Genomic DNA, 51,955 nt, shown 5'->3' with positions numbered 1-51,955 from the left:
CATTATGGAACATATTGAGCAGGCCGGTGTTCACTCTGGTGACTCTGCTTGTGCATTACCTCCATACAGTTTAAGTCAGGCAACACAAGATCAACTTCGTGAACAAGTACGCCAAATGGCTTTAGAGCTGGGTGTAAAAGGCTTAATGAACACGCAGTTTGCTATCAAGGGTGAGCAAATCTACATTCTTGAGGTCAACCCACGTGCGTCCAGAACGGTTCCTTATGTCTCGAAATCAATTGGTGAACCGCTCGCTAAAATTGCTGCTAGGGCAATGGCTGGCCGATCACTAGTTGATCAAGGTGTCACTAAAGAAGTAATTCCATCTTATTATTCAGTTAAAGAAGCGGTATTCCCATTCATCAAATTCCAAGGTGTTGATCCGATCCTTGGGCCTGAGATGAAATCAACGGGTGAAGTCATGGGGGTTGGCAGAACCTTCGGTGAAGCCTTTGCAAAATCACAGTTAGCCGCCTCTGTCGTGTTACCGACAGGTGGTAAAGCCTTTATCAGCGTTCGTGAGGCTGATAAGGTAGCAGTTATTCAAATTGCAAAAGACCTGTCGTCACTTGGTTTTGCTTTACTAGCCACCAGAGGTACACAACGTGTGCTGGAAGAAGCTGGTGTGTCATGTGAACCCGTAAACAAGGTCGCAGAAGGTCAACCGCATATCGTTGATATGATTAAAAATGATGAAATCGACTTGATTGTGAATACCACAGAAGGTCGTCAGTCTGTCGCGGATTCAAGAGAAATCCGTCGCGCGGCCTTACAGCATCAAGTCAATTATACAACCACATTGGCAGCGGCAAGGGCCACTGTTCAAGCATTAAATAGTGAAGATGTTGGTTCTGTTAACAGACTGCAATCTTTGCATGGAGAGTTAAATTAATGGCTGTACCTATTACTTCACGTGGTGCTGAAGCACTTAAAGAAGAATTGAAACATCTGAAAACGGTAGCAAGACCTGAAGTCGTTGCTGCCATATCAGAAGCCCGTGCACATGGTGATTTAAAAGAAAATGCCGAATACCATGCAGCAAAAGAACAGCAAAGTTTTATCGAAGGCCGTATTCAAGAGCTTGAGTCTGTATTATCGAATGCACAGATTATTGACCCGGCAACATTGCCCCAAGAAGGTCGGGTGGTGTTTGGCGTTACCGTTACGTTATTGAATATCGATACAGACCAAGAAGTGAAATACCAAATCGTGGGTGATTATGAGTCTGATATTAAATTAAATCGTATATCAGTCTCGTCACCCATTGCTCGAGCTCTCATCGGTAAAGAAATTGATGATGTAGCGACAGTGCAAGCGCCCGGCGGTAACATTGAATATGAAATCGTTGAGATAGGCTACGAGGCATAAGCATGCTGTCTGGCTATACAGGTGAACGGCTACTTCTGACTCTATGGATAGGGGCGTTATGGTCAATAGGTTATTTAGCTGTTCCCATGGCCTTTGCCAACTTAGATGTAACAATTGCCGGTGACTATGCCGGCAAATTGTTTTATGCCGTTAATATAATCAGCCTCATTAGTGCTTGTATATTATTAGTGAGTAGACTATTTATTTTCGGTCTGAAAACATTTCATCGTTATTGGCGCAGCTGGCTTATTTTAGCCATGCTTATTATGAGTTTTATCTTTTTGGCATTTATTCAGCCAGAGATGACATCAATAAAGTTATTAGACTGGCGTGCAGATGCTGTTCTTAGTGAACGATTTAACACATTACATCAATTCAGTGAAAGCCTGTATATGCTGATGAGCTTGCTTGGTTTAATGTTAGTGTTAACCAACGATAAACGTGCAGAAGCAGAGCAAGTGTCCTGATATGGCAAGAAGTAAATCAAGTCAAAGCTGGTTAAAAGAACATTTTGATGATCAATATGTCAAACAGGCACAGAAAGAAGGTCATCGTTCGCGCGCCACGTTTAAGCTAAAAGAAATTGATGATAAAGATAAGCTCATCCGTTCTGGTATGAGTGTTGTTGATTTGGGCTCAGCCCCAGGTGGCTGGTCTGATTATGCTTTAGGTAAAGTCGGCGACAATGGTAAAGTCATCGCATTGGATATTTTAGAAATGACGCCACTGACGGGTGTACATTTTATTCAAGGTGACTTTCGTGAGGACGATGTACTAGATGAATTGAATAAAGTAATGGATGGCCGACAAATAGACCTTGTATTATCAGATATGGCCCCCAATATGACAGGAGTAGGGTCGATTGATCAGCCTTCAAGTATGCACTTGGTTGAGTTGGCTTTAGATTTTGCATTGAACAACTTAAGTAAAAGCGGTTGCTTTCTTGTCAAAGTATTTCAGGGCGAAGGATTTGACGCTTTTTTGAAAGAAATGAGAGACAATTTCACGAAAGTAGTGACCCGTAAACCGGGGGCTTCCAGAGCAAGAAGTCGTGAAGTTTATTTATTGGGACGTGGTCTCAAGTAACATTTAATGGTAACCAGAGGTACCTTACATTGAATGACATGATGAAAAATATTATTTTGTGGGTCGTCATCGCCGTAGTGCTGATGTCTGTCTTTAATAATTTTGGTCCGCAAAATAACGATTCAGGCACCATGGACTACTCCAGCTTTATCAGCAATGTTAAAAACGGTGCAGTCTCCAGAGTCGATATACAGGGCAGAACCATTTCAGGTGAACTGACTGACGGCAGTAAGTTTACAACTTACAGTCCTGACTACGATCCAGGCTTGATTGGTGATCTGCTAGACAATGGTGTGACGATAAAAGCAGAGCCTGCTGAAAAAACCAGTCTTCTTATGCAGATTTTTATTTCTTGGTTCCCAATGCTGCTGCTGATTGGTGTCTGGATATTCTTTATGCGACAAATGCAAGGTGGTGGTGGTAAAAACCCCATGTCATTTGGTAAAAGCAAAGCACGCATGCTGAATGAAGACCAAGTCAAAGTGACCTTCAAAGATGTGGCTGGTGTAGAAGAAGCCAAAGAAGAAGTCGCCGAGCTTGTCGACTTTCTTCGTGACCCAAGCAAATTCCAAAAATTAGGTGGTCGGATCCCACGCGGTATTTTGATGGCGGGTTCACCTGGTACGGGTAAAACATTACTGGCTAAAGCAATTGCTGGTGAAGCCAAAGTGCCATTCTTTTCTATCTCTGGCTCTGACTTCGTTGAAATGTTTGTTGGTGTTGGTGCTTCGCGTGTTCGTGATATGTTCGAACAAGCTAAAAAACATGCCCCATGCATCATCTTTATTGATGAGATTGATGCTGTTGGTCGTCACCGTGGTGCGGGCATGGGCGGTGGTAATGATGAGCGTGAACAAACGCTTAACCAGTTATTGGTCGAGATGGATGGTTTTGAAGGTAATGAAGGCGTCATTGTTATTGCTGCAACGAACCGTCCTGACGTACTTGACCCTGCACTATTACGCCCAGGTCGTTTCGATCGTCAAGTTGTCGTACCGCTCCCTGATATCCGTGGTCGTGAGCAAATTCTTAACGTCCACCTGCGAAAAGTCCCAGCATCAGATGATGTGGATGCAAGAGTGATTGCTCGTGGTACACCCGGCTTTTCAGGTGCTGACTTAGCTAACCTTGTAAACGAAGCGGCATTGTTCGCTGCTCGTGGTAACAAACGTCTGGTTGGCATGGAACAGCTCGAACTCGCCAAAGATAAAATCATGATGGGTGCAGAACGTCGCTCCATGGTCATGAACGAGAAAGAGAAAGAATTGACGGCTTATCATGAAGCCGGCCATGCCATTATTGGTCGTTTAGTGCCTGGACATGATCCTGTTTATAAAGTCAGCATCATTCCGAGAGGTAGGGCTCTTGGTGTGACTATGTTCTTACCGACGGAAGATAAGTACAGTTACAGTAAGCAGACTTTGGAAAGCCAAATTTCAAGTCTGTATGGTGGTCGTTTAGCCGAGGAACTTATCTTTGGTGAAGAAGCAGTAACTACTGGTGCATCGAACGATATTCAACGGGCTACAGAACTTGCCCATAATATGGTGACCAAATGGGGCTTGTCTGACAATATGGGGCCTTTGTCTTATGGTGAAGATGAAGGCGAAGTCTTCTTAGGCCGAAGTGTTACTCAACATAAAGCCGTGTCTGATCTGACAGCTAAACAGATTGATGAAGACGTCAGACGAGTCATCAATCGTAACTATGAGCGTGCAAAACAACTGTTGATTGATAACATGGATAAATTACATACCATGTCAAAACTATTGATGAAGTATGAAACCATCGATAGTGATCAGATTGATGCCATCATGGAAGGCCGTGAACCGGGTGAACCTAAAGACTGGACTGACCGTTCTTCACCGCCACCAGCATCAGGTGATACTGAATCTGATTCGTCTGAAACACCATCTGGCAAACCAGCTGATCAGTTACACTAAATATCAGGAAGTTATCACGTGATTTTTGACTGTGCGGGCAAGTCCTTGGACTTGTCCGTTCCTCGTATTATGGGCATCATTAATGTCACCCCAGATTCATTTTCTGACGGTGGCAAATTTTTTGATCGTGATGCTGCTTTAAAACAAGCTGAAAAGTTAATTTCAGACGGTGCTGATATCTTGGACATTGGTGGTGAGTCCACGCGACCTGGTTCAGATATCGTGGCTGAGCAGGATGAAATCGAACGTGTCGCGCCTGTCATCGAAATGATAAGTGCTGAATTCGATATCCCAATTTCCATTGATACTATGAAGCCTGGCGTGATGACAGCAGCAGTCAAAGCGGGTGCAGGTCTTATCAATGATGTTAATGCCTTACGCATGGAAGGTGCACTTGAAGCTGCAGTTGAGTTAAATGTCCCCGTCTGCCTGATGCATATGCAGGGCACTCCTCAAACTATGCAGCAAGAACCACACTATGATGATGTGGTGACAGAAGTAAAAACATTCTTACTGGAACGTGTAGATACTTGTCTAAAAGCAGGTATCAAAGCAGAACATATCATGCTTGATCCTGGGTTTGGTTTTGGTAAACGTGCCCGTCACAATCTTCGATTAATGAAGCACTTGTCTGTACTGACGGATTTACCATATCCAGTGCTCGTCGGGGTTTCCCGTAAATCTATTATCGGGGATATGTTGAAAGTATCTGTAGATGAGCGATTGGCAGGAAGTTTGTCGCTGGCTTCAATTGCCACATGGTTAGGAGCAAAGCTCATTAGAACACATGATGTAAAAGAAACTTATCAAGCTGTAAAACTAAGTCAGGCTGTAATGCAGGTAGAAGATTTTGACTAAACAAAGACGTTATTTTGGTACGGACGGAATCCGTGGTCGTGTCGGTGATGGTGCTGTTACACCAGACTTTGTATTAAAGCTGGGCTGGGCAGTTGGCCGTGTTCTGGCCAAAGAGCGTAATAGTCGCGTCATTATTGGTAAAGATACCCGCATTTCAGGTTATATGTTTGAGTCTGCCCTGCAAGCAGGTTTATCTGCCGCGGGTGTTGATATTTATTTATTAGGACCCATGCCGACACCAGCCGTCGCTTACCTGACGCGCACCTTTCATGCGCAAGCAGGTATCGTCATCAGCGCCTCCCATAATCCTTATCATGATAACGGTATTAAGTTTTTCTCTGCCCAAGGCACAAAACTGCCTGATGCGATAGAGCTGGAAATTGAAGCCATGCTGGAGCAACCGTTAAAAACAGTTGACTCGACTCGCTTAGGTAAAGCGCACCGTATTGGTGACGCAGCGGGTCGTTATATTGAGTTTTGTAAGAGCACCATACCGAGCGGCGTGGATCTGAATGGACTCAAAATCGTGGTCGATTGTGCTCACGGTGCTACTTACCACGTTGCACCAGATGTCTTCAAAGAGCTCGGCGCTGACGTCATTGTGATGGGCGCTGAACCTGATGGGTTTAATATCAATTTAAATTGTGGCTCAACTGAACCTCGGTTATTACAACAAGCAGTACTGGAAAACAAAGCAGACTTAGGGCTGGCACTCGATGGTGATGGTGATCGCATTATCATGGTGGATCATCGTGGTGAGATTGTTGATGGTGATGAGCTCTTATTTATTATCGCCAGAGCAAGACAGCGCATGGGTGCGAGCATGCCTGACGTGGTCGGTACTCAGATGTCTAATCTGGGCTTAGAACATGCCTTGGCAAAGTTTGATATGTCACTTCACCGAGCCAAAGTTGGTGATCGCTATGTGATGGAAAAACTACAACAGGTAGGCGGCCTGCTTGGTGGTGAAGCCTCAGGCCATATTATTTGTTTAGATAAAACCTCGACAGGTGATGGTATTGTGGCAGCGCTTCAAGTTGTCGCCGAAATTCAGCAAACCAATAATAGCCTGCATGATCTACGCTCAGTCGTCACAAAATATCCTCAACATTTAATCAATGTCAGGGTAGATAAAATGATCGATATCAGCAGTAATGCAGATATCAATAACGCCATTAGATCTGTAGAGAAAAGATTAGGTGATGAGGGACGCGTATTACTCAGAGCATCGGGAACGGAGCCTGTGATCAGAGTGATGGTGGAAGGCATTGATGCAACATTGACTAAACAACTAGCAGAAGAACTGGCATCGGTAATTGAACAGGTACTGAAAAATTAATTTCCATGTCTGTTGGCTCTGATGGATCAATGAGTACAATCCTTGTCATATTTCATACATTGCATTATTCATGGTGGGTATGTAGTCTGATGTTTCATTTTATATTCAGAGAGAGTCTTAGGTGCGAAAACCACTAGTCGCTGGCAACTGGAAAATGAACGGCTCTAGTGAGAGTAACAAAGCACTACTTGAGGGAATACTTTCAAAAGCCGATACATTCTCCGATATAGAAGTCGCATTATTTCCTCCAGCCGTTTATCTGGGCCAGGTGCAGTCAGCTCTTTCAGGAACAGACTTGGCATGGGGTACACAAAATCTATCTCAATTTGAAAGAGGCGCTTACACCGGAGAAATTTCGGCAAGCATGTTGGCTGATTTTGGTTGCCAGTATGTGCTGATAGGGCACTCAGAGAGACGTTGTTTATATGCTGAGTTAGATTTAGACCAATGTCTGTTAGATCGTATTATCGCTGAGAAATATGAAATGGCAGTCAGGGCTGGTATCACCCCCATCATATGTATTGGTGAAAGTCCAGACGAGCATGCGGTCGGTCGCACAGAAGAGGTTGTATTGCGATTACTCGACACCGTGATTGCGCATCAAGGCGTTGAAGGTTTAGCGCATACTGTCTTAGCCTATGAACCTGTATGGGCTATTGGTACAGGACGCTCAGCCACGCCAGAATGGGCGCAAGACGTACATAGCTTTATGCGTCAACGTGTAGCAAAACACGATAAAGAAATAGCAGAAAATATAAGAATACTTTACGGAGGCAGCATAAAAGGTAATAATGCTGCGCCATTGTTTCTACAACCTGATATTGACGGTGGGCTCGTCGGCGGTGGATCGCTTGATGCCGATGAGTTTGTTAAAATATGTCAGGCCGCAGTTTTAAAATTAGGTTAACAACACATGCACGCGATTATTCTCACAGTTCATATTATTGCCTGTCTTATGCTGATTGGATTTGTTCTGATTCAGCACGGTAAAGGCGCTGATGCAGGCGCTGCATTCGGTGGTGGCGGTGGTGGTGCCTCAGGCAGCTTGTTTGGCAGCCAAGGCTCGGCTTCATTTTTAAGTCGTGCGAGTGCTGTGCTGGCAACAATTTTCTTTATCACCAGCCTGACATTAGCCTATTTTTCAGTCGATACACCAGGAAAGGCGAAAAGTGTGACAGAGTCTGTGCCTACAACAGAACAAAAAGTCGATAAAACACCTGCAGATTTGCCTGAATTACCGTAGAATACGCAACCTTGATTACCCTTGCCGACGTGGTGGAATTGGTAGACACGCTATCTTGAGGGGGTAGTGCCTTCGGGTGTGCCGGTTCGACTCCGGCCGTCGGTACCAAATTAAAACGCCTGACTTTCTGTCAGGCTTTTTTTTGCCCAATGACTTTGTCAAAACAAAGAAATAATTAACTTTTACACTAATAAGACTAGGAATAATTGCTGAAGTCGGTAATATCTATTTCAATAGATTACTTACTTACTCAGATAAGGACGTTTTTTTACTATGAATAACATTGTCTGGCATAAACACAAAGTAGAAAAGTTAGACCGGTCAACACAAAAAAAACAAAAGCCATGTATTCTATGGTTTACAGGGCTCAGTGGCGCAGGCAAATCAACAGTTGCAGATGCGGTGGAACAAAAGTTGTTTGAGCTAGGACATCACACTTATTTACTTGATGGTGACAACGTCAGACACGGCTTGAATAAAGATCTAGGCTTTTCAGATGCTGACCGCGTTGAAAACATCAGACGTATCGGTGAAATGGCAAAGCTGTTTGCTGATGCTGGCCTCATTGTCATGAGTGCTTTCATTTCACCTTTCCGCAGTGATAGAAAACTGGTTCGAGATCTCGTTGAAGAGAAAGAATTTGTTGAAGTCTATATTTCCACCCCACTGAGTACTTGTGAACAACGCGATCCGAAAGGCCTATATAAAAAGGCAAGAAGTGGACAGATAAAAAATTTCACAGGTATAGATTCAGAATATGAAGCGCCGGTCTCCGCAGAAGTGACATTAAACACTGCTGAGCTCAATGTGGATGAGTGTGTAGAGAGAGTGATTTCCTATCTAAAACAAAACGAGATAATTTAAAATCCATGACCAACTTTGATGTTTTTAATGGCGATGCTGACGGTATATGTGCCTTAGTTCAATTAAGACTGGCCAACCCAAGTAAGACAGAACTAATTACAGGCGTTAAGCGAGATATCAAATTACTGAGCAGGGTGGATGTTGAAAATGCATCAAAAGTCACTGTTTTAGATATATCAATGCAGAAAAACCGCGAAGCATTGTTAAATTTGTTATCAAATGATGTTGATGTCTTTTATGCCGATCACCACAATCCAGGCGATCAAATCAGTCATCCGCGTTTAGAGGCGTTGATTGATATGCACCCCAATAAATGCACAGCATTAATTGTCAATGAGCACCTCAATCATGCCTATGAGCTATGGGCAATCACGGCAGCTTTTGGTGATAATCTATCTAGTGTTGCCGAGGAGTATGCAAAGGAACTACACCTCACTGAAACTCAGACAATCAAACTCAAAACCTTAGGGCAGCATATTAATTACAATGGCTATGGTGCGAGTCTGGATGATTTGTTTTTTGCACCTGATGAACTCTATAGACAATGTGTATACTATTCATCACCTTTAGATTTTATTAATGAAAATACAGAGATAATGGAGACTCTGGATTCTGGCTATAACTCAGATTTGTCTCAAGCACAGCAGCAGAAAATGAGTTATGAGAGCGATATGGTAGGCGTTATTACCCTACCTGACGATAAATGGGCGAGACGTATTAGCGGGACCTACAGCAACTACTTGAGTAACCAGTTTCCTTCTCGAGCACATTTAATTCTTACAGAAATACCTGATTCAGCCGCTTATGTCGTGAGTATCAGAGCGCCTAAAATACGTCAGGAAGGAGCAGATTTTATTGCAGGTCAGTTCGACACAGGTGGCGGCAGAAAAGCAGCAGCAGGCATAAACTTATTACAAGAAACTGAGCTTGCAAGACTAATTTCTACTGTTCAGGACTATTACAGTAGCAATATCAACTAATACAAAGTCATTTATACTTATAATCAAAAGACTAAAAAACGATAGGATAAATTAGCACAGATGGCTCAGGGCAGGATCAGACAATACGATGCAAAAATTAATGCCATATCAAGACTGATTGATAGCGGTATTATCCTGCTAACGTTTTTAGCATTATTCGATATTTTCCATGCGACCTGGGATGTACTTTACATCTGGAGTCTTCTGTTCGCTATTGTATTGTTTAACTTCTTTGCTGAGTCACAAGATGCCTACCGCTCGTGGCGAGGCACGGCGTTAAGAGAAGAAGTCTCTGCCGTCATGTTTTCATGGTTTACCAGTGTTTTCATTCTGGTCATGATTGATATCTTCTTTATCCATTCTGGCACCTACCTCGATAGCTTTGTCTTCTTATGGTTTTTACTGACACCTATAGAGTTAATTTCCTGGCATGCCATTGTAAGAACGTCATTGGCTATTCTTCGAGCTCGAGGTGTAAATACCAGAAATGTGGCTATTGTCGGTGAAACAACGCTAGGTAAGCGCTTAGAACGTGCATTTAACGAAATGGATTGGTCTGGATTTAGACTGGTTGGATACTATGATGACCGGTCACAAAAACGGGTAGAAACAGAACCTAATCTGGTCGTAACAAATAATAAAGCAGGTGATTTCAATCAACTCATTGAAGATTGTAAGGCAGGGAAGGTGGATACTGTTTACATCACCTTGGCTATGTCTGCTGAGCATAGAATCAGACACATTACTGAGCTATTAGCCGATAGTACGGCTTCTGTATATCTTGTTCCGGACTTATTCACATTTAACTTGCTTAATTCCAGGTGGGTTGATTACCAAGGAATTACCGCCATTTCAGTCTATGAAACCCCTTTTGCTGGTATCGACAGTATCCTTAAACGGCTGGAAGATATTATCCTAAGCAGCCTTATTCTGACGATGATCGCTATTCCTATGATGGTGATTGCCGCAGGGGTTAAATTGACATCTAAGGGCCCTGTGTTTTTCAAGCAAACACGCTATGGCATGGATGGTGAAAAAATTAAAGTCTGGAAATTCCGCACGATGACGGTAACAGAAGATGGAGATACTGTCACACAGGCACAAAAGAATGATAGCCGTATCACACCATTTGGCGGTTTTTTGAGAAGAACATCATTGGATGAGTTACCTCAATTCTTTAATTCATTGGGCGGAAGCATGTCCATTGTAGGCCCACGGCCTCATGCTGTAGCACATAACGAACAATACCGCGCTCAGATTCAAGGGTATATGTTGAGACATAAAGTCAAACCAGGTATTACGGGCTTAGCCCAGATAAATGGCTTTAGGGGGGAAACTGATACCTTGGACAAAATGCAAGGTCGCGTGCATTACGATTTAAAATATATCCAGAACTGGTCATTGTTATTAGATATTGAGATTATTTTCTTAACGATATTCAAAGGGTTTGTGGGTAAAAATGCCTATTGAATTCCCGACTGAGTATCAGTAGTTTTACTTAGGAAAATAAACTTGTTGCCTGCAATGAGACACGGTATCATATAACTACTATTGAAATAGATGCATCAATCATCGATGCCAGATAACACTTGTTATCGTCATTATTTTCAATAGCAATCAGAACAATAGACATCAACGGTGATGGCTTTGTAGCAAGATCTTAATCATATGATCTTACACAACGTCAGCGGGTTAGATGTTGTGTAATTAAAGCCAAACTCGCTGTGAGGCGGGGTCGGAAAGCCACAGATCTTTAAACTTTTAAAGATGGCTGGGTTGCATTGCTTGTTTTTTCAACTTATGCATAAGGAAGTTTATTATGAAAAAAGCGATGCTATTTGTCGTAGCTTTATTGTTTTCAGTAAGTGTTAACGCCGCGACGTTATCTCTGTCTGAAGTAAGTTCATCTGTCGCAAGTCAAAGTGCTGATGTCACATCTGGTTCAGTTGTATTAGGTAGTGGTACAGTTTCTACTGCTGGTACTTGGAGTTCTGAGTTTGCATTATCAACTGACGAAGCTACACCAGTTGTGATTGCATGGTCATTTAATCCAGCGATTACTGGTGCCACATTAGTATTCGGTACATTGGGTGACACAGTGTCATATGCAATTACCGATGACTTCAGTTTCACTGCTATGCTGACTGCTGGCACAAACTACATCTTAAAAATCATTGATGCGACTTCAGGTGTGGTTAAATATGACGTATCAGTATCTGCAGTACCTGTTCCAGCTGCATTATTCTTGTTTGCCCCTGCCTTATTAGGCTTTTTGGGTATGCGTAGAAAAACAGCTGTTGCAGCGTAAGTAAAAGTTACACAAAATTAAAAAAGGGAGCTTAAGCTCCCTTTTTTATTGGAATTATATTATCCTTCAATATAGTATTTTATTAAGCACGAAAATTAATCATAGACATTGTACCAAGGTACAATAGACACGAACTCGATTGGACTCGTAAGATGAAACCATCTGAAAAGTCAGATAGGTAATTATCAAACTAACAATTTGATAATTGATTTAAAGCCAAACTCGCCGCGAGGCGGGGTCGGAAAGCCACAGATCTTTGTGTATAAAGATGGCTGGGTTGCATTGCTTGTTTATTAACTTATGCATAAGGAAGTTTATTATGAAAAAAGCGATGCTATTTTTTGTAGCTCTTTTGTTTTCGGTCAGTGTTAATGCTGCAACATTGACTCTTACTGGTGTAGGGTCAAGTGGCGCAACACAGTCAGTTGATGTCAATAATAACAGTACTGTATTAGCTGGTGGAACAGTTGGTGAAGTGACAAGTTGGTCTTCACTGTTTGATCTTTCATCAGATGACAACACCGCAGTCAAAGTGGAATGGTCTTTCAACCCGTTCGCAGCTTTAACAGGGGCTACATTAGTATTTGGTGAGTTAGATTTAGGTGGAGATTATTTACCTGGCGCACAAACTTTTGATATTACTGGCGACTTTAGTTTCACAGCATTTTTAACAGCTGGCGTTGTTTATGGTTTAGATATTATTGATGCATCTTCTAACATCCTAAAATATGATGTGTCAGTATCTGCCGTACCAGTACCAGCAGCATTATTCTTGTTTGCCCCTGCTTTATTAGGCTTCTTAGGGCTTAGAAGAAAATCAGCAGTTGCTGCATAAGAATTAAGATTCATATTAACAGTAACTTACTGTAACAAAATGAAAGGGAGCAAAAGCTCCCTTTTTTTTTGAAAAATAGAGTGTTAATATCAAATTTGAATGTCATTTATAGATAAGGATTTTCCCTCATGTCAAAACGCTTCATTTTCTTCTTTTTGATTCTCACTTCCCTATTTTCCTCAAGCGTCTTTGCAGACCAGCGTTATCTATTAAATTCGGGCGATATCCTAGATATTTCAGTATGGAATGAGGAAGCGTTACAAAAACAAGCCGTCGTGCTGCCAGACGGTATTATTACTTTCCCACTAGCCGGTGAAATTGTTGCTAAAGATAAAACAGTAGCTGACGTCGAAGAAGAATTAACCAAAAAACTCAGTGAATACTTAGCTGATCCTGTTGTCACACTCTCTGTTACTAGCGTTGAAGGTAATAGGGTACACATTCTGGGCAAAGTCCTAAATCCAGGTTCGTTTGTAATGAATCAACCTCTGGATGCTATGCAGGCTTTAAGCTTAGCTGGTGGATTATCTCCATATGCAGAAGAAAATAACATTATCGTGCTACGAAGAGACGGCACAACTCAACAAGTCTTACCGGTGAAATATGCTGAAATAAAAAAAGGTAAAGCACTGAATACCAATATCACACTAGAAAGCGGTGACGTCATCATCGTACCTTAAGCAGAATAATAGCTGAGAAGCGTGTCAATGATAAAATATATTCCGCTACTGTTGCCTATGTTACTAAGCAACACTGCGTCGGCAGCTGAATGGGTATTTAATGCTCAGGCAGATCCTAAATTTAAATACGATGATAATGAACTACTACGAGAAGATGAGTTAGATGACTTTAGCTTGAACATTGATCCAACCCTTTCACTAACTCGCTCATTAGAGAACTCGACATCTGAAATACGTCTCGGGTATAGAATTAGTCGATATCAAGACTTAAAAGAACTTGATAAAGAAAATCCATTTGCGAGTTTTAATACGACTTATGCCACTGAGCGAAGTACTTACGGACTGAAATTAGACTATGCTGAACGTGAGTCACGGGATATTGCTGAAGAGGATACAGCTGACTTCAGTAATATTTCTACAACGATTACAAAGAGTATCTCACCATCATTTAGTTACAGGCTAACTGAGCTAGATACCATAAGCACGAGTTTATCTTATCAAACGCGTAAGCAATCTGATGACTCAAGCAACAATAACTCAATTCTTGGATCGTCATCTAACCTCACAGATAATGAAACAGCTAGTTTGAACTTAGCTTGGCAGCATCAATACACAGAAAGATTAAATGGTGGCTTATCGTTTACCTACGTTAATTATCAAGCTGAATCAGATAGGCTCGATAATCAATATGATTCCTATTCACTGGGTTTGACTAGTGAATATCAACTGTCTGAACTTTGGTCGGTCAATGGCTTACTGGGTGCACGTTATCTGGATAGTGTAAATAGCCCGGTAATAGGTCCAGAAACATCAGACCAAAGTACAGGGTTAGATTACTCAGTCAGCACAACCCGAGAAGATGAGCTGAATAGTTATACCTTATCTGCAAGTAGATCATTAACACCTTCAAGTGAGGGGGATGTCAATGAGCAAGATGCCTACACCATTACTTATCGTAGAAACTTCACAGAAAAGCTTACAGGTAACTTATCTGCGAGCTATCGTAAATATAGTAGTGCTGATGATTTAGATAGCACAGAAACAAAATATTTTGATTTTTCACCTAGTTTATCTTGGAAGTTAGATGAAGACTGGTCCCTTGTTTTTGGATACAGGTATCGAAGTGTCGATGAATCAGACGGAAAGAATGTAGATGGCAATGCACTCACATTCAACATCGATTACAATTGGAATGGTATTCGTTTTTCTCGCTAAATCACAGCAAAGAGCAATAATAAATGGAAGAAGAAGTAAAGGGCTTAGGGGACTATCTCAATATTCTCTGGCGCAGAAAATATTGGGTTATTTTTCCCGCTGTGCTGTTAGCCATTGCAACTGTAGTGGTGGTTTTCTCTCTACCGGCTACTTATAAATCTCAAGGCACAATACTGATTGAGTCACAAGAAATTCCCAGTGATCTAGTTCGTTCAACAGTCACCAGCTATGCTGATCAGCGTATCGAAGTGATTAAGCAACGATTAATGACGACATCCAGAGTGATGGGCATGGTCAGAAAATATGATCTTTATCGTGCTGAGCGTCAAAAAACAGCTGCCACATCAGGTATTGTCGATTTATTTAAATCCAATGTCAGTGTGGACTTGGTTCAAGCTAACGTAACAGACCCTGTCAGTGGGCGAGCAAAACGGGCAAGTATCGCCTTTACTGTCTCATTCATGGATAAATCACCACAAAAAGCACAGCAAGTAGCGAACGAGCTGGTGACAGAGTTTCTCAATGAAAATGTCAAAGCACGCACAGACCGAGCTGCAGAAACCAAAGACTTCCTTAAGGAGGAGGGCGATAAATTTCAGGCAAAAGTACGTGAATTAGAAAAACAAATTGCCGAATTTAAAGATCGTTACAGCGGTAGCCTGCCGGAGTTATTACAATACAATCTTTCGATGATTGAACGGCTTGGTGACGAACAAAGTACCAATCAAAATGAAATCTTATTATTGAAAGATCAAATCACCACATTAAGTCTTCAGCTTTCTACTATCCCAATGTATTTACCTCTGGGTGTAACTGCAAGCAGTGGAAATGAACCAAACACCTCTGAAGTGCGTCTGGAACAATTAAGAATTGAATACAGCACTTTATTATCAAAATATGAACCCACCCATCCAGATGTAGTAAGAGTTAAACGACAAATTGATGCATTAGAAAAAGAGCTGGGTGTCACAGGGAATGATGCTCAAGTCATTCAAGCTGAATTGGACCAAGCAAAAACAGAGTTAAACACGCTGAGTGAAAAATATGCTGATAATCACCCTGATATAAAAGCACAAAAAAATAAGATTGCTGGCCTGGAAAAACGCCTGGAAAACGCTGACAGTCAGCCAGCTGAAACAACGTCATCATCCGAACGATTGAATCCCGCTTATGTGCAACTCAAATCCAAAATAGACTCAACGGAAAATGAAGTGTCTCGCTTAAGAGTTCGCCAGGAAGAGATTAAAACAAAACTTGCTGAATTTGAACGCCGTGTTTCGGAAACATACCAAGTTCAGCGGGCATATGATGAGCTGACACGCGATCACGAAAATACAGTAGCTAAATATCGTGAGTTACGTGCCAAACAGTTACAAGCTGAATTAGCACAGAATTTAGAGTCAGAAAACAAAGGTGAAAGCTTTACACTAATCGAACCGCCAGCAGTGCCTTCAAAGGCAGAGAAGCCCAATAGACCCAAATTACTTGTTCTCGGCTTAGGCGCATCTGTAGGTGCAGGGTTAGGATTAGCTCTTTTAGTTGAGATGTTCTTCGGTGGCGTAAGAGGGTATACACAAGTTGCTCATATTGTTGGTAAATCACCGCTGGTAGTCATCCCTGTTATCACAACAACACGAGAGCTGGCTCGCAGAAAAACATTAAGAAACCGCTGGATCATTATTGCTATTCTGTTAGCTATCGCATCAGTGATAGCTGTACACTTTTACGTCATGAATCTCGAAGTGCTGTGGTATCGATTAATGCGAAAAGTCAGTTTGCTTTAATTGTCACCTGATTCTTCGAGTAGGAAATAAGAATGGATAGAATTCAAAAAGCCTTGGACAAAGCAAAGCAAAAGCATGCAGGGATCGAGGGTGAGCCAGAAAATACAATTGTGTCTACGGAAAACGATAGAAACACTTCTTTTCCTGAAGATCCATTAGCACCGCCTTTACAGAATATTGAATATACGCAAACAAAAGTGGTTAAAACGCCACCCAGTGTTCTGGAAAACAATCGGGTTATTGCCGGTCATTACAACAATCCTCAATCAGCAGTGTTCCGTATGTTGCGTACACAGGTACTGCAGAAAATGCGGCAGAATGATTGGCAAACAATAGCGATTACATCGCCCACAGCAGGGGAAGGTAAATCATTGGTCTCCGCTAATCTGGCCGTTGCCATTGCAATGGAACTCAATCAGACAGTGCTTTTAGTCGATATGGACTTGAGAAATCCTTCGATTGCCAGCTACTTTGGATTAAATGTGGAAGTGGGCTTAAAAGAATATCTAGAAGATGATTTGTATCTTCACCATGTTCTAGTAAACCCTGGCGTAGAGAGGCTGGTGATATTACCAGGGAAGGGAAGAGCTGAAGACTCAGCCGAGTTACTCTCAAGCCCAAAAATGGCATCTTTAGTGAAAGATATTAAATCGCAATACAACTCGCGATTAATTATTTTTGATGTACCGCCTTTATTACAGACGGACGATGTTTTAATGTCTTCGAATTATTTTGACTGTACTTTACTGGTGCTGGAAGACGGAAAAAATAATGAAGAGAACATTAAAAAGTCATTACAGTTGTTAGAAGGTTCACATCTTGTCGGGACTGTGCTTAATAAAGCAGAAAGACATCCAACCCATCAGAATTATTAATTCATGTATACAGAACATTTTGGTCTGAATTTCAAGCCGTTTAACCTGGTCCCTGATCCTAAGTTTTTATATCTTAGCCCTGTACATAAAAAAGCCTTAACTATGCTCGAATATGGCTTAATGAGTCAGGCGGGTTTTACAGTCGTTACCGGAGAGATTGGTGCGGGTAAAACAACATTAATTCGGTCTCTCTTAAAAAAACTGGATGATGAATACCTGATCGGATTGATTAATAACACGAGTGAATCGTTCGGCGAATTGATGGAGTGGGTGCTTGATGCACTAGAAATACCATCTTCAGCCACTGATAATGCGAGTCGTTATCGTGATTATGTCGATTTTGTTATTGAACAACATGCAAAAGGTAAAAAAATTGTTCTGATTGTAGATGAAGCTCAAAACTTATCCGTTAAGGCTTTGGAAGAGTTAAGACTACTCTCAAACGTCAATATTGATGCAGATATCTTTATGCAGTTGGTATTAACTGGACAGCCTGAACTCAGTGATAAACTTAATTTACCCGAGCTTGAACAGTTTGCTCAACGAATTGGCGTTGAATATCACTTAAAAGCATTGAGCTATCCAGAAACACAAAAATACATCGAACATCGGATGGAAATTGCCGGTGCAGACCATAAGATTTTTACCAATGAAGCCTGCGCTGCTATCTTCTGCTATAGCGAAGGTGTACCAAGACGTATCAATAACCTATGTGACTTTGCTCTAGTATATGCTTTTGCTGATGATTCGAAAGAGGTCAATGTCAATACTGTAATCGACATGATTAAAGACAAACGCTCATCTACCATTATTAAAACAAAAGACAGTCAAAATCCTGATGTTAAGCGTGTTCGTAGTTGGCTTCTTGAGTTATACAACGTCCATCTGGTCTGATTTCTTTCAAGTTAATTAAGATATTCTTTTGCACAAGAATATTTCTCTAAATGAGAAGTTCATCAAGTATGAAGCTAGTATTAAGTAACGGATAGCGTTAGAGTTACCGTTAACGCTAACGTATTAAGAGGTACATGTTATGTCTATCAAATATAAAATATTTTTAGCAATTTTTGGCATGTTTCTGACAATAACGCATGTACTCGCTGATTGCATTGTTACTAACAATAACTTCAATAAGTCATCAAAGATTATTTTCGTAAACCAATACAACGGAAGTGATCAGCTCGCAAAAACATACTCTCTTGATAACATTCGAAACCCATACGAAGCCAACAACGTGGCAGCTTTTCAGAGTATTGAAAAAGCGAAGTTATTAGCCGATAAACGAAACGGTGATCTCATTTTAATCAAAACTGGCCGTCAGTGGACAAATTACGAAGCATGGGAAGGTAACAAGTTATCGGACTTTAATAAAGAAGTCATGAAGGCAAGTGGCATGTCACAAAGACAGTGTCAAGGTGAGTCACTAACATGGGTTCCTTCCGCTGTTAATGATAACCAACCTGATCAACAACCCGTAACAACCGATTTTGTCAGCAATCCTGACGAAGTGACTCTGGCCAGAACACAAGAAACGTCCCCTATTAGGTTACCTGGTATCACTTCATCCGATACGAATGATACAACTCAGTCTTCAAGTTCATCTGGAAGAAGCAGCTCATCAAGTAGTTCTTCGGGAGGCTCAAGCAGGGGAACTAACACCAATTCTTCTTCTAACCAGAGGTTGGAAGTATCAAATCAAAGCCTGTCAGACCCTTCAATCAGTACTAATGTTAATGGTAGAGCAAGACTCAATAATACAACTTCCATTAAAGTAGAAAATCTTACTGAGAAGTCTGATGAGCAAAAAATATCAGACTTGGAGCAGCTAACTTCTGATGAAGTAGTGGAGTCTGGAGAAGATATTGCCCCAAATTATGAGTCGATAAGCTGTGAAGTAAATGCGCCTTGGAGATCAGCTATACAAACATATCCTCAAGATAGCAATGGCTGGTCCATAATTACACCAGATACTGAAACAAGAATTGTTTACGTTAGCTCGACAGAGGGCAATGACAGTCTAGCACGGCCATATCTTAGCGCTGAAGTGAACGACCCATTTAACCCATCTGGCATACGAGCTTATAGAACTATTAAAGCTGCTTATTCGCAGCTTCGAAATGGTAAACCAGATTGGATATTGTTAAAAAAAGGCGATACTTTTGAATTGAACGATAGAATTTGGTTGAAGTCAGGCAAGTCGCAATCTGCACACCTTGTTTTTGGTGCTTACGGTAATGTCACTGATAAGAGACCAATTGTAGATTCTGGGTTCAGTGATGTGATAACAGGTATTAAAGATAGGAGCTTTGTGACTTTAACAGGTATCGAGTTTTACGCAAGTAAGCGAGACCCTAAATCGAGTAATTTTGTCGGATGGGATGTTGACACGAATAGTCCTAAGGTATTCAGTAACATCGCAGGAAACGGCATTAAAGGGTTGCATATTGAAAATAACCGCTTTAATTTTTATGGTTTGGCAGTCAGCATAAGTGGTGTTGAAGGCGGAATAGTACAAAATATTGTATTCAGAAGAAATGAAATTATGAATTCATACAGTACAGCAGGCCATTCACAAGGGCTGTATATGTATCTAACTGATAGTGTACTTGTTGAAGAAAATATCTTTGATCACAATGGCTGGTATCAACAACGACCATCTAATATTCCTATGAATACAAAAAAATATGGGTATGCAACGTACTTTAATCATAATGTTTATATTGGCAACAGTACAAACCTTATAATCCAAAACAATCTCTCATCACGTTCATCAAGCATTGGAATGAAGTTTGCTTCCAATTCTGACAAAAACACTAACTTAGATAGTATTAACTCTTACAATATGTTGCTCAAGAATAATGTTGTAGTGGAAGGCGAGGTCGGTTTCTCAATTGGAGGAAATAGAGATTTTAATAATGGTTATAGATGGGACAATATACAAGTTATAAATAACGTGTTGACTAATATAGGCCGAACAAAACCAACAAATAGATCTCTGGCTTTCAATATTGACGTTAATGATTGGCAGTCTGGTGTTGTCTGCGGAAATACTGTCACTGATAATGCTGCCAATATATCAAACACGTATGGTTTAAGTGTGGCTGGCCACTCACGTGATTTAACAGTAAAAAATAACAGTTTTATAAACCTTGGAATTGCTCAAGACAAATCAGTTCTTGATTCTGCAGAGAATATTACTGGAAGTAATAATACTTATATAGCGAAAATTGATAACCTAAATGTTCTTGATCTGTATGTGAAGAGTCAGGGATTTTCTGATTATGAATCATACATAACATCAGTTCTAGACAAACTCAAAAATAATCCTGCAACTTACTATGATGTTAATAAATTGATTAGAGACTTTAATAGTAGCGTTGCAAATGAAAAACAGATTTATCAGGCAAAGGAATAAATTAAATAATGAAAGTTTTGATTCTGGCAGAGCAGTGTAATCCTGATTGGCCTTCATTGCCTGGTTTCTCATATGCGCTTGCTAATGAAATTGCAAAAAAAACAACTGTAGTATTAGTCACACATATTAGAAATAAACAAAATATCGAAACCACAGAAAATAAAGTAATAAAAGAAATTATCTATATAGATACAGAAGTCATTGCTAAACCATTACATAAACTCAGCGAATTTTTGAGAAAGATCGGGATTGGTGGCTGGATGACTAAAATGGCATTAAAGTATCCACAATACATTCTGTTTGAGAAGAAAATTTATAATCTGTTACAAGAAAGAATTGAACAAGGAGAATTTTCCTGTATTCACCGCATCTCTCCAGTCTCGCCGACACTTCCAAGCTTGTTGTCAAGTAAGGTAACTACACCTTTCATTTTGGGCCCTTTGAACGGGTCTTTACCTTGGCCTAAGCAGTATACGGAAGAAATAAAGAAAGAACGAGAGCTGATTTCTCATATCAGGAATATCTTTAAATATTTCCCTTATTATAAAAAGAGCTTTCAATCATCAACAGTAATTTTGTCAGCTTTCAAACATTCCGATAACGATGTACCTCTGACAGAGAGGCATAAAATTATTCGATATAATGAATTGGGTGTTGATACTTCAAGCTATAGCCCGTTGGAGTCAAAAAAATATAATAAAAATAAAACTCGTTTTTTATTCGTTGGAAGGTTAGTACCATACAAAGGTGCCCACGTACTTATAAATGCATTCGTTAAAAGTAAATTATTACAAATAAATAGCGAATTAATCATCGTAGGTGACGGCCCAGAAAGACAATATCTTCAAGAGCTTATATCAAGTAATAATTTAGATGGTATCGTCAAAATTGAAGGCTGGAAGACTCAGTCAGAAGTCGCTGAATACATGAGGAATGCTGATATTTTTGCATTCCCGACGATCAGAGAGGTGGGAGGGAATGTGATTATAGAGGCGCTTTCTTCAGGACTTCCTTGCATTGTTCCTAACTATGGCGGTCCAAGTGAGTTAGTGGATGAAACTATTGGCATTAAGATTCCTCTTTCTGATAAAGAAACTTTCTTAAACGCTTATATCAGAAGTATGGAAGAATTATCTAAAGACAGCGTGAAAGTTGAAATGCTCTCAAAGAGTGCGAGGAAAAGGGCGCTTGAACAGCATTCATGGGAGGCAAGAGCTCTAGATGCAGTTAAGATATATAAGTCATTGAATACAATTAATTAAAATTGTTCACTCTTCTCAGTTGGTTTTCGACTTTATTTAGATTTTTTACAAATAACTAATGACGTGAAGATAAATCGGCAATTGACGACGTCTGGAGTTTCTAGACATTTATCATATTCTGAAAATAGTCGTTCATACTTCTTAGGTGATGTTTTGTTGTTATTAGTATGGCGACGCTTTGGGTTTTCTAATACATTTCGATGTATTGAAAAAATCTGTGTCTGGTTTCACTTTGCTTTCGAGTATGGTTCGTCGAATTTTTTTCTTCAAATTACTAAAAAATTTTTTGCGACTGTATCATCGCCAGCAGTTACCACTGCGCATCACACCTCGGTTCTATATTCAACGTAGTTAGTAATTTTCTGAATCGTTGACTGGAGTAATGAGCACTTTGATCGGAATATAACCAGACCTGATTAATTGGTTTTTGTCGCTAAGAAGCCATAGCGAACGCATCGAGGGGCAGGTCATGTTTGATTCGGTTCCTCATAGACCGACCCACTATATATTGAACTTATAAATCCATTACTACAGTTAGAAAAAAATTTTCTGGGTATTAATATAGGTAATATCACTGTTCTACCATAGTTCTGGTTTATCAACATCAAATGCATGTTGAGCCGAATTATATCGGGTGCACCCCTCGTATCGCCTTTTGGGGTGGTATATTCATGCTGCGCTTTCAACCCGGATCCTACATTAGCCATAAAACTCTGTCTCCGGCACAGTTAATTCTTGCTTATTTCAAATCCAGATAGATACTACGGTAACTATAATGACTAATACTTTCCAATCAGAACTAGTTGATGTTGGGAATAAGTAACTTATCTTGATGCTGATGGTGGCTTATTGGTTGTTTCAGCGAGGCATAGTGACTGCTAGAGTGAGAATGCTCAACGCATCATAAAGCAAACGAACAGGCGATAAGTACTACGGGCTTTTATGAACGGGTAAGTTCTTTCTCTCGCTGGCAAAGAGCATGGCGTTGTCTTTTAATATACCTCGTTCTTGTTGGACACGTTTCTGTCGAGCAACCTCAGTTTTAGAGCTGGCATCGTCGTTGGCTTCATGAAAAGCTCCATCCATTAATAGAAGCTTCGTGTTGACGTCGAGTCGACTTACGAGATCAGTGACTTCATAGCCAGCCATGAAGACTGGTTTGATTAACAGCTTCTTACATAAACCCGTCCATATGACGGATTATTGTTCCCATATTTGACTTATGGTTTTAATTACATTTTTTATCATACAAAAATCTCCACTTCTCAGGCCTTACCACAAATATGGTGCAGACTAATATAATATCCATCTATAACATTGCTAAAGACATAATATCAGTATAATGAAAATAAGCAGCGATAACTGTTATCGACATAATAATAATTGGAATATCAACTTCAGGTTGCCAAATTTTTAGTCTTATAGCTGCTATAAGATTAGCGGGATATAGAAGCCAACCTATTACTGATAGCCCAATTATTACCCCGTGGACACCGTGTAGGTAGTATCCTATTGATATTGCGCCTGACTGAATAATTATCTGATAAAACAAGAGTAGTGATATGAATGACGATTTACCTTTTGCTAAATATGCATTGTGGTATGTGGTCGATAGCACACCTACTAAAGTACCAAGTGGCAATAGTTGAATCATCCATACTGCCGCTTTATACCTTTCATCATATAAGTATTCAATGATCTGACTACCAAGTAAAAGTAAAACTAAAGTAGCGAGCCATGTCGCAACTATCATTAAAACTCTTGATTTTCTTAATGCTCTGTAGAGTCTCTTTGGATCGTTTTCTCTTTCGAGTTTTGAGTAAGATGGAAATAAAACCTTATTTCCCAACATTTGAATTGCTTTAGACGCCGTTTCTTTAAACATAGCTGCAATCGAATAGATACCTAAAGTAGCTGTACCCATCAAATAACCTAGTAAAATTCTGTCAATTTGTGCAGCAAAGAAAGATAGAGCTGTACTGATTAGAATCCATCTTCCAAATTTAAATAAACTTAAAGCAGCCTCTTTTTCCCAACGAAACTGATTACGTCTATCTGCTATCCATAAATGACTCAAAATCATTTTGATAAAGGCACTCGCTAAACCTCCTGCTACTAAGCTCCATACAGTTGGTGATATGTAAACCCATACAATCATTATAATTATTGAAATAAACTGTGCGACAATTTCGAGAAGGGTAATGTTTTTTAGTTTGAGATTTCTATTTACTGTTGCCAATGCCGTGGAGTTGAACCCAGCTATGACTGCAGTAAAGCCAGCAACGGGAATTAGGCTGGTTAATAAAGGTGCATCATAGAATATCGAATAAGGATAAGCACCAATAATCGCAACCCCCCATAAAATAACCCCTCTGATAACTTGCATAGTCCATGCTGTATCTAAAAAAATTGGTTCGGAACCACGCTTATTTTGGATGATACTTGGAATGATTCCTATGTCCGAAAACATACTAATACCTTGCATAAAGACAGCTACAAGCGTCATTAAACCAAAAGCTTCGGGGAAGAGCAGTTTAGCCATTATTACATTGCTGACTAAGCGAAGTACTTGCGCGAAAGCATAACCGCTAATAGCCCAAGTAGAGCTAGTTAAAACAAGACTTTTAAGGGAATGATGATTTTTTTGTCTTTTAACTGAGTGAAACATTTAATATAACTTTATTGAGTGAATGTAAGTGGTCATTTCTGTTTGTTGCCATATACTCAGGAGTGTACTAGAGTTCCGAACTATGAAGAACTTTTATAACAAACCAAGAGCTATCAAATTATGACAGTTGATAAAGAGCTGCTGCTATCACCGATGTTTATCGTCGGAGCCCCAAGAAGTGGAACAACATGGCTGCAGAACCTTCTATTGGAATCTCAATATATTTTCGGTGGGCAGGAATCTCATTTTTATTCACTATTTTATCCAGCCTTTTCTTCTGTTCTAGACACGACAGATCGAAGAGGAATTGGATTATCATCGTATTGGACACATGAGCGTTTTAATGAGCAGATGCGTGAGGTTTGGATTAATACCTTTGCCTCATTGTGTGAACCTCAATCTAGACTTTTGCTGGAGAAAACGCCTTTTCATGCTTTGTATATAGATAAAATTACAGAGTTTTTACCCAAATCGAAATTTATTCACCTAATAAGGGATAGTCGTTCTGTTACGGCTTCACTACTGGCAGCATCAAAAAGTTGGGGGGATTACTGGGCTCCGAATGATACAAAAAAAGCTGCTCTCGAATGGTATCGGCATGTGAAGTACGCGAGAGCCTCTAAAACAGCTGAGGACTCAAGTCGATATATGGAAATCCATTATGAAGACCTTCTAAGTAACCCTCTGTCCAATTTACTAAAGATTTACGAATTTGCTGGATTACCAATTGATGAGATTGAATTGCAAAACTCTATTACTAATCAATCATTCAAAATGAATAAGAAGGATGGAGCAAGAATTCCTGGAAAAAAGGATATTGGAAAAAAAGAGCCTGAAGGCTTTCTTAGAAAAGGGTCTTCTGAGGCTTGGCGACAGGACCTAAACTGGTATCAAAAAGCCATTGTGTGGCGTTATACTAGAAAACTTATGAGTGAAGTTGGCTATAACTGGCAAGGAAGGAGTTCAAATGTTGAGAGCGTTTGATATGTTATGTATGAATAGATAGTTTTCACTATTTTATCCTTATTAAAACAGTGGTACTGCTATCACCTAAATCATAACAATATGGTATTAAATAGACAGAAAGGGTGTTAATTGCATATTTATTGAATCTTAAACCTTCAACCTTCAAAAATATTACTAATCCAAACTAGATGTTCAAAATTTTAGAGCTTTAGATGAGTAAAATAGACAATGTCAAACGATGAGTTAAATATGTGCCCGAAAGTTTCTGTTGTGATGGCTGTTTATAACGGTGAAAAGTATTTGGGGTTGGCGTTAACCAGTATAATGAATCAGACCTACAAAAACTTCGAACTAATTGTTATCAACGATGGATCCACTGACGATACTCAACAAATTTTAGCTCATCATCAAAAATCTGATCCGAGAATAACTATTATATCTCGCGGAAATAAAGGTTTAGTTGCAAGTCTAAATGAAGGAATAGCGGAAGCAAAAGGAACACTGATAGCAAGAATGGATGCTGATGACATTGCTTTACCATCTCGCTTTGATGAGCAGGTTAAATATTTAAATCAAAACCCAGATGTGGTTTGTGTAGGTACGTCTCCCATAATCATAGATGAAGATGGCGATGAGTTAACGGTACTGAGTGTGCCTACTAATAATAATGAAATCCAATCGCTTTTGTTATCTGGACATTGTCCAATTGAACATCCTTCAGTGATGTATAGAACAGAGAGTATCAAGAGCGTAGGGTGCTACCGTAGAGAGTTTGAGACTGCAGAAGACTATGACCTTTGGTTAAGATTGGGTGAAATTGGTAAGTTAGCTAATATTAATAAACCTCTTCTGAAGTACCGCTACCTAAGCACATCGATTAGTGCTAAAAATCAAACTAAGCAAGCTCAAATAACAAGATTGGCCTGTGAGCAAGCATGCAAACGACGTGGCATTGAAGTTGAATACACTGCCAGTAATGAGTGGCGTATGAAGGAGAATAGACAATCAAAATTTGAGTTTACGCTAAAATTTGGGTGGTGGGCTTTTCAGTACAAAAATAAAGAAGCAGCTATCAAATACGCTAAGCGAGCTATGATACTTTGTCCTGTAAACACGCAAAGTTGGAAGTTATTCTTAGCTAGCCTTTTTAAACTTTGAGGAGCCTGATGTCCAAGCTTGTAACTGTTGTTATGCCGGCACGAAATGCTGCAGCATTCATAAAGACCAGCATTGAGTCAATTCTAAACCAAACATATTCCAATCTAGAGCTGATCATTATAAATGACAGATCAACTGATGACACCTTAGAGATAATTGAACAATTTGATGATGACAGAATTAAAGTATTGCCTGGAAATGCTTCAGGCATTTCTAATGCTTTTAACCTTGCCTTAAGTCATGCTCAGGGTGATTATCTTAGTCGGTGTGATGCCGATGACATTTATCCTCACGACAGGATTGAAACTCAAGTGAATTGGCTTGAAGAGCATTCTGATTATATTGCTGTTTGCGGAGTGTATGCATCCATTGATAAAAAAGGCAGGCATCTTATTCAATACCACCGTGATAATGAAAGCAAAAATATTGATGCTGAGTTCTTAGAGCAAAAAACTATCACTCATTATTGTACATTCATGACGAGAACTGACTCTTTGAGAGCTATTGGTGGCTGTAGAGAGTTTTTTGTGACAGGTGAAGATATTGATTTACAATTACGCTTATCTGGTCAAGGGAAGATATTTTTTCTTTCCAAAAATTTTTATTATTACAGGCTACACGATATATCAATAACACACACTCAGTCTAACTCCCATAGGGTGTTTTACGAATCAGTCGCTAGAAAATGCCATCGGCAGCGGTTATTAGGTCAGAATGACTCAGTAGAACAAGGTATTAAAATGAAGCCTGACATGGTAATGATCGATGAGCCTCATAACAGTAGTACGAAAATTTTCAATCAACTCCTTTCACAATCATGGTACTGGCATAAGCATAGCAATAAGTGGCGGGCAGTTCTTGAAGCAGCGAAGTTGATAAAGTTTTATCCTTTTAGATTTGCTGCATGGAAAAATATTTTATTGATAATTATTAAATAAGAAACTCCATGCAATGAATAAAAAATCATTAGATTAATTCAGTTTCATATATCTCTAATCTTGCTGTAAAGTTTTATCTGATTTCTTGTGCGAAATGTTATTTAAACTTTAACTGTGATAAATCATACTGGTTCTTAACTTTTATATATTGAGAACACAAAAAAGAGTTAAAAAATGCCAAATAACTTTGCTTACGTTGTTCTCTTATCTTGGCCATTAGTAGTTCTATATCTTCTGAACCGCTTTAAAATCGGTAATGGTTCCTTATTAGCACTTCTGCTGTCATATATGTTTCTACCCGCTAACATGAGTGTAGATCTACCTGTCTTACCACCCTTAGATAAGTTTAGTGTAACCACACTAACCATACTTACAGTATTAGTAGCCAAGAAGCTCTCACTTGGATTCAATTTTTTACCAAGAATTTATCGATGGTTAATTGCGGTAATTTTCATAGCCCCATTTTTTACAGCTATGAACAACAGTGAGCGATACATGCATATTCCTGGACTAACTCTTTATGATGGTTTAACTACATCAATTGTTAGTTTTTTATATTTTTTTCCTTTTCTCATCGGTGTTAAATATTTTAGAGACCAAGAATCTCACACTAAATTATTCCAATATTTTGCACTTGCTACGCTTGCGTATGCTTTTTTAGCATTATACGAAATTAGGATGAGCCCGAGCCTACATTCAACGCTTTATGGTTATTTCCCACATTCCTGGCGACAACAATACCGAGATGGTGGTTTTAGAGCCGTAGTATTTATGGGGCATGGCCTATTAGTTGCAATTTTCATAGCTTTGGGAGTGGGCTTTTGGGCTGCAATACAGAAGAGTAAGCTCAAAGTTTTTCGTTATAGTGCTACTGTTGTTCTTGCTATTCTCGCTCTGACGCTAATCTTGATGAAGACATATTCTGCGTTTTTGTATGGTTTGTTTGTCTATGTTGCAATAACTTTTTTACCGAAGAATCAGCAAATACTTGCATCAATGCTGATTGCGCTGTTGTTTCTTACGTACCCTATTTCATCCGCTACAGGTTTATTTCCTCACAAAGAGCTTATTTCTATAGCTGAAGAGTTAAGTGCGGATCGAGCTGCATCTCTTAATTATCGTTTTGAAAATGAGAATATCTTGCTTAGTCATGCAAATGAGAAACCATTATTTGGGTGGGGAGGTTGGGGGAGAAATAGAGTTTTTGATCCTATAACAGGAGAAGATATCACAGTCACTGATGGCTATTGGGTAATAGTTTTGGGGACATCTGGCTGGGTTGGTTTTCTATCAAAGTTTTTATTTTTATTTTTACCGATTGTTTTTTTGTTTAAAAACTATACAAAAATGAATGTTGAATATGAATCAACAAAGACTTTACTAGTTAGTCATGCCCTAATCATTTCATTGATAATGATTGACCAGATACCCAATTCTTCATTTTCAAGCAACTCTCTTTATTGGTTGTTGGCTGGAAGTCTGCTGGGTAGGCTTGATGAATTAACAAAACATACACGTTTTACAAGCAATAACTAATGAATTTGTATTTAGTTTTCTAAATTTAGGACAGTTAATGACTCGAATTTTTTATTTGATACCAGATTTGTACAGAAGACTGCCATTTTCTCCGAAACGTTTTCTAAGGCATCTTATTCAAAAAAATGCTTTAGATTATCTTCGACGATGTTTATTTCAAGTGCAAAAACCCACAGGTGGTATAAAAGTAATATATCAGCATTGTATTTTACTTCAGGAGCTCGGATTTGAGGCCTATCCTGTGAGTATGGGCAAAAATGACGGAAACGTATTTGGTTTTAATGTTGAGGTCAAGCATTTTGATGATATTAAACCCTATATTTCCGAGACTGATGTTATTGTTGCAACTGAATTTGCTCCATATGATGGACTTATTGAGAATAAATCATTGAAAATAATATTCGTTCAGAATTGGTGGGGTGTTGACCATCGAAGAAAAAAAGACGATCTAAGTAAGTCTTACATTGATATGGGATATGATTATGTACTGACATGTGGACAGTACTGTTCAGAATACATACAAGATAAAATGTCTGTTCCAGTTACAATTATTCCTAATGGGATTGATTTATCTAAGTTTTGTAGAAAAGACTCCAGCAGAAAGCCTAATACTATTTTAGCCATGTCAAGAAAGAACCCTGGCGATCTTGCAAAAATATCTAGTTTGTTAGAACGAAGTGATTATTCCCTCAGAGTAGTCGATGGATTATCTCAAGAAGAATTGATTAAAGAGTATCAATCTGCAGATATTTTTATAGCCCTCGGATATCCTGAAGGCTTTTCTTTACCACCATTAGAGGCTATGCGTTGTGGCTGTGTTGTCATTGGGTTCACTGGAGGTGCTGCAGGTGAGTTTATGCTGGATCGTGAAACTGCGCTTGTTTCAAATGACGGTGACTGTGAAGGTGTTATCCATAGCTTAAATCTTCTAAGTGAAGATGAAACCCTTAAAGAACGTATCAGAGAGAATGGTTATATCAAAGCATCAGAATATAGCTTAGATAATACAAAAGAGCATTTAGAATTGTTTTATTCGAATATCTTTAAAAATAAGAAAAAATGAGGCTATTTTGGGGAAGATGGATAACTTTAGATTATTAGTATCAATTGTAAATTACAAGTCAGCGAAGCTTATTTGTAATATGCTACCTACACTACTGAAACAATTAGATTTCGCTACTGATAAAATTTTCATTGTTGATAATAATTCTCCAGATGACTCATTAGCTATATTAGAAAAATTTTTATCATCTCATGAGTTAACAGAAGTTGTTAGACTAATTGCTTCAGATAGTAATGATGGCTTTTCTGCTGGTAATAACAAGGCCATAAAAACCAGTATCGAAGAATATAAAACTAAACCATCGTATGTTTGGCTTCTAAACCCCGATACATATCTTTTTGAACATTCGTTCACTCCTTTAGTTAATTGTATGATGGATAAACCAAAGGTAGGAATTTTGGGCAGCCGTTTGGAAAGTGAGGATGGAGTCTATCAATGTTCTGGTTTTCGGTATCATACAGCGACAAGTGAATTATTATCTGCTTTAAGACTAGGCTTTCTAGATAATTTATTCGAAAAATACTTGGTTTCCCCAAAAGCACTTATTTCATCTAAACAAAAACTGGACTGGGTAGCTGGAGCAAGCATGTTTGTCCGCTATAAAGTCTTTGAAGATACAGGGGGAATGGATGAAACGTACTTTCTCTACTTCGAAGAAACAGATTTCTGTTTGCAGGCCAAACGAGCTGGATGGGAATGTTGGTATGTACCAGAAAGTCGTGTCGTGCATTACGTAGGACAGAGTACAGGTGTTGTTAGTGGTGATGTTCAGAGAAGAAGACGTCCAAAGTACTGGTTTCAGTCAAGGCAGTATTATTTCAAAAAAAATTATGGTGTCATTTACACTATGTTGGCAGACTTAGCTTGGGGTTTAGGTTTCAGCTTATTGAAACTCCGCTATTTGATACAGCGGAAGAAAAGAACTGATCCCGAACACATGCTTAGAGATTTTTGGCGAAATAGTATCTTTTTGTCATGGTTAGATAGGTTCTAACATGTTTTTTCCCAATATAAGAGATGACCATAAAGCTAATAATAAAGCGATTAACCACGCTGGTTTTAGAACATTGATTGTTTATCGCTTTGGTCGTTGGCGTATGTCAGTTCAACCTCGTTTTTTAAGGGCAGGGTTGAGTATTGTGTATCGTATGCTCGAAAAGCATGTCCGTTTTAAATATGGCATAGAGTTACCATACACAGTGGAGTTGGGCAGAAGTGTTGTGTTTGAACACCAACACGGCATTGTGATTCATGGTAATGCCAAAATCGGTGATGAATGTATTATTCGACAAGGTGTCACTATTGGAAATAAAAGTCTTGATTCGCCATTCGATGCGCCGATTATCGGCAATTATGTCAATATTGGCGCTGGAGCTAAAATACTCGGTAAAGTGACTATTGGTCATCATGCCAGTATTGGTGCCAATGCTGTTGTAACACATGATATACCTGATTACGCAGTTGCTGTTGGTATTCCAGCGAAGGTAATAAAAAATAAAATCAGAAGTGAGGATAAATGAATAATATCTCAGCTGAAATACCTGACTGGACACGCGAACAGAGTGAATGTTTTTGGTCGCCTTCCAAAAAATTATTACGTGCCATAAGAGACTATCAGAGATATACAGCCAACACGGGATTTTTGAATAAATTATTAAAGAAACTTGCTGTTTTACGTCACAGGTTCTGGACGGTGATTACTGGAGCTGATATTCCATTGAATTGCCAGATAGGTGGTGGTGTGTTGATTCCACATCCAAATGGAATTGTTATTCACTCTGCAGCTATGATTGGGCCTAATTGCCTGATTCATCAACAAGTCACGATTGGTGTTAAGTCTAGCAATGACGGCGCACCTATAATTGCAGGACATGTAGATATTGGGGCAGGTGCAAAAATAATCGGGCACATCACTATTGGCAAACATGCTCAGATTGGTGCTAATGCAGTAGTAACGAAAGATGTTCCAGACTTTGCTATTGTTGCTGGTGTACCTGCGAAAGTCATTGGTTCCACAAAAGAAATGGATAGTTGATTTTGAATAACAATTTGGTAGGTGCTGTTGTTATTGGTCGAAATGAAGGCGATCGTCTGAGAGTTTGTCTCGAGTCAATTAGAGAACAGTTGAAATATGTGATCTATGTAGATTCTGGTTCTACAGACTCTAGTGTAGAATTAGCCGAGTCATTAGGCGTTTATGTAGTTAATCTTGACCTCACTATTCCATTTACCGCTGCACGAGCTCGTAATGAAGGGGCAAAAGCTTTATTAAAGATCAACCCACAAATTGAGTTTATTCAGTTTGTCGACGGTGACTGTGAGGTTCAAGCGGGTTGGCTTGATCAAGCCTATGTTTTTCTCAAAGAATCAGTTGATTATGCGATTGCTTGTGGAAGACGCCGGGAACGCTACCCAAATGCTTCAGTATTCAATCAACTATGTGACTTTGAGTGGAACACACCTATCGGTGATGCAAAGTCTTGTGGTGGAGATGCTTTGATAAGGGTAAAAGCTCTTAAACTGGTGAATGGATATGATGAGAGTTTAATCGCAGGAGAAGAGCCAGAGATGTGTTTTCGGTTGCGGAGGAAAGGATGGAGAATCATGCGCCTGGATGTAGAAATGACTCTACATGATGCAGACATGACTAGAATCTCACAATGGTGGAAGCGTCATACAAGAGCTGGACATGCCTATGCTGAGTCTTATTATTTACATGGTCAAAGTTCAGAAAAGTTCAGAATGAAAGAAGTCAGAAGTAATCTATTTTGGACTGGTTTTTTAGCTGTCATATTGTCATTATCTGTATGGAGCCCGTCATTTTTGTTGTGCTTAATATTTTTTATAGTGCAAATTCTGCGAGCAGTGTTACTAGATAAATCAAATAATAAAAATTTTCAACAAAAATTACTGGTATCAATATCAAATCTATTATCTAAATTGCCACAAACTCTAGGAATTTTTGTTTTCTATAAAAATATCTTGATGGGAAGAAAGCAACGCCTAATTGAATATAAATGACTATCTGTAAACAAGAGGCTCTTTTTTGTCTTTATCATATTTAATTAAATTAAGCTTTCCGCTGAAGAATAGTCTAATACGATAAGGTTAATAAATGCTTAAAGTAACGTACATTCCTGGTCCTGGTGATGTTGTAGGTACATACCAATATTGGACACAAGGATTAGAAGATCCTCGAATACCAGTTTTAACTTATTCTTCTATGATGTATACAGCTATCTCAAAGTTGAAAGCTGCATTACAGGTTATCACTACTTATGAGCCTCCTGAGGTGAAAGATGATTGGATTACATTTTCTCAAATATCCGTAACATCCACTAAGAAAAATTATTTTCTTGCACAGTTCGAAAGAGTAAAAAACATTAGAAAAAATCTGGATGCTTTTCGTCCTGATATAGTCATTGTTGGCTCTGATATTCCCGTGATATTTCTTTTTTTATTGAGAAGTAAGCACTGGAGGCTCTGTTTATCGATACATAATACATATTGGAACATTGGTAGACGTCCTTACTTTGATTTCAAGTCAAAAATAAAATATTACATAACTCGAAGTAACATCAGAATCACAGATGGCGCTTTATGTACATCTATTGCATGCGCGAAACAATATAAATCTATGCAAATCAATGATGTACCAGTTTTTACACAAGTCCCTGCTGTTACACATGAGTTTACTCCGAATAAATCAACAACTGTTAGGCGAATTGCATATTTAGGCAGGATTGAAAAAGATAAAGGAGTTTTAATGTTGGCTGAAGCAGTCAATGAATTAAGACAACATAACACTGAGATAGAATGCTTATTTGCAGGGTCAGGTACTGCTGTGAGACTTCTCGAAGAACACATCAGCAACTCGCCTAAGGATACTCTTCGTTATGTGGGAGCCTTATCAGGAAAAGAGGTTCATGAATTTTTACATTCTTGTGATTTGTTAGTCGTGCCTACTATGTCCAGCTTTAATGAAGGATTAGCCAAAGTGGGGTTTGAGTCTTCGGTTCATCTAGTTCCTTGCTTATACTCTGATGTTGTTCCTGCAAAAGATTACTTTAATGGTGCTTGCTCAATTTTTCGAGCTGATGACAAAGAAGATTTAAAAACAAAGTTGATTGAGATCATAGAAAATCCTGATTATTACAATTCTCTCAGAAATAACCTCGAACATTACGTTCATGAAATTAAAAAATCCGATCAGTTGTGGGGAGACTTGGTTATACGAATCATTGAAAAACTAAATGAAAAATAAATTTTTTCTGGAAAACAACACAGCCGCATATGGATTTAACTTTAATACCTTTTTAGACAATTGTACGCTCTTGGCATCTCATTACGAAAGATTGGGTTTACATAATATTGCTCTGCGAGGCACAAGTGAAGAATAAGAATATTACTGGGATTGTTTCAAAGAACTCGATCGCTTATGTCAAAGCCATATTTGAGTGTTATTCATCTAGTGAAACTGTTGTTTTGCTTCGTGATGAAGACGATAGTCGAATAGATCTGACTGGTGTAACAAAAGTAATTAATCCTCCAGTAAAGACTGGATGGTTTAATGAGCATATACAATTCAGAAACGATGATGTTTTAGCACAAATTGCATTTACATCAGGTACGGAAGGTGAGCCAAAAGGCGTTTTATTAACACATCAAGCACTGGATGACGTTACTACACGATTGAACTCGATCATGGAGGTGGATTCTTCAATTAGGGAATATGTTGGTATTCCTGCTAATTTTTCTTTTGGTTTGGGGCGTTTTCGTGCGGTAGCGGCTATCGGTGGCATGGCATTTCTACCTGAGCATGGTTTTGACCCTATCGAAATCAGAGATATGCTGGCTTCGGATCAAATAAATGCTGTTTCTGCCGTTCCAAGTCTGTGGCGTGTTTTATTGAAAAATAAACAGATATTTGGTGATGAGCGTGCTCAGTTAAAGTGGATAGAGATTGGTAGTCAGTACATGAGTCGTGCTGAGAAAGAAGAACTCGTTGAGTTATTTCCACAAGCAAAAATTGCTCAACATTATGGCTTAACAGAAGCTTCGCGGAGTAGCTTCTTACGTCTCGACCAAACGACAGGTGAATCGCTGGAGTCTGTAGGCAGGGCCTACGGTAAAACAGAATTTAAAATTTCTGAAGCAGGACGTATTTGCATCCGTGGTCCGCATGTCGCCAAGACATTGCTTAAATCAGGTCAGTACATATCCAACGTCGATGATGACAGCTGGTTTGAGACAAGTGATTTAGGTGTTCTAGAGGATGGTTTCCTCTATTACAAAGGTCGTGCTGATGATCTTATCAATTGCGGTGGTGTTAAATTATCACCCGATGCCCTTGAAAGAGAAGTACGAGAAATAACGAAGTTAAAAGAAGGGATTGCCATATGCGCCGTTCCAGATGAATTAACAGGACATGCTGTTTTACTGGCGTATCGTGATGATTTGGCAATAAGTCCAAATGATTTGATAGATTCATTATCTTCTGTGCTTAAAGGTTTGGGGATAAACAATAAAAATGTCATAAAGTTACTTGAGCTTAATGAGTTTCCTGTCACCTCCACAAATAAAGTACAACGAAAAGAATTGGCAAAACTTTACGAATCATTGAGTGTAAAAACGAAAAATACTAAAGATTCAACGGCATCACGTCATGAAATGAGTGCCGAAGAAGCTGAGATTGCACAAATCTGGGGTGAAGTATTGAAGCTGGAACATGTCGATCCTGAACGAAATTTTTATGATTTAGGTGGCGACTCCTTGTCAGCCATTGGTGCTCTGGTAGCTATGGAGTCTAAAGGCGTACCAAAAGATATATCGAAAGGTATGCTGCAAGGATTGACGGTGCGCGAAATCGCCAGAAAGATGTCTAAGGCTGATGGTGTTTCTCAAGAGTCGAAGCACAGGATTCGTTCTTTATCTATTAAAAACACCATGACTATCAGTATTGTGAGAGGGTGGATGGTGCTTTTAGTTATCTTCGCTCATTGGCATCAGGGGTTAATGGAGAGAATACCCGCTATTGATGTTGAGCTTTTCACCTCATATGCAGGTCCACTTTTGTCATTCGGAACCCCTGGCTTCGCTATTATTTATGGTGTGGGGGCAGGTTATTCTTTATTTCCTTTATTTTATAAAGATCCTCAGCGTTTAAAGTCTATTTTAAGAAAAACAGCTACCTTTTTGTTCGTCGGTATTTTACTTTTGGCTGTCGTCAGAATTACTGAGATGTTATTGACAAAACAAACTGTTAGCGTCACTGACTATACAAATAGTTTTTTCTCTGTTTTAAGTTATTACTTATTCATATCGTGTACCTTGTATTTCTGGTTTAAGCTGATCGATAGATCGTCCTATCCAATGTTTTTCACGTTATTATTGGCTGTAATGGCGTACTGTCTTCATGTGTTTGTTATTCAAGAGTTTGCTGTTTTAGATACACAGGGTATTTTTGAACTCATTAAGCTGGTTTTTACAGCTAAATATGCTTATTTTCTAATGTTATCAGGAACACTGTTAGGTGTTGCGATAGGGTTTATGCTTAAGCAGCTCTCTGAAGATAAAAAAACATTAACGCCTTTTTACCTTTTAGGTGCAACAATACTCATCACAGGAATGATGGTTTGGATGTATGCTGACAATATTGACCCATGGAATTATTGGCCTATTAAGACCTTATATATATGGCGGTGGCTAGCTTATGCTGGTGTGGTTATGATTTTTCTCGCCTTCACAGTTAATATTTTAGAGAGTTACGACAGAAGCTCTAAAACTAAACAATTCATACTTCAAGCTTTTTCTATCATTGGTATGCTTGCGTTTCCATTGTTTGTATTTCACGAGATGGTCATGCCTTCTAAAGCGATTTTGATGGTATTTGGTGTGAGCAGCTTGGTCGCGCTACTTGTCCCAATGATATTATTTTTTATTGGTTCATATGCGATGTTTAGAAAATTACATGGTGTCAGTTATCAATAGTTTTAATGTTAGGGATTAGCAATGGAAAATAGTTACCTTTTAGTTTCCCCATGTCGCAATGAATCTGACTATATGCGGATAACACTGGATAGTGTTGTGAATCAGACCATCAAGCCAGACCTTTGGGTGATTGTTGATGATGGCTCCACTGATGCAACACCACAAATTCTGGCTGAGTATGCTCAGAAATATCCCTTTATCAAAGTCATCACCCGTGAAAATCGTGGTCACCGTAGTGTTGGCCCTGGCGTGATCGAAGCTTTTTATTATGGCTATGATCAGGTCGATGTCAGTCAGTTTGATTTTATTTGTAAGTTTGACTTGGATTTAGACTTGCCAGCACGTTACTTTGAGATTCTAATTGAGCGTATGAACCAGAACCCACGCATTGGTACTTGCAGTGGTAAAGCCTATTTTAGAGATAAAAAATCGGGCCAGCTTATCAGTGAAAAGTGTGGTGATGAGATGTCGGTTGGTATGACAAAATTTTATCGTCGTACGTGTTTTGAAGAAATTGGAGGTTTTGTTCGCCAGGTGATGTGGGATGGCATTGATTGTCATAAATGTCGCCAGCTAGGTTGGATTGCCGTTAGCTGGGATGAGCCTGATTTACAATTCATCCATCTCAGACCTATGGGGTCAAGCCAAAAAGGTATTTTCACTGGCCGTATGCGCCATGGCTTTGGCCAATACTTTATGGGCACCGGGCTGATTTACATGACGGCATCATCTGTATTCCGTATGTTGCACCCACCATATTTTCTCGGAGGCGCGGCGATGTGGTGGGGCTATGTGAAAAGTATGCTGACACGTCAACCAAGATTTGCTGATAAAGCACTGGTTGCGTTTATTCGCCATTACCAATGGCAGTGTCTTGTTAAAGGGAAAGCTGAAGCAACCCAGCAGTTAAATGAACAACAAGTTGTTGTTTGGCAACAATCACACAGCTAGTAGGAGCAACCTTTGAAACTGGCATATCTTGCACCAGATATACCCGCGTTATCTGCCACTTTTGTGTATAACGAGATTTTGGCTCTAAGTGAGCTAGGGCACGAGATAATACCGTTCTCTGTTCATAAACCGATAATGCCTGCCACTGATAAACATCTTGACGCACTGCGCTCAAAGGTGAACTATCTTTATGCAACACCAAAGAAGAAAGTTTTTTTTAGCCACCTCAACTTACTGACAAAAAAACCTGTTCATTATGTAAAAGCACTTGGTGAGTGCGTGAAGGATATGTTCAAAGTGAACATATTATCCCGTGATGCATTAGCCTTGTTTTATCGGTTTTTTTATGCCGCTAAGCTAGCTCAAGAATTAAAAGAGAATTCTATTCAACATCTGCATGTGCATTTTGCTCATGTACCTACAGATATTGCTATGTATGCCAGTATGCTCTCGGGCATATCTTTCAGCGTGACAGCCCATGCCAATGATATATTCGAGCGTGGTTTATTGTTGGATAAAAAAGTGGAAAGATCAGGTTTTTTTGCCACGATATCAGATTTTAATCGTCACTATATTCAGCAAACTTATCAAGTTGATCCTGACAAGTTAGAGATTATTCGCTGTGGTGTAGATAGTCGCGTGTTCACTCGTAAGTCTTCAATAGCACTATCAAGCCCGGTACGTATAGGTGTTGTTGGTAGGCTGGTAGAGAAAAAAGGGATTGATACGCTTATTTCTGCTCTGGTTATCCTAAAGACTCAATTTTCTGATTTTACTGTCGAAATAGCTGGGTCGGGTCCACTGGAAGAAGAGTTAAAACAGCAAGTTACACAACTTGATTTGAATGACAATGTCGTATTTCTGGGGCCATTGCCTCATGATCAGGTCGTCAAATTTGTCAGAGAGTTGGACTTATTTGTCTTACCTTGTAAAAAAGATAAACAGGGCGATATGGATGGTATTCCTGTTGTATTGATGGAAGCGATGATGGTGGGGACTGCTGTCATCTCATCTAGAATTTCCGGTATCCCAGAGCTTGTGATTGATGAGGAAACAGGTAAATTAATTGAGCCAGGTAATAGTGAGCAATTAGCTGGGGCTATACTCGAACTGATAAAGGATGAAGCTTTACGGGGAGCGCTCATCAGTCATGCTGAGAAAAAAGTGCAGCAGGAATTTGCACAAGATATTAACGCTAAGCGTTTAGAGACACTATTTGCTGAATCAATTGGTAATCAATAGATGCAGAAACAGGGATGGTTTTTTAGGCGACGCTTTATGCTTGTTCCCACTATATGGTCAGTCATCATTTTTATTTTATTATCGCTAGCTATCGCCATACTTTTTATACACAATGTTGCGTTTTTTTTAGCTAAACAAGCGCCTGTTGAAGCTAATATTCTGGTTGTAGAGGGCTGGCTTGAGCCAGATGCGCTCAGCCAGGCTTATGCAGAATATAAATCTGGCCACTATGATCTAGTGATCACCACGGGGGGGCCTGAAGCGAGAAATTTTACCGATCAGTTTGATTCTTATGCAGAGCAAGCGGCTCATCAATTGAATTTGTTAGGTCTGAGTATGGACAGTCTTAAGGTAATTCCAACGCCTGCTTCTGCTCAGGATAGGACCTATCTCAGCGCAGTGATGGTACGAAAGTTTATTGAAGCAGAGCCTTTAATAGACAAGATGAAAGGGATTAATGTGTTTTCAGCTGATGTGCATAGTCGCAGAACCCATTTTTTGTACAAACAGGCATTTGATGCTTTAGCTATTCCTATCGGTATTATCAGTGCATCTCCTGAAGAATTCAGATTAGCCAATTGGTGGCAAACCAGTGCTGGAGCGAAAACGGTATTAGTTGAATTTATCGGCTGGGTGTATGCACATTGTTGTTTTGAGTTACCTGCCAAGGGTTCTCACCAAGAAATGTGGGGATTAACTCGTGATGAGACTCAAAAATGACTAATATTTCCACGTTTCCTGGCATTCATGAGCGCCATAAACAGCATGTTTTGATGGGGCTACCTTTCGACTTTCTCAGTATTACTGAATCCGCAAAGCTGATTGAGCAAGCCATTTCATCAAACAAACGCTGTTTTCTCTCCACACCGAATATCAACTTCACCATTGCAGCTCACGAGGATGACGCTTTTTATCAATCTGTTGCTGTAAGTGATCTGTCTGTTATCGACGGCATGCCTTTGGTGTGGTTGGCCAAGCTGATGGGATTACCCGTCAAGGAACGCGTAGCTGGCTCTGACTTATTTCAATTTTTGTCTGACACACATCGAGAAAAACCGATTCGGGTGTTTTTCTTCGGTGGCGAACCAGGTGTTGCCGAACAAGCTCATGAGCAACTCAATAGCTATTCTAAAGGTATGGTCAGTGTTGGATTTTATGATCCAGGCTTTGTGAGCATTGAAGAGATGAGTCAGGATCACATTATTGAGCAAATCAACGCTTCTCAGGCAGATTTTGTCCTTGTTGCCTTGGGTGCTAAAAAAGGTCAGGCTTGGATTATGAATAATATGGCTAATCTGAATGCGCCCGTCATTAGCCATCTAGGAGCGGTGATTAACTTTGTTGCAGGTTCGGTGAAACGTGCACCAGAAAAGTGGCGAAAACTTGGCTTGGAATGGTTGTGGCGGATTAAACAAGAGCCGAATTTGTGGAAGCGTTATCTTAAAGATGGTTGGGGCTTGGCTTTGTTATTACTCACCAAGCAACTTCCTTATTATTTTGTTGATAAGAAATATAAAAAAAGTAAAAGTCACGAGAATACCGTTAATTGGCAACCAAATACTCAGACACTGCTTCTTACGGGCTGTTTTCAGTCAACTAACCTTGAAAAAATGGACGCATTGATAAATACGACATTATTAGCCAATCGTTCTCAATTAAAAATTGATTTTGCTAGTGTCAGTTATATTGATAGTGCATTCATGGCGAGACTATTAACGCTCCAAGGTAAGCTTTATTCGGCTGGTTCTGAGCTTCTCATATTGAATCCACAGCAGAAAATAAAACGATTGTTGTCATTAGCTGGCGTTTTAAAACGATTCAAGGTAATCTCAGGTTAATTTATATTAAGTAAAGGCAAGGAGCAGGCACAGTGTTGAGCTATCAAAAAGCAAGTGTATTTATCGTCACGCTTGTGTTGGCTTTTATTACCTACTGGGGGGGGATTGCTGAGGCAGTAAGACGTTGGAATGTGCAGGAAGAGTATAGCCATGGTTTTCTCATACCATTAGTCAGCCTTTACATTCTATGGGAGAAAAAGAACCTGATTCTCTCTTCGGTCACTCGTCCCATGTGGAGTGGCTATTTTTTAATTCTTCTTTCACTTCTTGTATATATTCTTGGTGAGCTGAGCGCGTTATTCATCCTGATCCAATATTCATTTGTTATGACATTGGTAGGTTTGTCTATGATTTTCCTGGGCAAAGCCAGTCGTTACACACTCGCGCCTATCTTATTACTCTTATTTGCCATACCGTTACCTTATGTCATTGAAGTGGTTCTGACGGCGAAGCTACAGTTGGTATCTTCTTGGTTAGGGGTCCAGGTTATCCGTTTATTTGATATTCCTGTTTATTTAGAAGGCAATATCATTGATCTGGGGGTCTATAAACTTCAGGTAGTGGAAGCCTGCAGTGGATTACGTTACCTGTTCCCGCTAATGAGCTTGGGCTTTATTGCTGCATATTTCTATCGTGCCAGCTTTTGGAAAAAAGCCGTGATTTTTCTCGCTACGATTCCTATCACGATATTGATGAACAGCTTTCGCATTGGCGTGATTGGTGTATTGGTTGATAACTGGGGTATAGCTCAAGCAGAAGGCTTTCTGCATGATTTTGAAGGCTGGATCATCTTCATGGCTTGTGCGGGTCTACTTGCCTTACTGATTTGGTTAATGGAAAAGCTGACTACAGGCAACTCTTTTGCCGATGTATTTGGTGTAGAGCAATACTCAAACACAAAATCCATATTCCAGGAGGAGGACAGTAGCTCATCATCCCGGAATATGGTGATTTTTAGTTTGACTGTGTTAACTCTTGTCTCAAGTTTTGGCGTGACACATTACATCGACAATCGCCAGGAAATTATTCCAGAGCACAACGCTTTAGTGAATTTCCCAATGAAGCTGGATGAATGGACTGGTTATCAATTGCCACTGAATAATGAAGTTGAGACGAAGCTGGCTATGACGGATTATTTATTAGCCAACTATCAAAATGCACAAAAGCAAACCGTCAACTTCTATGTGGCTTATTACGAAACTCAAAGGAAAGGCGAATCGCCGCATTCACCACGTGTCTGTATCCCTGGCGGTGGCTGGGAGATTGCAGCATTTGACCGAATTGAAGCAAATGGCCATCCAGCTAATCGCGTCATTATCAAAAAAGGCACACAAGAACAGCTGGTTTATTATTGGTTCCAAGGGCATGGACGTATTGTGGCTAATGAGTACATCAATAAGTGGTACTTATTACAAGATTCAATTATAAAAAACAGAACCGATGGCTCGCTAGTAAGAATGGTAACAATGGTAGCGGATAATGAAACTGTCGCTCAGGCTGAACAACGTTTGTTGTCATTTATGCAGGTCGCCGAGCCGAAGTTAAAACAATATATTGCAGAATAAGGTAGGGATATGAAAGCGAGTAAACGTTTATTACTGGTGTTGATGCTGGGAATGGCAGCTGGCTGTGGCAGTTCAGCTGATAGCGCAGCAGATTATGTAGAAAGTGGTAATGAGTTTTTTGATAATGGAAACTACGATAAGGCTCGACTGGAATACAAAAATGCTATTCAGATAGATCCCAGACAAGCAGAGCCCTACTATCGACTGGCATTGTTAGACGAGCAAAACAAAAACTGGAAACAAATGTTTGCCAACTTGACCACTGTTGAGCAGCTTGATCCCAATCACGTTGATGCTCAGATAAAGTTAGGTAGATTATATCTGCTCGGTGGAAAACTTGACGAGGCGACAACACGAGCTGATAAAGCATTATCAATAAAACCGGAAAGTTTTGATGGTCGAATTCTGAAAGCGTCTATTCTGGCGAAAGAGCAAAAATTTGATGAAGCATCAACATTGCTTGCTGAAGTATCAAAGGATTATCCAGAACATAAAGATATTCTTTCACTGGAGATTTTAATTTTAAAAGATAAAGGTGACCTACCAGCAGCACTGGCAAAAACAAAACAGGCAGTTGAAAAGTATCCCGAAGATATGTCGCTTCGTTTGATCGAACTCAGCTTGTATAACGACATGAAAGATTTTAAAGGCATGGCGAATGTCTACGAAGATATCTTGGCTCGTAAACCTGATGAACGTGAAGTGGTCATGTCTTATGCCAAATTGCTGCTATCAAAATTAGATAGATATGATCAGGCTTTAACGCTTCTGCAAACCTTCCTAAAAAATCATCCAGAGGATAATGAAGCTCAGCAATTCTTATTAGGTTTAATTAACCAGAAAAACCCACAAGAAGCGTTATCAAAACTCGATGAGATGATTGAAGCTGATCCTGAGAATTATGAGTTACGCTTCGCAAAAGCCGCGTTGTTAGACAAGAACGGTGATGTTGAAGGTTCTGTCAAAGAGCTCAATGATATCATTAACGAAGATCCGCAAGGTATCAATGGCAATGAGGCTCGTGTCATGCTTGCGTCATATTACGCATCACAGCAGGATTTCAAAAAAGCACGTGAGCTGGCTCAAGCTGTTTTGGATGTCGCGCCAGAAGAAAGTGGGGCATTGCTGGTCAGAGCAAAACTGGACTTGATGGATGAAAAATATGATCAAGCGGTGACTGACCTGAGAACAGTGTTAAGAAACTCACCTGATTCAGATGAAGCCATGATCTTGCTGGCGCAAGCGTATCAAAGACAGGGTTCTGATGCGCTCGCAGAAGATAGCTTCAGACAAGCATTAGCAGCCAATCCACATAACGCCACTGCAGCATTAACAGTGGCAGGGTTGTTAGTTAACGAAAATAATTATGACAAAGCTGAGCAGGTTTTAGTCACCGCTTTAGAGAAAAACCCTACAAACGCCACTTTACTACAGCAATTGACTGAAGTCAGAATTCTGAAAAAAGACTGGCAGGCGGGTATTGAAACCATTGATCTACTTAAAGATCAGCAAGGCGATACCTTACTTTCTTATCTACTGTCTGGGCAATTGTACGAAGGGCAAGGCGACTATGCTCTGGCAAAAGCTGAGTATCAAGCGGCGCTTGAATTAGCTCCAAATTCAAGTCGTGCGATGCAAGGTCTGGCAACCTCGATGGAAGCGTTGGGAGAAAATGAACAGTTAGAAACGTATCTGAACAATTTCAACCAACAAAATCCTAACTCTATGAATGGATTTGCAACACTGGCCATTCATTATTTCAGAGTAGAAAAAGCGGAACAGGCAATCGATATTCTTGAATCAAAGCTTGTCGAACAGAAAAGATGGACGCTGGGTTACTCTTTATTAATCGACTATTATTTGCGGAATGACAAGTTATCCGAAGCGGCAAATATACTGAAAAAAGCCGTTGATAATGTCGATGACAATATTCGATTCTCATTACAGCTAGCCTCCATTGAAGAATCACGTGGCAATTATGCTGAGGCACGTGATCTATATGAAGGCATTCTTGCAAAAAATAATAATGTCGATATTGCTGCCAATAATCTGGCCAGCTTATTAACGGATCGGTTTGAGTCGCCTGAGAACTTAAACCGCGCTTTGGAAATTACCCAACGGTTTAAAACGTCAACACAACCTTATTTCCTCGACAGCTATGGTTGGGCTAATGTGAAATTAAATCAGCTGGATGAAGCTAAGCCAGTACTTGAACAGGCGGTAGCATTAGAGCCCAATGTCGCTGTATTTAATTATCACCTAGGTGTGTTACATGTAAAACAAGGTAATAGTGAGCTAGCAAGACAATATCTGAACACGGCTAAACAGCAAGCATCACAAAATAATGAAAGTGACTTAATAGTGGATATTGATTCAGCCATCAGCTCACTGAACAATTGATAACGGATAATAAGTTAAATCGGGAATTTCAATGATACCTGTCGTAATGTCGGGAGGAAGTGGTACACGCTTGTGGCCACTTTCACGTAAGCATAAACCCAAACAATTTTTAAATTTGTTTGGTGATGACTCCATGTTTCAACAAACCATCCTTAGATTAGGTGGTTTGAATAATTCACCGCCTATAGTGGTGTGTAATGAGAGCCACAGATTCATGGTGGCGGAACAATTACTCGAAATTGATATTGAGAAACCCAGCATTCTGTTAGAACCCGTAGGTAGAAATACGGCACCGGCAATTGTCAGTGCCGCTTTTCAGGCATTGTCACGTGAAGAAGACCCCGTACTTTTAGTGTTGGCAGCTGATCATGTGATTGCCGATATTGACGCTTTTCATCAAGCAATAAAGCTCGCTGAACAACAAGCTATGGTCGGAAATTTAGTCACATTTGGTATTGTTCCAACTTGCGCACATACTGGCTATGGCTATATTCAAGCTGAGGAAAAAGCCACGATTTCTGCTGTTCAGCAGTTTGTCGAAAAACCTGACTCCGCTACGGCTGAAGCGTATCTGTCCTCAGGTGATTATTACTGGAACAGCGGTATGTTTATGTTTAAAGCGTCAGTATTAATTGAGGAAATGAGCAAGTTTCATCCCGACATCATTGAACAGTGTCGTTTAGCTGTTGCCAACAGTGAACAGGATTTAGACTTTGTACGCTTGAGTAAAGAGGCTTTTGAGGCCTGTCCATCTGATTCCATCGACTATGCTTTAATGGAAAAAACACAAAAAGCAGTGGTGGTTCCTCTTGATGCTGGCTGGAACGATGTTGGATCCTGGTCATCCTTGTGGGAGTGTTCACAACAGGATGAGAACAATAATGTTCTCAAGGGTGATGTTGAAATACAGAATGTAAAGAATGCTTATATACACAGTGAGCACCGACTTGTCTCGGCTATAGGTGTTGAAAATCTGGTCATTGTGGAAACAGCTGATGCGGTCATGGTTGCCAGCAAAGACCAAGCACAAGACATTAAAGACATTGTCGCCAAGCTAAAAAAACAATCACGTTCTGAAGCCGAAAATCATCGGCTTTGTTATCGACCATGGGGTTATTATGATTCCATCGATCTTGGCGAACGTTTTCAGGTCAAACGTATCCGAGTAAAACCGGGGGCATCTCTTTCATTGCAAATGCATCATCATCGAGCTGAGCATTGGGTAGTAGTTCAAGGTACAGCAGAGGTGACCAGAGAAGATGAAGTCTTTTTACTGTCAGAAAATGAATCCACCTTTATTCCTGTTGGGCAAAAACATCGATTGCATAACCCTGGTAGAGTACCTCTAGAAATTATCGAAATTCAATCCGGTGGCTATCTTGGTGAAGACGATATTGTTCGCTTCCAGGATAATTACCATCGACATTAAGCTATCTAAATGAACATCCATATTGAACAGTTGATGTCAGATTCTGGCGTCAAATTTGGTACAAGTGGTACCCGAGGTCTTGTCAAAGACATGACAGATTTAGTGTGTTTTGCTTATACCTCAGCATTTTTGCAGCATTTAATTCACGAAAAGCAGATACAGAAAGGGGATCAAGTTGGTATCGGTGGTGACTTAAGGTCCAGCAGTCCACGTATTATGAATGCAGTGGCCAAAGCTAGCCAGTATTATAGTCTGCAGCCACTGAATCTGGGTTTTATTCCCTCCCCAGCAGTCGCCTTGTACGGAATTCAACATCATATGGCGACCATTATGGTTACCGGAAGCCACATTCCTGATGATCGAAATGGTATGAAGTTTAATTTGCCAATTGGTGAAATACTTCAGGCTGATGAGCAAGCTATCAAACAACAATGGGTTGATATTCCGGATGAGCTGTTTGATGACCATGGTGCATTTATCAAACAAGATGCTGTGTTAAGTGAGCCATCTTTCTCTGCTCAAAAACACTACATTGAGCGCTTTACTCAGTTTTTACCTGATAATTGTTTGGCAGGTATGACGATCGGTGTATATCAGCATTCTGCTGTGGGTCGAGACCTGCTGCAACAAATCTTGTCGGCACTAGGAGCCAACACTATTTGTCTAGGCAGGAGTGAGCAGTTTGTCTCAGTAGACACTGAAGCTATTCGGTCTGAAGATGTCGAACTTGCTCAACAGTGGGCAAGCGAACATGCTTTGGATGCCATTGTGTCAACAGACGGGGATAGTGATCGACCTTTGATCAGTGATGAACATGGACGCTGGCTCAGAGGTGATATTGTCGGCTTATTAACCGCGCTCTACCTGGGGGCGGATATCGTGGTTACGCCTGTCAGTAGTAACTCTTGCGTGAACGCCGACTTTTTTGAACAGGTGTTGCGAACACGAATCGGCTCACCCTATGTGATAGCAGCCATGCAAACAGCGGCTACAAACTCGCCTGAAGAAGGTGTCGTTGGATATGAAGCGAATGGAGGATTTCTGCAGCAATCAGCCATTGAGCTATCAGGAAAAACTCTAAGTCCACTACCCACACGTGACGCCATCATTGTGATTTTAAGTGTCTTATTACTGGCAAAACAAAGGCAACAGACAGTCTCTGAACTGAATGCATCGATGCCTGCGATTTATACCAGCAGCGATCGCCTGAAAAACTTCGCATTGGAAAAAAGCCGTTTATTGCTGGATACGTTAATAGTGGATAAGCAGATTAATAGCGAGCAGGTACAACAGTTGTTTCCTTTTATGGGCGAGATCAAAGCAGTGGATACCACTGATGGTGTCAGACTATCTTTTGCAGATGATGAAATCATTCATATCAGGCCTTCTGGTAATGCACCTGAATTACGTTGTTATACTGAAGCTAGTCGTGAAGAACGAGCCATAGAGCTGAATCAACTTGCTCTGAAAGCGATGAGTGACTGGTCTGAATCTGTTTAATAAAAGTCTGTATATCTAAATGTTGATGGTTCCAGGGTTAGATAGGTCTTTCCAATGCCCGGTTAATGGTTTCAATTAATAATTCAAAGTTGACTGGCTTAGTCAGATAATAATCGAAACCCGCCTTCAACCCTTTATCAATATCATGAGGCATGGCGTTCGCGCTCAGTGCAATCGTTTTGATGTCACGGGTGATCGCCGAACGTTTGAGTGATTCTAATGCCTCAAAGCCGTTCATCCCAGGTAAGTTAATATCCATCAGAATGACTGCTGGCTCATATTGTCTGGCTAATTCCAAGCCTATTTCAGCATCGCTAGCAGCGATAAGGTCAAACTGAATATATTGTCTAAAGACTCTTTTAATCAAATTGAGATTAGTTGGGTTATCTTCAATACATAAGATTTTGACGTGCTCTTTGGAGTCATCCTCCATTTGTTCTGGTTCGTGATGTTCTGATGATAATAGAGAGCCGTTTGTCACCTTGGAACGTTGCAGTTCAATCCAAAATGTGGCGCCTTTGTCTTGCTCACTTTCAAAGCCAAAGCGTCCGTTCATGAGTTTAATCAGCTCTCGGCTGATGACTAAACCAATACCGGTGCCCTGTATACCTGAGTTGTCTTTATCGAGACGATCAAAAGGTTCAAACAGGCAACGTTGTAATTTTTCATCAATACCGTAGCCGGTATCCTGGATAGCAATACGAAGAGAGGATTTATAAGTACTGCTTATAATAATCTTAATTTTGCCATTCGGTTTATTGTATTTGGCCGCGTTAGATAAAAGATTGAGTAACACCTGTTTGAGTTTAATGTGATCGGCTTTCACAAATAAAGATGAAATATTGGCTGGATATGACTCTTCAATATGCAGATTTAAAGACTGAATTTGAGTTTGTATAAAGGGAATAAGATCATCAATAAGTGGTTTTAATTGCACATCTTCCACTGAGACTGACATATGGCCGCTTTCAATACGTGATAAGTCCAGTATGTCATTAATCAGTGAGAGTAGATGATTTCCTGAATTCTCGATCATGCTGACCGATTCACGTTGATCTTCATTTAGATTATCTAGCTGTAAGAGCTGCGAGAAACCAATGATGGCATTGAGTGGTGTGCGAAGTTCATGACTCATTTTTGCCAGAAATTCACTTTTTGCTTCATTAGCGTGCTTGGCCTGTTGCATGGCCTTGATTAACTCTTGCTGATATTGGTGACGTTCTGAAATATCCCGAATTACACCAATATAGAATTTCCGATGGCCAAATTGCATCGGACTGATGTTAAGTTCAATGGGAAATTCGGTGCCGTCTTTTCTGGTGGCAGATAAAGAACGCGTTCTGTGTATGATTTTAGGCTCATGAATATTGGCATGCTTAAGATAACTATCATGTTTATGCCGTTCATTTTTATCTATCAGAATGGAAACTGGTTGCCCGATAAGTTCCGCTTCCTGATAACCAAATAACAGACAGACAGCGGGATTCACCATGGTGATTTTTCCAACATCATCAATAGTGACAAAGCCATCATCAGTCTGTTTTATGATGGCATCACGTTGTTGTAGTGAGGCAATGCGTTGTTGCGTTGAGCGGCGGTAGAAATAGGTACCAAATGCCGTCATGAAAATCACAAATACGATGCTGATAACCACACTGAATAATAGGGAACGATAGAGTTTATAAACTTCGGCGACTTCTGTTTCCGTCACGATTCCCATATTCAGATGGTCATCCCAGCGCCAGCTACCGATGACTTTGACACCGCGATAATCACGATATCCTTTTAGGCTCACGCCCGTCTGGTGTTGGGTCAATGATTTCGCCATTAGCGTGAGCGGAGCATTGGCAGCAACTGGTTTTTTCTCAGAGCTTAAGAGATTAACGCCGGGATCTCGCACTTCCAGTGCCAATTCGCTTAATGGATGAGCTGCATCAATTAATCCGGCTTGGATAAGCTGCTTAGTAAACTTACTTTGAGTGAGCATTCGCCCATGTTCATCTATCGCGTAGGCTTGGCCTGTTTGCCCCACTTGGTTCTCATGAAAAGCAGGGTTGAAAATCTTGTCGGGATCGATTTCGAAAGCAAAAAAAGCAACTGTTTTTCCAGCCCAATCATGAACGGGGGCAATAAAGAGCATGGTTGGCGTGGGGTAATTCTGCCCAAGTGTTTTCTGCCATGAGCTTGAAGGCATAAAAGGATGGGAAGTGTAGACTGTGTTTGTCGGTAAATCCGTACGGATGTTGAGTGGAAGTTGGACTTGATTGTCTTCATTTGCAAAGCCACTCACGCCCGATAAAATCATCTCGCCATGCGTTGAGAACAGCTTGTAGTCAAGGTAACCTTCATTGCTCAATATCGCTTTGATGTTGCCATCAACAAGTCGATATAAATCTTGTTGCATCACTTTGTTATCCTGCTTATTCGCTAATAAAGCAATCTGTTGGATAACAGTGTTTTCTGCCCAGTAAAGGCTGTTACGTTGATGATTGGTGTAGGACTGTTTAACGCGATTGATGGAAGTGGTCAGTGCGGTATTGAGGCGTGTAGTCACGTCTTCCTGAATCAAGGAAAACAGGTGCGACGCAGCCACAGTGGCTGTTATCACTGCGACTAATAAAATAACGATGGCAACCACAACAGGTTTACTTAACCACTTACTCTTACTCACCTGAAATGATGTACCTTTTTATTTTTATTATGAAAGTGTCAATGCCATTTTGTTGGCATAATCAACCAAATTTAAAGCAGCGGCTATTCGAGCACAAACATTCCTATCCTGTCCAGTATTAAAGCCGTTCTCAAAATCATGATTTAACGCATATTGTGACTTCTCATTGACGTTTTTAGTGTGTAGTATCGAGGATGATGATTACATCAAATATTTAAGAATGTAGTCAGGGGCATGAGTAGAGACGCGAGTCCCTCATGCTGAATTGTCGAGACATCCGAAGGAAGCACAGCATGCTGGAGAATTATCTCCCGATTTTGTTGTTTATCATCATCGGCATCGGTTTTGGTGTTCTGCCATTGTTGGCCGGCTTTGTATTGGGGCCTCGGCATCCTGACAGTGAAAAACGATCAGCCTATGAATGTGGATTCGAGCCTTTTGAAGATGCCCACATGAAGTTTGATGTTCGTTATTATCTTGTTGCTATTCTTTTCATCATTTTCGATTTAGAAATTGCATTCCTTTTCCCATGGGCCATCGTTTTAGATGAGATCGGTGTGTTTGGTCTCGTGGCCATGTTCCTATTTTTAGGCATTCTGGTGGTTGGGTTTGTATATGAATGGAAAAAAGGAGCGCTGGAGTGGGAATAGAAGGTGTTCTCGAAAAAGGCGTTGTCACCACATCGGCTGACAAACTCATTAATTGGGCAAGAACCGGATCTTTATGGCCAATGACATTTGGTCTGGCCTGTTGTGCAGTAGAAATGATGCATGCCGGGGCGGCACGTTACGATTTGGATAGATTTGGCATTGTATTCAGAGGCAGTCCACGTCAATCGGATGTGATGATTGTGGCTGGCACGCTGGTAAACAAAATGGCACCTGCTTTGCGTAAAGTCTATGACCAGATGTCCGAACCACGCTGGGTTATTTCAATGGGCTCCTGTGCCAACGGCGGTGGTTATTATCATTATTCTTATTCCGTT

Annotated in this window: 44 protein-coding genes, 1 tRNA gene and 2 riboswitches; of the genes, 43 read left to right on the top strand and 2 right to left on the bottom strand. The window is 40.1% G+C overall.

All coding sequences use genetic code 11. The features are described 5' to 3' along the window. The 22 genes from B3014_RS00515 to B3014_RS00410 form a co-directional block, all read left to right on the top strand. Positions 1–892: ATP-grasp domain-containing protein (locus B3014_RS00515; protein WP_289286878.1), on the top strand; the 892-nt coding region annotated here is incomplete at its 5' end. Further along, positions 892–1,368, top strand: a complete 477-nt coding sequence (gene greA, locus B3014_RS00510; RefSeq protein WP_289243245.1) for a transcription elongation factor GreA — start codon at positions 892–894, stop codon at positions 1,366–1,368. The genes B3014_RS00515 and greA, both read left to right, overlap by 1 nt. Before the next feature lie 2 nt (positions 1,369–1,370). After that, complete coding sequence (locus B3014_RS00505) at positions 1,371–1,835, top strand: DUF4149 domain-containing protein (protein ID WP_289243246.1); 465 nt, start codon at positions 1,371–1,373, stop codon at positions 1,833–1,835. A gap of 1 nt (position 1,836) precedes the next feature. Beyond that, positions 1,837–2,454 (top strand): 23S rRNA (uridine(2552)-2'-O)-methyltransferase RlmE, encoded by a 618-nt coding sequence (gene rlmE, locus B3014_RS00500; protein ID WP_289243247.1) that lies wholly within the window; start codon positions 1,837–1,839, stop codon positions 2,452–2,454. Between the two features lie 38 nt (positions 2,455–2,492). Next, the gene (gene ftsH, locus B3014_RS00495; protein WP_289243248.1) at positions 2,493–4,397 is read left to right on the top strand and encodes an ATP-dependent zinc metalloprotease FtsH; all 1,905 of its coding nucleotides are present in this window, start codon (positions 2,493–2,495) and stop codon (positions 4,395–4,397) included. Between the two features lie 69 nt (positions 4,398–4,466). Then, on the top strand, positions 4,467–5,255 hold the full coding sequence (folP, locus tag B3014_RS00490) for a dihydropteroate synthase (protein ID WP_289243472.1): 789 nt from the start codon (positions 4,467–4,469) through the stop codon (positions 5,253–5,255). Further along, positions 5,248–6,594: a phosphoglucosamine mutase gene (gene glmM, locus B3014_RS00485; protein WP_289243249.1), complete on the top strand. Its 1,347-nt coding sequence runs from the start codon at positions 5,248–5,250 to the stop codon at positions 6,592–6,594. Before folP ends, glmM begins: the two co-directional genes overlap by 8 nt. A gap of 121 nt (positions 6,595–6,715) precedes the next feature. Next, the gene (tpiA, locus tag B3014_RS00480) at positions 6,716–7,501 is read left to right on the top strand and encodes a triose-phosphate isomerase (RefSeq protein WP_289243250.1); all 786 of its coding nucleotides are present in this window, start codon (positions 6,716–6,718) and stop codon (positions 7,499–7,501) included. Between the two features lie 6 nt (positions 7,502–7,507). Continuing rightward, positions 7,508–7,837: a preprotein translocase subunit SecG gene (secG, locus tag B3014_RS00475; protein ID WP_286304006.1), complete on the top strand. Its 330-nt coding sequence runs from the start codon at positions 7,508–7,510 to the stop codon at positions 7,835–7,837. Positions 7,838–7,860: 23 nt separating this feature from the next. Continuing rightward, a tRNA-Leu gene (locus B3014_RS00470) sits at positions 7,861–7,945 on the top strand. 165 nt (positions 7,946–8,110) lie between these two features. Further along, a complete protein-coding gene (gene cysC / locus B3014_RS00465) occupies positions 8,111–8,701 on the top strand; it encodes an adenylyl-sulfate kinase (protein ID WP_289243251.1) in 591 nt (196 codons plus the stop codon). 5 nt (positions 8,702–8,706) lie between these two features. Beyond that, positions 8,707–9,681, top strand: coding sequence for a DHH family phosphoesterase (locus tag B3014_RS00460; RefSeq protein ID WP_289243252.1), 975 nt, complete (start codon positions 8,707–8,709; stop codon positions 9,679–9,681). A gap of 60 nt (positions 9,682–9,741) precedes the next feature. Continuing rightward, positions 9,742–11,151 (top strand): undecaprenyl-phosphate glucose phosphotransferase, encoded by a 1,410-nt coding sequence (locus B3014_RS00455; protein WP_289243253.1) that lies wholly within the window; start codon positions 9,742–9,744, stop codon positions 11,149–11,151. 232 nt (positions 11,152–11,383) lie between these two features. Next, a riboswitch (cyclic di-GMP riboswitch) is annotated at positions 11,384–11,465 on the top strand. Between the two features lie 35 nt (positions 11,466–11,500). Next, on the top strand, positions 11,501–11,989 hold the full coding sequence (locus B3014_RS00450) for a hypothetical protein (RefSeq protein WP_289243254.1): 489 nt from the start codon (positions 11,501–11,503) through the stop codon (positions 11,987–11,989). Between the two features lie 205 nt (positions 11,990–12,194). Further along, positions 12,195–12,274: riboswitch (cyclic di-GMP riboswitch) on the top strand. 34 nt (positions 12,275–12,308) lie between these two features. Next, entirely contained in the window at positions 12,309–12,824 is a 516-nt protein-coding gene (locus B3014_RS00445; protein ID WP_289243255.1) for a hypothetical protein, read from the top strand. A gap of 128 nt (positions 12,825–12,952) precedes the next feature. Then, positions 12,953–13,504 carry a polysaccharide biosynthesis/export family protein gene (locus B3014_RS00440; RefSeq protein ID WP_289243256.1) on the top strand — a complete coding sequence of 184 codons (552 nt, stop codon included), beginning with the start codon at positions 12,953–12,955 and terminating at the stop codon, positions 13,502–13,504. A 27-nt stretch (positions 13,505–13,531) separates the two neighbouring features. Continuing rightward, positions 13,532–14,719, top strand: coding sequence for a hypothetical protein (locus B3014_RS00435; RefSeq protein WP_289243257.1), 1,188 nt, complete (start codon positions 13,532–13,534; stop codon positions 14,717–14,719). 23 nt (positions 14,720–14,742) lie between these two features. Further along, complete coding sequence (locus tag B3014_RS00430) at positions 14,743–16,503, top strand: Wzz/FepE/Etk N-terminal domain-containing protein (RefSeq protein ID WP_289243258.1); 1,761 nt, start codon at positions 14,743–14,745, stop codon at positions 16,501–16,503. 32 nt (positions 16,504–16,535) lie between these two features. Beyond that, positions 16,536–17,378: a CpsD/CapB family tyrosine-protein kinase gene (locus B3014_RS00425; RefSeq protein WP_289243259.1), complete on the top strand. Its 843-nt coding sequence runs from the start codon at positions 16,536–16,538 to the stop codon at positions 17,376–17,378. Positions 17,379–17,381: 3 nt separating this feature from the next. Then, positions 17,382–18,272, top strand: coding sequence for an ExeA family protein (locus B3014_RS00420; protein ID WP_289243260.1), 891 nt, complete (start codon positions 17,382–17,384; stop codon positions 18,270–18,272). A gap of 139 nt (positions 18,273–18,411) precedes the next feature. Next, positions 18,412–20,793, top strand: coding sequence for a hypothetical protein (locus tag B3014_RS00415; RefSeq protein ID WP_289243261.1), 2,382 nt, complete (start codon positions 18,412–18,414; stop codon positions 20,791–20,793). 8 nt (positions 20,794–20,801) lie between these two features. Next, complete coding sequence (locus B3014_RS00410) at positions 20,802–22,055, top strand: glycosyltransferase family 4 protein (RefSeq protein ID WP_289243262.1); 1,254 nt, start codon at positions 20,802–20,804, stop codon at positions 22,053–22,055. Positions 22,056–23,364: 1,309 nt separating this feature from the next. Here the strand turns inward: B3014_RS00410 and B3014_RS00405 are convergent. Then, the gene (locus B3014_RS00405; RefSeq protein ID WP_289243263.1) at positions 23,365–24,723 is read right to left on the bottom strand and encodes an oligosaccharide flippase family protein; all 1,359 of its coding nucleotides are present in this window, start codon (positions 24,721–24,723) and stop codon (positions 23,365–23,367) included. A 120-nt stretch (positions 24,724–24,843) separates the two neighbouring features. On the opposite strand from B3014_RS00405, the gene B3014_RS00400 reads away from it, so the two are divergent. The 19 genes from B3014_RS00400 (at position 24,844) to B3014_RS00310 (ending at position 48,299) form a co-directional block, all read left to right on the top strand. Beyond that, entirely contained in the window at positions 24,844–25,707 is an 864-nt protein-coding gene (locus B3014_RS00400; RefSeq protein WP_289243264.1) for a sulfotransferase family protein, read from the top strand. 210 nt (positions 25,708–25,917) lie between these two features. Then, positions 25,918–26,847 (top strand): glycosyltransferase, encoded by a 930-nt coding sequence (locus B3014_RS00395; protein ID WP_289243265.1) that lies wholly within the window; start codon positions 25,918–25,920, stop codon positions 26,845–26,847. 8 nt (positions 26,848–26,855) lie between these two features. Next, complete coding sequence (locus B3014_RS00390; RefSeq protein ID WP_289243266.1) at positions 26,856–27,785, top strand: glycosyltransferase family 2 protein; 930 nt, start codon at positions 26,856–26,858, stop codon at positions 27,783–27,785. Between the two features lie 174 nt (positions 27,786–27,959). Further along, complete coding sequence (locus B3014_RS00385) at positions 27,960–29,321, top strand: hypothetical protein (protein ID WP_289243267.1); 1,362 nt, start codon at positions 27,960–27,962, stop codon at positions 29,319–29,321. 37 nt (positions 29,322–29,358) lie between these two features. Further along, entirely contained in the window at positions 29,359–30,384 is a 1,026-nt protein-coding gene (locus tag B3014_RS00380; RefSeq protein WP_289243268.1) for a glycosyltransferase family 4 protein, read from the top strand. A gap of 16 nt (positions 30,385–30,400) precedes the next feature. Beyond that, a complete protein-coding gene (locus tag B3014_RS00375; RefSeq protein ID WP_289243473.1) occupies positions 30,401–31,378 on the top strand; it encodes a glycosyltransferase family 2 protein in 978 nt (325 codons plus the stop codon). A gap of 1 nt (position 31,379) precedes the next feature. Then, entirely contained in the window at positions 31,380–31,904 is a 525-nt protein-coding gene (locus B3014_RS00370; protein ID WP_289243269.1) for a serine O-acetyltransferase, read from the top strand. Continuing rightward, the gene (locus B3014_RS00365) at positions 31,901–32,419 is read left to right on the top strand and encodes a serine O-acetyltransferase (RefSeq protein ID WP_289243270.1); all 519 of its coding nucleotides are present in this window, start codon (positions 31,901–31,903) and stop codon (positions 32,417–32,419) included. Before B3014_RS00370 ends, B3014_RS00365 begins: the two co-directional genes overlap by 4 nt. A gap of 2 nt (positions 32,420–32,421) precedes the next feature. Beyond that, positions 32,422–33,405, top strand: a complete 984-nt coding sequence (locus tag B3014_RS00360) for a glycosyltransferase family 2 protein (RefSeq protein ID WP_289243271.1) — start codon at positions 32,422–32,424, stop codon at positions 33,403–33,405. 94 nt (positions 33,406–33,499) lie between these two features. After that, complete coding sequence (locus tag B3014_RS00355; protein ID WP_289243272.1) at positions 33,500–34,648, top strand: glycosyltransferase family 4 protein; 1,149 nt, start codon at positions 33,500–33,502, stop codon at positions 34,646–34,648. Positions 34,649–34,773: 125 nt separating this feature from the next. Beyond that, complete coding sequence (locus B3014_RS00350) at positions 34,774–37,374, top strand: AMP-binding protein (RefSeq protein ID WP_289243273.1); 2,601 nt, start codon at positions 34,774–34,776, stop codon at positions 37,372–37,374. A 21-nt stretch (positions 37,375–37,395) separates the two neighbouring features. Continuing rightward, a complete protein-coding gene (locus tag B3014_RS00345; protein WP_289243274.1) occupies positions 37,396–38,325 on the top strand; it encodes a glycosyltransferase in 930 nt (309 codons plus the stop codon). Positions 38,326–38,337: 12 nt separating this feature from the next. Next, positions 38,338–39,567 carry a glycosyltransferase family 4 protein gene (locus B3014_RS00340; RefSeq protein WP_289243275.1) on the top strand — a complete coding sequence of 410 codons (1,230 nt, stop codon included), beginning with the start codon at positions 38,338–38,340 and terminating at the stop codon, positions 39,565–39,567. 36 nt (positions 39,568–39,603) lie between these two features. Then, complete coding sequence (locus B3014_RS00335) at positions 39,604–40,287, top strand: hypothetical protein (protein WP_289243276.1); 684 nt, start codon at positions 39,604–39,606, stop codon at positions 40,285–40,287. Then, positions 40,284–41,405 carry a WecB/TagA/CpsF family glycosyltransferase gene (locus B3014_RS00330; RefSeq protein WP_289243277.1) on the top strand — a complete coding sequence of 374 codons (1,122 nt, stop codon included), beginning with the start codon at positions 40,284–40,286 and terminating at the stop codon, positions 41,403–41,405. Before B3014_RS00335 ends, B3014_RS00330 begins: the two co-directional genes overlap by 4 nt. 32 nt (positions 41,406–41,437) lie before the next feature. Beyond that, positions 41,438–42,970: a VPLPA-CTERM-specific exosortase XrtD gene (gene xrtD / locus B3014_RS00325; protein ID WP_289243278.1), complete on the top strand. Its 1,533-nt coding sequence runs from the start codon at positions 41,438–41,440 to the stop codon at positions 42,968–42,970. Positions 42,971–42,979: 9 nt separating this feature from the next. Further along, positions 42,980–45,370, top strand: coding sequence for a tetratricopeptide repeat protein (locus tag B3014_RS00320; RefSeq protein ID WP_289243279.1), 2,391 nt, complete (start codon positions 42,980–42,982; stop codon positions 45,368–45,370). Positions 45,371–45,401: 31 nt separating this feature from the next. Beyond that, positions 45,402–46,799: a mannose-1-phosphate guanylyltransferase/mannose-6-phosphate isomerase gene (locus B3014_RS00315; RefSeq protein ID WP_289243280.1), complete on the top strand. Its 1,398-nt coding sequence runs from the start codon at positions 45,402–45,404 to the stop codon at positions 46,797–46,799. Between the two features lie 9 nt (positions 46,800–46,808). After that, positions 46,809–48,299: a phosphomannomutase gene (locus tag B3014_RS00310; protein ID WP_289243281.1), complete on the top strand. Its 1,491-nt coding sequence runs from the start codon at positions 46,809–46,811 to the stop codon at positions 48,297–48,299. A 37-nt stretch (positions 48,300–48,336) separates the two neighbouring features. Here B3014_RS00310 and B3014_RS00305 read toward each other — a convergent pair whose 3' ends face one another. Beyond that, entirely contained in the window at positions 48,337–50,970 is a 2,634-nt protein-coding gene (locus B3014_RS00305; protein WP_289243282.1) for a PAS domain S-box protein, read from the bottom strand. Positions 50,971–51,263: 293 nt separating this feature from the next. On the opposite strand from B3014_RS00305, the gene B3014_RS00300 reads away from it, so the two are divergent. After that, positions 51,264–51,620 (top strand): NADH-quinone oxidoreductase subunit A, encoded by a 357-nt coding sequence (locus B3014_RS00300; protein WP_289243283.1) that lies wholly within the window; start codon positions 51,264–51,266, stop codon positions 51,618–51,620. Continuing rightward, positions 51,611–51,955 (top strand): NuoB/complex I 20 kDa subunit family protein (locus B3014_RS00295; protein WP_289286876.1); only part of this gene is annotated, 345 nt, incomplete at its 3' end. The genes B3014_RS00300 and B3014_RS00295, both read left to right, overlap by 10 nt.

It is taken from the genome of Methylophaga sp. UBA678, assembly GCF_002299105.1.
Taxonomy (GTDB): Bacteria; Pseudomonadota; Gammaproteobacteria; order Nitrosococcales; family Methylophagaceae; genus Methylophaga; species Methylophaga marina.
Note: the sequence above shows the minus strand (reverse complement) of the source record. Positions and strands in the feature narration are given on the sequence as shown.

Bases quoted from the DNA above. Each gene is read 5' to 3' on its own strand.
- secG (WP_286304006.1), top strand. From the start codon at position 7,508: ATGCACGCGATTATTCTCACAGTTCATATTATTGCCTGTCTTATGCTG.
- B3014_RS00400 (WP_289243264.1), top strand. From the start codon at position 24,844: ATGACAGTTGATAAAGAGCTGCTGCTATCACCGATGTTTATCGTCGGA.
- B3014_RS00390 (WP_289243266.1), top strand. From the start codon at position 26,856: ATGTCCAAGCTTGTAACTGTTGTTATGCCGGCACGAAATGCTGCAGCA.
- ftsH (WP_289243248.1), top strand. From the start codon at position 2,493: ATGATGAAAAATATTATTTTGTGGGTCGTCATCGCCGTAGTGCTGATG.
- B3014_RS00505 (WP_289243246.1), top strand. From the start codon at position 1,371: ATGCTGTCTGGCTATACAGGTGAACGGCTACTTCTGACTCTATGGATA.
- B3014_RS00410 (WP_289243262.1), top strand. From the start codon at position 20,802: ATGAAAGTTTTGATTCTGGCAGAGCAGTGTAATCCTGATTGGCCTTCA.
- B3014_RS00330 (WP_289243277.1), top strand. From the start codon at position 40,284: ATGACTAATATTTCCACGTTTCCTGGCATTCATGAGCGCCATAAACAG.
- B3014_RS00440 (WP_289243256.1), top strand. From the start codon at position 12,953: ATGTCAAAACGCTTCATTTTCTTCTTTTTGATTCTCACTTCCCTATTT.
- B3014_RS00420 (WP_289243260.1), top strand. From the start codon at position 17,382: ATGTATACAGAACATTTTGGTCTGAATTTCAAGCCGTTTAACCTGGTC.
- B3014_RS00415 (WP_289243261.1), top strand. From the start codon at position 18,412: ATGTCTATCAAATATAAAATATTTTTAGCAATTTTTGGCATGTTTCTG.
- B3014_RS00345 (WP_289243274.1), top strand. From the start codon at position 37,396: ATGGAAAATAGTTACCTTTTAGTTTCCCCATGTCGCAATGAATCTGAC.
- B3014_RS00300 (WP_289243283.1), top strand. From the start codon at position 51,264: ATGCTGGAGAATTATCTCCCGATTTTGTTGTTTATCATCATCGGCATC.
- B3014_RS00315 (WP_289243280.1), top strand. From the start codon at position 45,402: ATGATACCTGTCGTAATGTCGGGAGGAAGTGGTACACGCTTGTGGCCA.
- rlmE (WP_289243247.1), top strand. From the start codon at position 1,837: ATGGCAAGAAGTAAATCAAGTCAAAGCTGGTTAAAAGAACATTTTGAT.
- B3014_RS00460 (WP_289243252.1), top strand. From the start codon at position 8,707: ATGACCAACTTTGATGTTTTTAATGGCGATGCTGACGGTATATGTGCC.
- B3014_RS00310 (WP_289243281.1), top strand. From the start codon at position 46,809: ATGAACATCCATATTGAACAGTTGATGTCAGATTCTGGCGTCAAATTT.
- cysC (WP_289243251.1), top strand. From the start codon at position 8,111: ATGAATAACATTGTCTGGCATAAACACAAAGTAGAAAAGTTAGACCGG.
- B3014_RS00435 (WP_289243257.1), top strand. From the start codon at position 13,532: ATGATAAAATATATTCCGCTACTGTTGCCTATGTTACTAAGCAACACT.
- B3014_RS00395 (WP_289243265.1), top strand. From the start codon at position 25,918: ATGTCAAACGATGAGTTAAATATGTGCCCGAAAGTTTCTGTTGTGATG.
- B3014_RS00455 (WP_289243253.1), top strand. From the start codon at position 9,742: ATGGCTCAGGGCAGGATCAGACAATACGATGCAAAAATTAATGCCATA.
- greA (WP_289243245.1), top strand. From the start codon at position 892: ATGGCTGTACCTATTACTTCACGTGGTGCTGAAGCACTTAAAGAAGAA.
- folP (WP_289243472.1), top strand. From the start codon at position 4,467: ATGGGCATCATTAATGTCACCCCAGATTCATTTTCTGACGGTGGCAAA.
- B3014_RS00445 (WP_289243255.1), top strand. From the start codon at position 12,309: ATGAAAAAAGCGATGCTATTTTTTGTAGCTCTTTTGTTTTCGGTCAGT.
- B3014_RS00375 (WP_289243473.1), top strand. From the start codon at position 30,401: ATGGATAACTTTAGATTATTAGTATCAATTGTAAATTACAAGTCAGCG.
- B3014_RS00370 (WP_289243269.1), top strand. From the start codon at position 31,380: ATGTTTTTTCCCAATATAAGAGATGACCATAAAGCTAATAATAAAGCG.
- B3014_RS00365 (WP_289243270.1), top strand. From the start codon at position 31,901: ATGAATAATATCTCAGCTGAAATACCTGACTGGACACGCGAACAGAGT.
- B3014_RS00320 (WP_289243279.1), top strand. From the start codon at position 42,980: ATGAAAGCGAGTAAACGTTTATTACTGGTGTTGATGCTGGGAATGGCA.
- B3014_RS00425 (WP_289243259.1), top strand. From the start codon at position 16,536: ATGGATAGAATTCAAAAAGCCTTGGACAAAGCAAAGCAAAAGCATGCA.
- B3014_RS00430 (WP_289243258.1), top strand. From the start codon at position 14,743: ATGGAAGAAGAAGTAAAGGGCTTAGGGGACTATCTCAATATTCTCTGG.
- B3014_RS00335 (WP_289243276.1), top strand. From the start codon at position 39,604: ATGCTTGTTCCCACTATATGGTCAGTCATCATTTTTATTTTATTATCG.
- B3014_RS00355 (WP_289243272.1), top strand. From the start codon at position 33,500: ATGCTTAAAGTAACGTACATTCCTGGTCCTGGTGATGTTGTAGGTACA.
- B3014_RS00405 (WP_289243263.1), bottom strand. From the start codon at position 24,723: ATGTTTCACTCAGTTAAAAGACAAAAAAATCATCATTCCCTTAAAAGT.
- B3014_RS00380 (WP_289243268.1), top strand. From the start codon at position 29,359: ATGACTCGAATTTTTTATTTGATACCAGATTTGTACAGAAGACTGCCA.
- B3014_RS00385 (WP_289243267.1), top strand. From the start codon at position 27,960: ATGCCAAATAACTTTGCTTACGTTGTTCTCTTATCTTGGCCATTAGTA.
- B3014_RS00450 (WP_289243254.1), top strand. From the start codon at position 11,501: ATGAAAAAAGCGATGCTATTTGTCGTAGCTTTATTGTTTTCAGTAAGT.